General features: G+C 71.2%; 49 protein-coding genes and 2 pseudogenes. 28 read left to right on the forward strand and 23 right to left on the reverse strand.

Annotation, left to right across the window (positions count from 1 at the left end; all coding sequences use genetic code 11):
* The 4 genes from AQJ46_RS31630 to AQJ46_RS31645 form a co-directional block, all read left to right on the forward strand.
* Positions 1-782, forward strand: a 782-nt coding sequence (locus AQJ46_RS31630; RefSeq protein ID WP_159064081.1) for a dihydrolipoyl dehydrogenase family protein, incomplete at its 5' end; no start/stop codon positions are given.
* 178 nt (positions 783-960) lie between these two features.
* The gene (locus AQJ46_RS31635; RefSeq protein WP_225887438.1) at positions 961-1,758 is read left to right on the forward strand and encodes an oxygenase MpaB family protein; all 798 of its coding nucleotides are present in this window, start codon (positions 961-963) and stop codon (positions 1,756-1,758) included.
* Between the two features lie 61 nt (positions 1,759-1,819).
* On the forward strand, positions 1,820-4,069 hold the full coding sequence (locus AQJ46_RS31640; RefSeq protein ID WP_059208809.1) for a serine/threonine-protein kinase: 2,250 nt from the start codon (positions 1,820-1,822) through the stop codon (positions 4,067-4,069).
* 73 nt (positions 4,070-4,142) lie between these two features.
* Positions 4,143-5,714 carry a phytoene desaturase family protein gene (locus AQJ46_RS31645; protein ID WP_059208810.1) on the forward strand — a complete coding sequence of 524 codons (1,572 nt, stop codon included), beginning with the start codon at positions 4,143-4,145 and terminating at the stop codon, positions 5,712-5,714.
* A 305-nt stretch (positions 5,715-6,019) separates the two neighbouring features.
* On the opposite strand, the gene AQJ46_RS31650 is transcribed toward AQJ46_RS31645, so the two are convergent.
* Positions 6,020-6,829, reverse strand: coding sequence for an SDR family NAD(P)-dependent oxidoreductase (locus AQJ46_RS31650; RefSeq protein WP_059208811.1), 810 nt, complete (start codon positions 6,827-6,829; stop codon positions 6,020-6,022).
* A 54-nt stretch (positions 6,830-6,883) separates the two neighbouring features.
* Between AQJ46_RS31650 and AQJ46_RS31655 the strand changes: the two genes are divergently transcribed.
* Positions 6,884-7,735, forward strand: a complete 852-nt coding sequence (locus AQJ46_RS31655) for a helix-turn-helix transcriptional regulator (RefSeq protein WP_059208812.1) — start codon at positions 6,884-6,886, stop codon at positions 7,733-7,735.
* 4 nt (positions 7,736-7,739) lie between these two features.
* Here AQJ46_RS31655 and AQJ46_RS57445 read toward each other — a convergent pair.
* Positions 7,740-8,032 (reverse strand): annotated as a pseudogene (locus AQJ46_RS57445) (serine hydrolase); the annotation flags it as partial.
* Positions 8,033-8,122: 90 nt separating this feature from the next.
* Between AQJ46_RS57445 and AQJ46_RS31660 the strand changes: the two are divergent.
* Together AQJ46_RS31660 and AQJ46_RS31665 are read left to right on the forward strand one after the other, a co-directional pair.
* Complete coding sequence (locus AQJ46_RS31660; RefSeq protein ID WP_059208813.1) at positions 8,123-9,232, forward strand: NAD(P)H-dependent flavin oxidoreductase; 1,110 nt, start codon at positions 8,123-8,125, stop codon at positions 9,230-9,232.
* A complete protein-coding gene (locus tag AQJ46_RS31665; RefSeq protein ID WP_059208814.1) occupies positions 9,229-10,782 on the forward strand; it encodes an acyl-CoA synthetase in 1,554 nt (517 codons plus the stop codon). The genes AQJ46_RS31660 and AQJ46_RS31665 overlap by 4 nt, the downstream gene beginning before the upstream one ends.
* 3 nt (positions 10,783-10,785) lie before the next feature.
* Here the strand turns inward: AQJ46_RS31665 and AQJ46_RS31670 are convergent, their stop codons facing one another.
* The gene (locus tag AQJ46_RS31670) at positions 10,786-13,182 is read right to left on the reverse strand and encodes a penicillin acylase family protein (RefSeq protein ID WP_059208815.1); all 2,397 of its coding nucleotides are present in this window, start codon (positions 13,180-13,182) and stop codon (positions 10,786-10,788) included.
* Positions 13,183-13,245: 63 nt separating this feature from the next.
* On the opposite strand from AQJ46_RS31670, the gene AQJ46_RS31675 reads away from it, so the two are divergent.
* Entirely contained in the window at positions 13,246-14,742 is a 1,497-nt protein-coding gene (locus AQJ46_RS31675) for an acyl-CoA synthetase (protein ID WP_059208816.1), read from the forward strand.
* On the opposite strand, the gene paaK is transcribed toward AQJ46_RS31675, so the two are convergent.
* The 3 genes from paaK to AQJ46_RS31690 form a co-directional block, all read right to left on the reverse strand.
* Positions 14,739-16,034: a phenylacetate--CoA ligase PaaK gene (gene paaK, locus AQJ46_RS31680; RefSeq protein WP_059208817.1), complete on the reverse strand. Its 1,296-nt coding sequence runs from the start codon at positions 16,032-16,034 to the stop codon at positions 14,739-14,741. The two genes, AQJ46_RS31675 and paaK, sit on opposite strands and share 4 nt — an antisense overlap.
* Before the next feature lie 100 nt (positions 16,035-16,134).
* Complete coding sequence (locus AQJ46_RS31685) at positions 16,135-17,862, reverse strand: LTA synthase family protein (RefSeq protein ID WP_225887434.1); 1,728 nt, start codon at positions 17,860-17,862, stop codon at positions 16,135-16,137.
* 231 nt (positions 17,863-18,093) lie between these two features.
* Entirely contained in the window at positions 18,094-19,707 is a 1,614-nt protein-coding gene (locus AQJ46_RS31690; RefSeq protein WP_059208819.1) for an acyl-CoA synthetase, read from the reverse strand.
* Between the two features lie 176 nt (positions 19,708-19,883).
* Between AQJ46_RS31690 and AQJ46_RS31695 the strand changes: the two genes are divergently transcribed.
* From AQJ46_RS31695 to AQJ46_RS31735, 9 genes and pseudogenes are all read left to right on the forward strand, one after another.
* Complete coding sequence (locus AQJ46_RS31695) at positions 19,884-20,684, forward strand: crotonase/enoyl-CoA hydratase family protein (protein ID WP_059208820.1); 801 nt, start codon at positions 19,884-19,886, stop codon at positions 20,682-20,684.
* A 142-nt stretch (positions 20,685-20,826) separates the two neighbouring features.
* Positions 20,827-21,768, forward strand: coding sequence for an OB-fold nucleic acid binding domain-containing protein (locus AQJ46_RS31700; protein ID WP_059208821.1), 942 nt, complete (start codon positions 20,827-20,829; stop codon positions 21,766-21,768).
* The gene (locus AQJ46_RS31705) at positions 21,765-22,829 is read left to right on the forward strand and encodes a thiolase domain-containing protein (RefSeq protein ID WP_059208822.1); all 1,065 of its coding nucleotides are present in this window, start codon (positions 21,765-21,767) and stop codon (positions 22,827-22,829) included. Before AQJ46_RS31700 ends, AQJ46_RS31705 begins: the two co-directional genes overlap by 4 nt.
* Positions 22,826-23,992, forward strand: a complete 1,167-nt coding sequence (locus tag AQJ46_RS31710) for a thiolase domain-containing protein (RefSeq protein WP_057611500.1) — start codon at positions 22,826-22,828, stop codon at positions 23,990-23,992. Before AQJ46_RS31705 ends, AQJ46_RS31710 begins: the two co-directional genes overlap by 4 nt.
* Before the next feature lie 95 nt (positions 23,993-24,087).
* Positions 24,088-24,330: a DUF397 domain-containing protein gene (locus AQJ46_RS31715; RefSeq protein ID WP_059208954.1), complete on the forward strand. Its 243-nt coding sequence runs from the start codon at positions 24,088-24,090 to the stop codon at positions 24,328-24,330.
* A 64-nt stretch (positions 24,331-24,394) separates the two neighbouring features.
* Positions 24,395-24,988: pseudogene (locus tag AQJ46_RS31720) on the forward strand (CGNR zinc finger domain-containing protein); the annotation flags it as partial.
* Positions 24,989-25,133: 145 nt separating this feature from the next.
* The gene (locus AQJ46_RS31725; RefSeq protein ID WP_059208823.1) at positions 25,134-25,601 is read left to right on the forward strand and encodes a hypothetical protein; all 468 of its coding nucleotides are present in this window, start codon (positions 25,134-25,136) and stop codon (positions 25,599-25,601) included.
* Between the two features lie 117 nt (positions 25,602-25,718).
* Complete coding sequence (locus AQJ46_RS31730) at positions 25,719-28,601, forward strand: ATP-binding protein (RefSeq protein WP_059208824.1); 2,883 nt, start codon at positions 25,719-25,721, stop codon at positions 28,599-28,601.
* A 77-nt stretch (positions 28,602-28,678) separates the two neighbouring features.
* On the forward strand, positions 28,679-29,176 hold the full coding sequence (locus AQJ46_RS31735; protein WP_057611497.1) for a hypothetical protein: 498 nt from the start codon (positions 28,679-28,681) through the stop codon (positions 29,174-29,176).
* Positions 29,177-29,430: 254 nt separating this feature from the next.
* Here AQJ46_RS31735 and AQJ46_RS31740 read toward each other — a convergent pair whose 3' ends face one another.
* Together AQJ46_RS31740 and AQJ46_RS31745 are read right to left on the reverse strand one after the other, a co-directional pair.
* Positions 29,431-31,389, reverse strand: a complete 1,959-nt coding sequence (locus AQJ46_RS31740) for an N-acetylmuramoyl-L-alanine amidase (RefSeq protein ID WP_059208825.1) — start codon at positions 31,387-31,389, stop codon at positions 29,431-29,433.
* 265 nt (positions 31,390-31,654) lie between these two features.
* Positions 31,655-32,794: an aminoglycoside phosphotransferase family protein gene (locus tag AQJ46_RS31745; protein ID WP_059208826.1), complete on the reverse strand. Its 1,140-nt coding sequence runs from the start codon at positions 32,792-32,794 to the stop codon at positions 31,655-31,657.
* A gap of 243 nt (positions 32,795-33,037) precedes the next feature.
* On the opposite strand from AQJ46_RS31745, the gene AQJ46_RS31750 reads away from it, so the two are divergent.
* Positions 33,038-34,531: a DNA-binding protein NsdB gene (locus AQJ46_RS31750; RefSeq protein WP_059208827.1), complete on the forward strand. Its 1,494-nt coding sequence runs from the start codon at positions 33,038-33,040 to the stop codon at positions 34,529-34,531.
* A 5-nt stretch (positions 34,532-34,536) separates the two neighbouring features.
* Here AQJ46_RS31750 and AQJ46_RS31755 read toward each other — a convergent pair whose 3' ends face one another.
* The gene (locus AQJ46_RS31755) at positions 34,537-35,967 is read right to left on the reverse strand and encodes a PP2C family protein-serine/threonine phosphatase (protein WP_059208828.1); all 1,431 of its coding nucleotides are present in this window, start codon (positions 35,965-35,967) and stop codon (positions 34,537-34,539) included.
* A gap of 384 nt (positions 35,968-36,351) precedes the next feature.
* Here AQJ46_RS31755 and AQJ46_RS31760 point away from each other — a divergent pair, with 384 nt between their 5' ends.
* Positions 36,352-36,765 (forward strand): SsgA family sporulation/cell division regulator, encoded by a 414-nt coding sequence (locus AQJ46_RS31760; RefSeq protein ID WP_059208829.1) that lies wholly within the window; start codon positions 36,352-36,354, stop codon positions 36,763-36,765.
* Between the two features lie 27 nt (positions 36,766-36,792).
* Here the strand turns inward: AQJ46_RS31760 and AQJ46_RS31765 are convergent, their stop codons facing one another.
* Together AQJ46_RS31765 and AQJ46_RS31770 are read right to left on the reverse strand one after the other, a co-directional pair.
* Positions 36,793-37,890, reverse strand: a complete 1,098-nt coding sequence (locus AQJ46_RS31765) for a baeRF3 domain-containing protein (protein ID WP_057611491.1) — start codon at positions 37,888-37,890, stop codon at positions 36,793-36,795.
* Between the two features lie 74 nt (positions 37,891-37,964).
* Entirely contained in the window at positions 37,965-38,393 is a 429-nt protein-coding gene (locus tag AQJ46_RS31770; protein WP_059208830.1) for a PaaI family thioesterase, read from the reverse strand.
* An 80-nt stretch (positions 38,394-38,473) separates the two neighbouring features.
* Here AQJ46_RS31770 and AQJ46_RS31775 point away from each other — a divergent pair, with 80 nt between their 5' ends.
* Positions 38,474-38,902 (forward strand): MarR family winged helix-turn-helix transcriptional regulator, encoded by a 429-nt coding sequence (locus tag AQJ46_RS31775; protein ID WP_059208831.1) that lies wholly within the window; start codon positions 38,474-38,476, stop codon positions 38,900-38,902.
* Here the strand turns inward: AQJ46_RS31775 and AQJ46_RS31780 are convergent.
* From AQJ46_RS31780 to AQJ46_RS31795, 4 genes are all read right to left on the reverse strand, one after another.
* Complete coding sequence (locus AQJ46_RS31780) at positions 38,899-39,447, reverse strand: GNAT family N-acetyltransferase (protein ID WP_059208832.1); 549 nt, start codon at positions 39,445-39,447, stop codon at positions 38,899-38,901. The genes AQJ46_RS31775 and AQJ46_RS31780 overlap by 4 nt on opposite strands.
* A gap of 25 nt (positions 39,448-39,472) precedes the next feature.
* Positions 39,473-41,059 carry an alpha/beta hydrolase gene (locus AQJ46_RS31785; protein ID WP_059208833.1) on the reverse strand — a complete coding sequence of 529 codons (1,587 nt, stop codon included), beginning with the start codon at positions 41,057-41,059 and terminating at the stop codon, positions 39,473-39,475.
* A gap of 332 nt (positions 41,060-41,391) precedes the next feature.
* Positions 41,392-41,865, reverse strand: coding sequence for a nucleoside deaminase (locus AQJ46_RS31790; protein WP_059208834.1), 474 nt, complete (start codon positions 41,863-41,865; stop codon positions 41,392-41,394).
* A 72-nt stretch (positions 41,866-41,937) separates the two neighbouring features.
* Positions 41,938-43,134, reverse strand: a complete 1,197-nt coding sequence (locus AQJ46_RS31795) for an MFS transporter (RefSeq protein WP_059208835.1) — start codon at positions 43,132-43,134, stop codon at positions 41,938-41,940.
* 58 nt (positions 43,135-43,192) lie between these two features.
* Between AQJ46_RS31795 and AQJ46_RS31800 the strand changes: the two genes are divergently transcribed.
* The 3 genes from AQJ46_RS31800 to AQJ46_RS31810 all read left to right on the forward strand — a co-directional run bounded on the left by AQJ46_RS31800 (position 43,193) and on the right by AQJ46_RS31810 (position 45,414).
* The gene (locus AQJ46_RS31800; protein ID WP_059208836.1) at positions 43,193-43,570 is read left to right on the forward strand and encodes a MerR family transcriptional regulator; all 378 of its coding nucleotides are present in this window, start codon (positions 43,193-43,195) and stop codon (positions 43,568-43,570) included.
* A 41-nt stretch (positions 43,571-43,611) separates the two neighbouring features.
* Positions 43,612-44,388, forward strand: coding sequence for a GNAT family N-acetyltransferase (locus AQJ46_RS31805; RefSeq protein ID WP_059208837.1), 777 nt, complete (start codon positions 43,612-43,614; stop codon positions 44,386-44,388).
* A 102-nt stretch (positions 44,389-44,490) separates the two neighbouring features.
* Positions 44,491-45,414, forward strand: a complete 924-nt coding sequence (locus AQJ46_RS31810; protein ID WP_059208838.1) for an NAD-dependent epimerase/dehydratase family protein — start codon at positions 44,491-44,493, stop codon at positions 45,412-45,414.
* On the opposite strand, the gene AQJ46_RS31815 is transcribed toward AQJ46_RS31810, so the two are convergent.
* Both AQJ46_RS31815 and AQJ46_RS31820 read right to left on the reverse strand, forming a co-directional pair.
* Positions 45,415-46,296 (reverse strand): GNAT family N-acetyltransferase, encoded by an 882-nt coding sequence (locus AQJ46_RS31815; protein WP_079072501.1) that lies wholly within the window; start codon positions 46,294-46,296, stop codon positions 45,415-45,417.
* Positions 46,297-46,472: 176 nt separating this feature from the next.
* Complete coding sequence (locus AQJ46_RS31820) at positions 46,473-46,736, reverse strand: GlsB/YeaQ/YmgE family stress response membrane protein (protein ID WP_057611480.1); 264 nt, start codon at positions 46,734-46,736, stop codon at positions 46,473-46,475.
* Positions 46,737-46,967: 231 nt separating this feature from the next.
* On the opposite strand from AQJ46_RS31820, the gene AQJ46_RS31825 reads away from it, so the two are divergent.
* Positions 46,968-48,413 carry a M6 family metallopeptidase gene (locus AQJ46_RS31825; protein ID WP_059208840.1) on the forward strand — a complete coding sequence of 482 codons (1,446 nt, stop codon included), beginning with the start codon at positions 46,968-46,970 and terminating at the stop codon, positions 48,411-48,413.
* On the opposite strand, the gene AQJ46_RS31830 is transcribed toward AQJ46_RS31825, so the two are convergent.
* Entirely contained in the window at positions 48,406-48,951 is a 546-nt protein-coding gene (locus tag AQJ46_RS31830; protein WP_059208841.1) for an ATP-binding protein, read from the reverse strand. The genes AQJ46_RS31825 and AQJ46_RS31830 overlap by 8 nt on opposite strands.
* Before the next feature lie 43 nt (positions 48,952-48,994).
* Positions 48,995-49,546 (reverse strand): GNAT family N-acetyltransferase, encoded by a 552-nt coding sequence (locus tag AQJ46_RS31835; RefSeq protein WP_059208842.1) that lies wholly within the window; start codon positions 49,544-49,546, stop codon positions 48,995-48,997.
* A gap of 29 nt (positions 49,547-49,575) precedes the next feature.
* On the opposite strand from AQJ46_RS31835, the gene AQJ46_RS31840 reads away from it, so the two are divergent.
* Positions 49,576-50,313, forward strand: a complete 738-nt coding sequence (locus AQJ46_RS31840) for a phosphotransferase (protein WP_059208843.1) — start codon at positions 49,576-49,578, stop codon at positions 50,311-50,313.
* Positions 50,314-50,381: 68 nt separating this feature from the next.
* On the opposite strand, the gene AQJ46_RS31845 is transcribed toward AQJ46_RS31840, so the two are convergent.
* From AQJ46_RS31845 to AQJ46_RS31855, 3 genes are all read right to left on the reverse strand, one after another.
* Entirely contained in the window at positions 50,382-50,822 is a 441-nt protein-coding gene (locus AQJ46_RS31845) for an SPW repeat protein (protein ID WP_057611475.1), read from the reverse strand.
* A 133-nt stretch (positions 50,823-50,955) separates the two neighbouring features.
* On the reverse strand, positions 50,956-52,329 hold the full coding sequence (locus AQJ46_RS31850; RefSeq protein ID WP_059208844.1) for a cryptochrome/photolyase family protein: 1,374 nt from the start codon (positions 52,327-52,329) through the stop codon (positions 50,956-50,958).
* A 36-nt stretch (positions 52,330-52,365) separates the two neighbouring features.
* A complete protein-coding gene (locus tag AQJ46_RS31855; RefSeq protein WP_059208845.1) occupies positions 52,366-53,892 on the reverse strand; it encodes an SDR family oxidoreductase in 1,527 nt (508 codons plus the stop codon).
* 231 nt (positions 53,893-54,123) lie between these two features.
* Here AQJ46_RS31855 and AQJ46_RS31860 point away from each other — a divergent pair, with 231 nt between their 5' ends.
* Positions 54,124-54,312 carry a hypothetical protein gene (locus tag AQJ46_RS31860; RefSeq protein ID WP_059208846.1) on the forward strand — a complete coding sequence of 63 codons (189 nt, stop codon included), beginning with the start codon at positions 54,124-54,126 and terminating at the stop codon, positions 54,310-54,312.
* Between the two features lie 25 nt (positions 54,313-54,337).
* On the opposite strand, the gene AQJ46_RS31865 is transcribed toward AQJ46_RS31860, so the two are convergent.
* Positions 54,338-55,258 carry a LysR family transcriptional regulator gene (locus AQJ46_RS31865; protein ID WP_057611471.1) on the reverse strand — a complete coding sequence of 307 codons (921 nt, stop codon included), beginning with the start codon at positions 55,256-55,258 and terminating at the stop codon, positions 54,338-54,340.
* Between the two features lie 144 nt (positions 55,259-55,402).
* Here AQJ46_RS31865 and AQJ46_RS59115 point away from each other — a divergent pair, with 144 nt between their 5' ends.
* Both AQJ46_RS59115 and sfnG read left to right on the forward strand, forming a co-directional pair.
* Positions 55,403-55,480, forward strand: a complete 78-nt coding sequence (locus AQJ46_RS59115; RefSeq protein ID WP_350786652.1) for a putative leader peptide — start codon at positions 55,403-55,405, stop codon at positions 55,478-55,480.
* Between the two features lie 121 nt (positions 55,481-55,601).
* Entirely contained in the window at positions 55,602-56,702 is a 1,101-nt protein-coding gene (gene sfnG / locus AQJ46_RS31870) for a dimethylsulfone monooxygenase SfnG (protein ID WP_057611470.1), read from the forward strand.
* Positions 56,703-56,715 lie beyond the last annotated feature (13 nt).

Consider the following 56,715-nt stretch of genomic DNA (forward strand, 5'->3'; position numbering starts at 1 on the left):
GTATCGCCCCGCTGGAGGACGCCGAGGTCTCCGCCGAACTGGCCAAGCAGTACCGGAAGTTGGGCATCGACGTCCTCACCTCGACCCGCGTCGAGTCGATCGACGAGTCCGGCCCGCAGGTCCGTGTCACGGTCACCGGCAAGGACGGCGCTCAGCAGGTGCTGGAGGCCGACAAGGTCCTGCAGGCGATCGGTTTCGCGCCGAACGTCACCGGCTACGGCCTGGAGAACACCGGCGTGCGCGTCACCGAGCGCGGCGCGATCGACGTCGACGGCCGCTGCCGCACCTCCGTCCCGCACATCTACGCCATCGGCGACGTCACCGCGAAGCTGATGCTCGCGCACGCCGCCGAGGCGATGGGTGTGGTCGCCGCGGAGACGATCGCGGACGCGGAGACCATGGAGCTGGACTACGTGATGATCCCGCGTTCCACGTTCTGCCAGCCGCAGATCGCCAGCTTCGGCTACACCGAGGCACAGGCGCGGGAGAAGGGCTTCGACGTCCAGGTGGCCAAGTTCCCGTTCACCGCGAACGCCAAGGCCCATGGCCTGGGTGATGCGACCGGGTTCGTGAAGCTGATCAGCGACGCCAAGTACGGCGAGCTCCTCGGCGGTCACCTCATCGGCCCCGACGTCACCGAACTCCTCCCCGAGCTGACCCTGGCCCAGCAGTGGGACCTCACCGTCCACGAGGTCGCCCGCAACGTCCACGCCCATCCGACCCTGGGCGAGGCGGTCAAGGAAGCCGTGCACGGCCTCGCCGGCCACATGATCAACATGTAGCTCGGGGGAATGACACAGCAGTGTTGAGGGAACGATCCGGAGTGACCTCGGATGCGGGATCGGTGTGATGCTCTGGAGACAGGCGGAGGCTGTGGTCACACCTGGGCGTACGGCAGGGGCAGCCGGCTTCGAGGCCGGCGATCCCGGGCTGTTCACCCCGGACTCGGTGACCTGGCAGATGCACGGCGACCCGATGATGTGGGTCGCCGGCATCCGCGCGCTCTACCTCCAGGCCCTGCATCCGCGCGCGCTGCGCGGAGTCATGCAGAACTCCGACTTCCGGCGCGAGGCCTGGGGCCGGCTGATGCGCACCGCCAACTTCGTCGGCACGACGACGTACGGCACCACGGAGGCCGCCGAGAAGGCCGGCGCCCGGGTCCGGAAGATCCACGGCCTGCTCGGCGCGACCGACCCCGACACCGGCGAACGTTACGGCGTCGACGAACCCCAACTCCTGCTGTGGGTGCACTGCGCCGAGATCGACTCCTACCTCCAGGTCGCCCGCCGCTCCGGCTTCCGCCTCACCGACGAACAGGCGGACCGCTACCTGTCCGAGCACCGGGTCAGCGCCCGCCTGGTGGGCCTGGACCCCGACGCCGTACCGGCGAGCCAGTCGGAGATGGCCGCCTACTTCGAGAAGATGCTGCCCGAGCTCGCCGCTACGCCCGAGGCCCGCGAAGTGGACGACTTCCTTCTCCGCCCACCGACGCACCCACTCCTCGTCCCGGCGCGAGAGATGCTGTGGCGGCGCGTGGCGCAGCTGGCGTACGCCGCCCTGCCGCCGTACGCCCACGAGCTGTACGGCAGGAAAGCGCCCGAACCCACCACCGTCACCCGCCAGTTGCGCGCCACCGGCACCCTGCTGCGCTGCGTTCCCGCACGTCTGCGCTGGCAACTCCCGCCCAAGCATATCCTCCGCGCCATGGCCCGCCTCGGGCCGGGCTCCCGGCCCGCCCCGTACAAACTCGGACGATAGGTCGCCATACTGGACGGGCCATGGGAGGGCGGGGCGAACTTTACGGGGGCGGTCGCAGGAGATGGGGGACAGCAGGCTCATCCAGGGGCGGTACCGGCTGCTCGATCCGATCGGGCGCGGAGGCATGGGCGAGGTGTGGCGGGCACGCGACGAGTCGCTGGGCCGCCATGTCGCCGTGAAGTGTCTCAAGCCGCTGGGCGGGCAGCACGACCAGAACTTCACCCGGGTCCTGAGGGAGCGGTTCCGGCGCGAGGCGCGCGTGGCCGCCGCCCTCAGCCACCGCGGCATCACGGTCGTCCATGACTTCGGCGAGTCCGACGGCGTCCTCTACCTGGTGATGGAGCTCCTGGACGGCCGCAACCTCAGCCAGCTCCTGGAGGACAACAAACAGCACCCGCTGCCCGTCGCCGATGTCGTCGAGATCGCCGACCAGGTCGCCGCCGCCCTCGCCTACACCCACCAGCAGGGCATCGTGCACCGGGACCTGAAGCCCGCGAACATCGTCCGGCTCACCGACGGCACCGTGAAGATCTGCGACTTCGGCATCGCCCGCCTGGGCCACGACGTCGACTTCACCTCCCGGCTGACCGGCACCGGCATCGCGATGGGCACCCCGCACTACATGTCGCCGGAGCAGATAGGAGGCTCCGAGGTCGACCAGCGCAGCGACCTGTACTCCCTGGGATGTGTGCTGTACGAGATCGCCACCGGGGCACCGCCGTTCGACCTGGAGGACGCGTGGGCGATCCTCGTCGGCCACCGCGACACCCCACCGCGGCCGCCGCGCAGTCACCGCGCCGAACTCCCGGAGTACCTCGAGAAGGTCATCCTCGACCTGCTGGCCAAACAGCCCGACCAACGCCCGCACGACGCGCGTGAGCTGGGCCGCCGGATCACCCTGGGCCGCACCACACCGGCGTACGTGCCCACCGTGGTGACCCCGCGGCCCGACTTCCGGCCGCCGGAGTCCGCCGAACCCGCCCGCCCCCGCGAGACCCGGCTGCCGTCCTGGACCCGTGGCATGACCACCGGCCACAAGGCCACCGGCGCCGGCCTGGTCACCACACCTCCGGACGCCGGGGCCGGTCTCACCGGCGAGTGGATCGCCCGCCCCGCCACCGGCCGCACCGAGGAACCGGTGCCGGACGAGCCGCCCGTGCCCTCCGCGCAGGCACTCGCGGCACTCGCCGGACGGCACAACGCGGGACTCAGCCTCGGGCGCCTGGGCCGCTGGGCCGAGGCCGGCGAGGTGCACCGCGCGGTAGCCGCCGAGCGTGAGCACCTGCTCGGCCCCGACCACCCCGACACCCTCGCCAGCCGCTACGAGGTCGCCTTCACCCTCAGCCGCACCGGCCGCGCCGCCGACGCCCTGCGCGAGTACAAGCACGTGGCCGCGAGCAGAACCCGCGCCTTGGGTGCCGATCACCCCGACACCCTCGCCGCCCGCCAGGAAATGGCGTACGTCCTGGGCCAGTTGGGCCGCCACTTCGACGCCCACCAGGTCTACAACTCGGTGCTCACCGCTCGGGAACGCGGCATGGGCCCCGACCACCCCGACACCCTCCGCTGCCGCCACAACCTCGCCTTCAATCTCAGCAGGCTCGGCCGCCTGGAGGACTCGTACCGCATGGCCTGCGAGGTGGCCGCCGCCCGCACCCGGGTACTGGGCCCCCAGCACCCCGACACGCTGGTCACCCGCTACGAAGTCGCCTACGCGCTCGGCCAGTTGGGGCGCTGGGCGGAGGCACTGCAGACCTACCACGAGGTCGCCGAAGCCCGCGCCCAGGCCCTCGGCCCCGACCACCCCGACACCCTCGCCGCCCGCTACGAGGTCGGCATCAGCCTCGGACGCCTCGGCCGCAGCGCGGACGCCCTCCAGCTCTACCGCGACCTGATCGAGGACCGCACCCGCATCCACGGCCCCACCCACCCCGAGACCCTGCGCGCCCGGCACGGCCTCGGCGTCAACCTCGGCCGCCTCGGCCGCTGGGAAGAAGCCCTGGCCGAGTCCCGTGACGTGTGCGCGATCCGCGAACGTGTCCTCGGGGCCGACCATCCGGACACCCTGGTCAGCCGCCGCGAGGTCGCCGTGGGCCTGGGCTGGCTGGGCCGCTGGGCGGACGCCCTCACCGAGTACCGCAGGGTGGCCACCGCCCGCGAACGCGTCCTCGGCGCCGACCACCCCGACACCCTCGCCAGCCGCAACGACGAGGCCCACTGCCTGGAGCAGCTGGGGCGGGGCGCGGAGGCGGTGGAGCTCTACCGCCGGGTGGCGGTCCTGCGGCAGCAGCGGGCGTCGGGAGCGCAGTGACCCGGGGCCGGCGCCGTGGGCCGGCTGCCGTCCACCTCTGGCCGACCTAGATCACCACGTGTTACGAAGAACCATGCCTGCACACGAGGGACACCAGCGCAGTTACGACGCCGTCATCGTCGGCGGGGGGCACAACGGACTGGTCGCCGCCGCCTATCTGGCCCGGGCCGGACGGTCCGTACTGGTGCTCGAGCGGCTCGGGAACACCGGGGGCGCGGCGGTCTCCACGCGGCCGTTCGCGGGGGTGGACGCCCGGCTGTCGCGCTACTCGTACCTGGTCAGCCTGCTGCCCAAGAAGATCGTCCGCGACCTCGGCCTGGACTTCCGCATCCGCACCCGCAATGTCTCGTCGTACACCCCCGTGGAACGCGACGGCAGGCCGACCGGTCTGCTCGTCGGCGGCGGTGAGCGCCGCACCAGGGAGGCCTTCGCCCGGCTCACCGGCGGCGAACGCGAGTACCAGGCCTGGCAGCGGTTCTACGACATGACGGGCCGCGTCGCGCAGCGGGTCTTCCCCACCCTCACCGAGCCCCTGCCCACCCGGGACGAACTGCGCCTGCGGGTGGACGACGAGGAGGCGTGGCGGGTCCTGTTCGAGGAACCGATCGGCGCGGCCGTGGAGGACCGTTTCGCCGATGACCTGGTCCGGGGTGTCGTCCTGACCGACGCGCTCATCGGCACCTTCGCCGACGCCCACGACCCCTCCCTCAAGCAGAACCGCTGCTTCCTCTACCACGTGATCGGCGGCGGGACCGGCGCCTGGGACGTCCCCGTCGGCGGCATGGGCGCCCTCACCGACGCCCTGGCCACGGCGGCACGGGACGCGGGCGCGGTCCTCGCCACCGGGCACGAGGCCGTACGGATCGACACGGACGGCAGCGCGGCGGAGATCACCTATCGCACGGCCGACGGAGAGGGCACCGTCGCGGCCCGGCACGTCCTGGTGAACGCCTCACCGCAGCAACTCGCCGTACTCACCGGCGACCAGCCGCCCACCCCCGCCGAGGGCGCCCAGCTCAAGGTCAACATGCTGCTCAAGCGCCTCCCGCGGCTGCGCGACAGCGAGGTCGACCCGCGCGAGGCGTTCTCCGGCACCTTCCACATCGCCGAGGGCTACGAGCAGCTGGCCACCGCCCACGCCCAGGCGGCCGCCGGCCGGCTTCCCACCGCGCCGCCCTCCGAGATCTACTGCCACTCCCTCACCGACCCGACGATCCTCGGCCCGGACCTCGTCGAGCAGGGCTACCAGACCCTCACCCTGTTCGGCCTGCACACCCCGGCCCGGCTCTTCGACCGGGACAACGACGCCGTACGCGAGGAACTCCTCAAGTCGACCCTCGCCCAGCTCGACGCCCACCTCGCCGAGCCGCTGGCCGACTGCCTGGCCACGGACGCGGACGGCCGGCCCTGCATCGAGGCCAAGACCCCGCTCGACCTGGAGCGGGACCTGCGGCTGCCCGGCGGCAACATCTTCCACCGGGAACTGTCCTGGCCGTACGCCCAGGAGGGCACGGGCCGCTGGGGCGTGGAGACCCGGCACGCGAACGTGCTGCTGTGCGGGGCGGGCGCCGTGCGCGGCGGCGGGGTGAGCGGTGTGCCGGGGCACAACGCGGCAATGGCCGTGCTGGAGGAACTCGGCGACTGACACGGGCTGCCGCGGACCTGCGCCTTCAGGCCCGGCTGGCGTGTGCCGCTCGTGGCCGCCTACCCCTGGCGTCAGGCTGGCGTGTGCGGCTGGTGTGCGCCTGCCTTCAGGCATGGCCGGCGTCTGCGGCTGGTGTGCGCCTGCCTTCAGGTTCGGCTGGCGTGCGGTACTCGTGGCCGCCCACCCCTCACGCCCGGCTGGCGTGTGCCTGCTCGTGTCGCGTGCCCTCCACGCCTGGCTGGTGTGCGCGGCTCGTGGCGCCTGCCCTCAGACCGGCTGCCGTGCCCCCTTCGCGGCGCGCCCTCTCACGCCCGGCTGCCGCCGTCGACCTGGAGCACCACTCCGGTGACGTACGAGGCCCGGTCGCTCAGGAGCCAGGCCGCGGCCTCGGCGATCTCGGCCGGGTCGGCGCCGCGGCCCAGCGGGGTCTGCGCGACGAGCTGCTCGACGATGCCCGGCGAGTTCGTCTCCCAGTCGTCGATCATCTCGGTCAGCGTCGTGCCCGGGGCGATGGCGTTGACGCGGATGCCTTCCGGGCCGTAGGTGGCCGCGGCCGACGCGGTCAGGCTGTTGACCGCCCGCTTCGCGGCGCCGTACGCGGGCAGCCAGGGGTTGGCCATCAGGCTGCCGACACTGGAGTTGTTGACGATCGCGCCGGTGCCCGCGGTGGCCCGGATCGCGGCGATCTCGGCGTTCATCGCCAGCCAGGGGCCCTTGAGGTTGACGGAGATGACGTGGTCGAAGTCGGCCTCCGACAGCTGGTCCATCGGGCCGGGCTGCTGGCTGGTCGCACCGTTGTTGAAGGCGATGTCCAGCCTGCCGTACAGCTCGACGGCCCGGTCCACGGCGGCCTGGACGCTCGTCGGGTCGGCAAGGTCGCACAGGACGTAGTCGGCGGTGCCGCCGGCCGCCCGGATCTCCTCGGTCACGGCCTTGAGCTGGGTCTCGGTGCGGGCGGCGAGCAGAACGCGGGCGCCCTCCCGGGCGAACAGCCGTGCGGCCGCCGCGCCGATGCCACGTCCGGCACCGGTGACGAAAGCGACCTTGTCGGCGAGCAGGGGGGTGATCGTGGTGTTGGTCATGCCGACGAGCCTCCCTCCGGCCGCGATCCTCATCCAGGCACAGGTGGTACCTGGCTGGGCGACCCGGAACCCGCGCACACTGGGAACGTGGACCGACGAGAACTGGCCGACTTCCTGCGCAGCCGACGCGCGCGCATCACCCCCGCCGACGTGGGCCTGCCCGCCGGACCGCGCCGCCGCACACCGGGCCTGCGCCGCGAGGAGGTGGCACAGCTGGCGTACATCTCCACCGAGTACTACACCCGGCTGGAGCAGGCGCGCGCACCCCGTCCCTCCCTCGATGTCCTGGCCCAGGTCGCCCGCGCCCTGCGCCTGTCGGACGCCGAACGCGACCACCTCCACCATCTCGCCGGCACCCCGCCGGGCCCGCCGCCGGGCCCCTCCCGCGAGGTGCGCCAGAGCATCGTCGACCTGCTCCACCGGCTGCCGCAGGCCGCCGCGATCGTCATCTCGGCCACCTACGAGGTCATCGCCTGGAACGACCTGGCCGCGGCCCTCATGGAGGACTTCTCCGCCCTTTCCCGCCGCGACCGCAACCTCGTCCGGCGCGCCTTCCTCGGCCCGCACCCGCAGGGCCGGCGACTGTACGGGGTGTCGGACGGGGAGGAGTTCGCGCTCTCCTCGGTGCAGCAGCTGCGCGCCGCCTCCGCCCGCTATCCCGACGATCGCGAGCTGACCGGCCTGGTGGCGGAACTCCTCGACGGGAGCGAGGAGTTCGCCCGGCTGTGGGCCGCCCACGACGTCGAGTCCCGCCCCACCCTGTGCAAGACCTTCGACCACCCGGTCGTCGGCCCGGTCGCCGTCAACTGCGACGTCCTGGACATCGCCGACCGCGACCAGCACGTCGTGATCTACACCGCCACTCCCGGTTCCCCGTCGGAAGAGGCACTACGACTGCTGTCGGTCGTCGGCACCCAGCGGCTGGACGTCCCCGGCTGAGCCGTCAGTCGCCGGACGCCGTCCAGCCGACGGCCTCGATCCGGGCGGCGTCCGCCGGTCGTGACTCGTCGAACAGGGCGCAGTCACCCGTGCCGACGCGCAGCCCGTCGACGTACGCGTCCCGACGTGCAGCCGGTCGGTGGCGTACCGCCGGCGCAGGGCGGGCCGGCGATCCGCCGGGAGGCGGGCCGTGCGCCGGTACCAGGCCCGTCCCGACCAGCCGGTGACCGAACCGGCGCGGTGATCCTGCGTGCCGTCGTGCTCCGTGGTGAACGGCACCGGCTGCCAACTCGTCCCGCAGCCGCGCGGCACCCGACTTGGAGCAGAATCTGACGGAGCATCAGAAAACCTCTTCCGTCGTCCGGTGGTCTGCGGCATCCTGCGGCCATGCAGACGGAGCTGAGCAAGAAACTGGGAGTCGAGCACGCCGTCTTCGGCTTCACGCCGTTCCCCGCCGTCGCCGCGGCCATCAGCCGGGCCGGCGGCTTCGGAGTGCTCGGCGCGGTCCGTTACACGGCCCCCGACGAACTCAAACGCGACCTCGACTGGATTGAAGCGAACGTCGACGGCAAGCCGTACGGCCTGGACGTCGTGATGCCCGCCAAGAAGGTCGAGGGGGTGACCGAGGCGGACGTCGAGGCCATGATCCCCGAGGGGCACCGGCAGTTCGTCAAGGACACCCTCGCCAAGTACGGCGTGCCCGAACTCGCGGAGGGCGAGGCGTCGGGGTGGCGCATCACGGGCTGGATGGAACAGGTCGCCCGCAACCAGCTGGACGTCGCCTTCGACTATCCGATCCGGCTGCTCGCCAACGCCCTCGGCTCCCCGCCCGCCGACGTGGTGGCCCGCGCGCACGATCAGGGCGTCCTCGTCGCGGCCCTCGCGGGCAGCGCCCGGCACGCGGTCAAGCACAAGGAGGGCGGCATCGACATCGTGGTCGCCCAGGGCTACGAGGCCGGGGGCCACACCGGTGACATCGCCTCCATGGTCCTCACGCCCGAGGTCGTCGACGCCGTGGACCCGCTGCCCGTGCTGGCGGCCGGTGGCATCGGCAGCGGACAGCAGGTGGCTGCCGCGCTGGCACTCGGGGCTCAGGGTGTGTGGCTCGGCTCCATATGGCTGACCACCACAGAGGCCGAACTGCCCTCGCCCAGGCTCATCGAGAAGCTGCTGGCGGCCGGCTCCGGCGACACCGTCCGCTCCCGTGCGCTGACCGGGAAGCCCGCACGCCAGCTCCGTACGGAATGGACCGACGCCTGGGACTCCGCCGACGGACCCGGCACCCTCCCGATGCCCCTGCAGGGCCTGCTGGTCGCCGATGCCGTCTCGCGCATCCAGAAGTACGAGGTGGAGCCACTGCTGGGCACGCCCGTCGGCCAGATCGTCGGACGCATGACCAGCGAACGCAGCGTCCAGGCCGTCTTCGACGACCTCACCCGCGGCTTCGAGAAAGCCGTCGATCGCATCAACCGCATCGCCGGAAGGAGCGGCCAGTGACGAGCACACCCCCCGCGGGCTTCTGGGCCCAAGCCACCCAAGACCCCTCGCGGTCGGTCCTCATCGCCCCGGACGGCTCGCCCTGGACCGCCGGTCGACTCCACGCCGCCGCCAACCAGCTCGTCCACGGCCTGCGCGCCGCCGGACTCGAACGCGGTGACGCCTTCGCCGTCGTCCTGCCGAACAGCGCCGAGTTCTTCACCGCGCACCTCGCCGCCAGCCAGGCCGGCTTCTACCTGGTTCCGATCAACCATCACTTCGTCGCCCCCGAGATCGCCTGGATCGTCGCCGACTCCGGCGCCAAGGTGCTCATCGCCGACGAACGCTTCGCCGCCGCGGCCCGGCAGGCGGCCGACGAGGCGGGCCTCCCCGCGAGCCACCGGTACGCCGTCGGCGAGATCGCCGGCTTCCGGCCGTACGCCGAACTCCTCGACGGACAACCGGAGTCGGCACCCGCGGACCGTGAGCTCGGCTGGGTCATGAACTACACCTCGGGTACGACGGGCCGCCCGCGCGGTATCCGCCGGCCCCTGCCCGGCAAGCGGCCGGAGGAGGCGTACCTCGGCGGCTTCCTCGGCATCTTCGGCATCCAGCCCTTCGGCGACAACGTCCACCTCGTCTGCTCGCCGCTCTACCACACGGCCGTCCTCCAGTTCGCGGCCGCGTCCCTGCACATCGGGCACCGGCTGGTCCTGATGGACAAGTGGACACCCGAGGAGATGCTGCGACTGATCGACGCGCACCGGTGCACCCACACCCATATGGTCCCGACCCAGTTCCACCGTCTGCTGGCTCTGCCGGAGGAGGTCCGGGCGCGCTACGACGTCTCGTCCATGCGGCACGCCATCCACGGGGCCGCCCCCTGCCCCGACCATGTGAAGCGGGCGATGCTCGACTGGTGGGGGCCCTGTGTGGAGGAGTACTACGCGGCCAGCGAGGGCGGCGGAGCCTTCGCGACCGCCGAGGACTGGCTGAAGAAGCCCGGCACGGTCGGCAAGGCCTGGCCCATCAGCGAACTCGCGATCTTCGACGACGACGGCAACCGGCTGCCGCCAGGCGAACTCGGCACCGTGTACCTGAAGATGAACACGGGTGGCTTCGCCTACCACAAGGACGAAGCCAAGACGAAGAAGAACCGCATCGGAGACTTCTTCACCGTGGGCGACCTGGGGCTCCTGGACGAGGACGGCTACCTCTTCCTCCGCGACCGCAAGATCGACATGATCATCTCCGGCGGGGTGAACATCTACCCCGCCGAGATCGAGTCCGTCCTGCTCCAACACCCCGCCGTCGCCGACGCCGCCGCCTTCGGCATCCCGCACGACGACTGGGGCGAGGAGGTCAAGGCCGCGGTGGAACCGGCCCCGGGCCACGCGCCCGGGCCGGACCTGGCCGACGACCTCCTCGCCCACTGCGCCGCACAACTCGCCGGCTACAAACGCCCGAAGAGCGTCGACTTCATCACCGAGATGCCCCGCGATCCCAACGGCAAGCTGTACAAGCGACGCCTGAGGGATCCGTACTGGCAGGGGCGCTCGCGGCCGGTGTGAGCCTCAGGAACGGACCCGGACGACCCGCAGCGCCGGCGACGACACGATGTCCTTCTCGCAGAACCGGGACGTCACCCACTTCTCCGCCGAGAACAGCCGCGTCTGGTCGCTGAAGTGCGGCGAGTTCGGGTTCGAGGACTGGGAGTACGTCAGCAGGGTCCGGGCCACCGGGCAGCGGCCGCCGTCCCAGCCCACCGCCTGGATGTAGCTGGACCCGGTCGTCACCTCCGTGTATCCGCCGCCCGCCGGGTTCCACACCGGCTCGACCTTGTTCCACACCCCCAGCGACTCGGTGCCGCCCGGAACGGCGATGTGCTTGCCGTTCCGTACGACGAACTGGTGCTCCCCGAGTCGCGATTCCAGCGGGACACCGGCCGCCCGGAGCTCGGTCACCGTGTCCGCGAGGGCCGTGGCGAAGGCCGGCGCGTCGGTGTTGAGCGTGTTCGGCGTGCCCACCGGGTCGGCCGCCGAGAACGGCACCTTCCACAGCGAGGAAGTGGGCAGTTTCCGCCAGAGCCGGTCGAAGAGCAGCGCACCCCGGCTGTCGGTGTTCGCGGTGCGGTCCCAGGCCGCGAGCACCGCGCAGGCCTCGCGGACGTCAACCGCCCTGCCGTCACTGCCTGTTGCCGTGCCACCAGGGAGCGCGGTGCATGCCTTCGCCGCGTCCGCCGCCGCGAGGTCGCCCGCGGTCACCCGGTTGGCGAACTGTTGCGCCTGAAGGTCCCGTACGGTCAGCCGGCCCCGCGCGGCCATCGCGGACACGTCCTGGAGGGCACCGCGGGTGCGCATCGAGCGCTGCGTGCCCACGGTGCCGAAGACCCGCTCGTACCCGGTGATCGGCCGCTCGGCGTTGGCCAGCCAGGCGCTGTCGTTGGAGTTCTCCGCGTACGGCGCGTCCGTGAGGACCGGCATCTTCGCGGGCCCGAAGATCCCCGGCTGTACGGCGTCCGGATCACTGCCGAGGGCACAGTCGCCGCGCGAACCGTCGAGGATCGCCACGCCCGAGGCGGGGTAGGTGACCCGGCCCAGGGGAGTGGAGCAGCGCTGGGCCAGTTCGTCGGTGATCCGGGGGAGCACCTGAGACTGCGTGAACAGCGTGTGCCCCTGCGAGTCGGCGGCGATCGTGTTGACCCACGGCAGCCCCTGGGTGCGCTTCAACGCGCCCAGAACGTCGCTCGTGCTGTGGGCCTTGCTGAAGCCGAGGGCCGTGTCGGAGGCGCGCAGGTTGGTGGCGTTCGGGTCGTTGAGGGCGTACGCCGTCGTGGTCGTCCAGGGCAGCGGCAGCGAGGCGCCGAGCGAGGTGACGACCGGGCCGTACCGCGTCCACCACTGGGTCCCCGTCACCGGTTCGCCGCCCTGGACGGCGACGGTCACCCGGCGCTCGGTCATCCGCTCCGGTCTGCCGTCGACGAGGTACGTGGTCGGGTCGGCCGGGTCGAGGGTGAGCTGGTGCAGGTTGAGGGTGACGCCCGTGGCCACGGTGTGGCTCCAGGCCACCTGCGCGTTGTGGCCTATGGAGATCGTCGCCGAGCCGAGCAGCGAGCCGCCCGCGATGTTCAGTTCGCCGGGGATGGTCTGCTGCGACTGCCAGAAGCGGCGGCCGCCCTGCCAGGGGTAGTGCGGGTTGCCGAGGAGCAGCCCCCGGCCGTTCGCCGTCGTGGCCCCGCTGAAGGCCACCGCGTTGGAGCCCATGTCGGCGGAGTCGGCGGCGAACAGTTCCCGGGCCGCGCGGGCGGTGTCCCGGGCGTCCGGTGCGGCGGACGTCGCAGTGGTGGACGCGGGCGGCTGCGCGGCCGTGATGCCGTCCACGGCCCGGCCCTGACCGCCGAGCACGGCCGGCGCGAAGTTGCGCGCGGCCACGTCCTGGACCGTCACCGGACGCACCCAGCCGGCGCCCTTGCACGCCGGGTCGGTGATCCGGTTCTTCCGCAGCCAGGCGTTGTAGCCCGCCGCGAAGCCCCGCATCAGCTCCTTCACCGCACGGCTCGGACCGCGCGGCGCAGGTGTGGCCATCAGCTTCTCCACCGTCCCCGCCTCCCGCACCCCGCGGAAGTACAGGTCGCTGGAGAGGTTCCTGGTGGCCGAGGAGAGTGCGGAGTCGGAGGCCGCGTCGGCCCCGAAGAAGCGCGAACGTTCGCCGCGCACGGTCACGAACCCGTCGGCGAGCGCGCACACCTGGTCGGTGGCCTGCGCCCACCCGGTGCCGAATCCGAGATCCGCGTAGTTCTTCGCGAGGATGTGCGGGATGCCGTACTCGGTGTAGCGGATGGTGGCGGAGAGACCGCCGTGGGACGGATGTTCCTGTTTCTGCTGGTTCTGTGCCGCTGCGGCCGGCAGCGTGCCGACGGCGGCGGACAGGGCCACGGCCGCGACGACGGCGCGTCTGAGGCGGGTGCGCATCGTGCCTCCCAACGTCATTGAGGGAAGGAGCGGTTGAGCGTACCAACCGGTAGGTTGTCCCGTATGACGCCTGGACACGGCAGTACGGTTGACGGGGTGCTGCGGCGCAGCGCCCGGCGCACCCCGGCGCGCGTCGCGGTGGAGTACGGCGAGCGCTCATGGACGTACGAGGAACTCGACGACGCCGTCTCACGAGCGGCGCGAGTTCTCCTCGACCAGGGCCTCGAGCGCGGTGACCGGGTGGGCGCCTACGGCCACAACTCGGACGCGTATCTGATCGCCTTCCTGGCCTGCGCCCGCGCGGGACTGGTGCATGTGCCGGTCAACCAGAACCTCACCGGCGAGGATCTCGCGTACATCGTCGGCCAGTCGGGCACCACGCTCGTCCTCGCCGATCCCGACCTCGCGGGGCGGCTGCCGGAGGGTGTGCGCACGGTGCCCCTGCGGGACGCCGACGAGTCGCTGCTGGCCCGCCTGGCCACGGCGGCGCCGTACGACGGCCCCGAACCGCGCAGTGAGGACCTGGTCCAGCTGCTGTACACCTCGGGGACGACGGCCCTGCCCAAGGGCGCGATGATGACCCACCGCGCCCTGGTCCACGAGTACCTGAGCGCGATCACCGCCTGCGATCTCAGCGCGGGTGACCGGCCCGTGCACTCGCTGCCGCTCTACCACTCGGCCCAGATGCACGTCTTCCTGCTGCCGTATCTCGCGGTCGGCGCGACGAACATCATCCTCGACGCGCCCGACGGCGACCGCCTCTTCGACCTGATCGAACAGGGCCGCGCGGACAGCCTGTTCGCGCCGCCCACCGTGTGGATCGGACTGTCCAACCGCCCCGACTTCGCCACGCGTGACCTCGGCGGACTCCGCAAGGCGTACTACGGCGCCTCGATCATGCCGGTGCCCGTCCTGGAACGACTCCGCGAGCGCCTGCCGAAGCTGGCCTTCTACAACTGTTTCGGCCAGAGCGAGATCGGCCCGCTCGCGACCGTCCTCGCGCCCGACGAGCACAAGGGGCGGATGGACTCCTGCGGCCGTACCGTCCTGTTCGTCGACGCCCGGGTCGTGGACGAGAACGGCAAGGACGTGCCGGACGGAACGCCCGGCGAGATCGTCTACAAGTCGCCGCAGTTGTGCGAGGGCTACTGGGACAAGCCCGAGGAGACCGAAGCGGCCTTCCGGGACGGCTGGTTCCACTCCGGCGACCTCGCGGTGCGGGACGCGCACGGCTACTTCACCATCGTCGACCGCGTGAAGGACGTCATCAACTCCGGTGGCGTGCTGGTCGCCTCACGCCAGGTCGAGGACGCGCTGTACACGCATGACGCCGTGGCCGAGGTCGCCGTGATCGGCCTGCCCGACGAGCGGTGGATCGAGGCCGTCACGGCGGTCGTCGTCCCGCGCGGCGAGGTCACCGAGGCCGAACTCCTCGACCACGTCCGGGAGAAGCTCGCCCACTTCAAGGCACCCAAGCGGGTGCTGTTCGTGGACGAGCTGCCGAGGAACGCGAGCGGGAAGATCCTCAAGCGGGAGCTGCGGGACCGGTTCGCGGACTAGCGGGGGCGCAGGTCGACGATCCGGCGGATCTTTCCGACGGACCGCTCCAGGGACTCCGGTTCGACGATCTCGACGGCGACCGACACCCCGATGCCGTCCTTGACGGCCGTCGCGATGGTCCGTGCGGCCGCGTCCCGGGTCTCGGGTGTGGCGCCCGGCCGGGCCTCCGCGCGCACGGTGAGGGCGTCCAGGCGGCCCTCACGGGTGAGCCGGAGCTGGAAGTGGGGCGCGACGCCCGGGGTGCGCAGGACGATCTCCTCGATCTGGGTGGGGAAGAGGTTCACCCCGCGCAGGATCACCATGTCGTCGCTGCGGCCGGTGACCTTCTCCATCCGCCGGAACACCCGGGCCGTGCCCGGCAGCAGCCGGGTCAGATCCCGGGTCCGGTAGCGGACGACGGGCATCGCCTCCTTGGTGAGCGAGGTGAACACCAGCTCACCCCTCTCGCCGTCCGGCAGCACCTCCCCGGTGATCGGGTCGACGATCTCGGGGAAGAAGTGGTCCTCCCACACATGGAGCCCGTCCTTGGTGTCCACGCACTCCTGCGCGACGCCCGGGCCGATCACCTCCGACAGCCCGTATATGTCCACGGCGTCGATCGCGAACCGCTCCTCGATCTCCCGGCGCATCTCCTCCGTCCAGGGCTCGGCGCCGAAGACGCCCACGCGCAGAGAGGTGCCGCGCGGATCGACGCCCTGCCGCTCGAACTCGTCGAGAAGCGTGAGCATGTACGACGGGGTCACCATGATGATGCCGGGTTCCAGGTCCTGGATGAGCTGGACCTGGCGTGCCGTCATGCCGCCGGACGCGGGGACGACCGTACAGCCGAGCCGTTCGGCGCCGTAGTGTGCGCCGAGGCCACCGGTGAACAGCCCATAGCCGTACGCCACATGCACCACGTCCCCGGGCCTGCCGCCGGCCGCCCGGATGGAACGCGCCACCATGTCGGCCCACAGGTCCAGATCGTTGTCCGTGTAGCCGACGACTGTGGGGCGCCCGGTGGTGCCGCTGGAGGCATGGATGCGCCGCACATGGTCCCGGGGCACGGCGAACATCCCGTACGGATAGTTCTCGCGCAGGTCCGCCTTGGTGGTGAACGGGAACCGGGCCAGGTCGCTCAGGGAGCGGCAGTCGTCCGGGCGGACACCCGCCTTGTCGAAGGACTCCCGGTAGAACGGCACGTGCTCGTACGCGTGCCGCAGAGACGCCCGCATGCGCTCCAGCTGCACCGCCCGCAACGCCCCGGCGTCCAGTCGTTCCCCCGAGTCCAGCAGCTCCGCCGCATCCGCCATCGGAACGCCCCTTTCGCCACCCACCGTGTCATCACGGGCGACCGATCATTCGGTCGCGGTGCTGGGGATCAGTAATCCAGGCGATCGGCGAGGAGGCAAGTCACTTTGCGAACGCCGTCATGAAGCGGTCGCGGAACTTGTCCATGCCCCACTCGGGCGCGTTGTCGGCGGGCTTGAGGCCGTCCGTCCACTTCCAGTCGTCGACCCGGTCCAGCACCTTCGGGTCCTTGGCGACGATCGTGATCGGCACGTCCCTGCTGGTGGATCCCTTGGTGACGGTCGGGACGGGCTGGTGGTCACCGAGGAAGACCAGGACCGTGTTCTCGTCGCCGTAGCGCTGCATCCACTGGGTCAGGCTGTCCACGGAGTACTGGATGGCCTTGCGGTACTCGGTGCGCACCCGGTCCTGGCTCTTCCAGACCTCCGTCGGGTTCGTGCCCTCCTTCTTGATCTGCTCGAAGACGGAGCCGTCACCGAGGTCGTTCCAGTCGATCGTGTGGGCGATCGGCGACCACGGGTTGTGACTGGACGCCAGGATGATCTCCGCCATGATCGGGTCACGGTTCTTCTTGCCGTGCTCCAGCTTCTGGAAGGCCTCCAGGCTGAACTGGTCCGGCACGGGCGTCCAGCTGAAGTACGGACCCTTGTAGCCGAGGTGCGTGGAGTCGTAGATGTGGTCGAGACCGAAGTACTTGCCCTCGGGCCACGACTTGCGCACGCCCGGCACGATGCCCACCGTGCGCCAGTCACCGGTCTTCTGGAAGTAGCTGGTGAGGGTCGCGCGGTCACTGGAGGTGAGGTTCAGGTACCGCTGCTGGTTCTTGACCCACAGGCCGGACAGGAACGTGGAGTGCGCCATCCAGCTGCCGGCGCCCGTCACGGGGGACTGAAGCCAGCCGCTGCGCGACGCGAAGCCCGCCGCCTTGAGCGTCGCGTCGCCCTTCTTCAGCGTCGCGTCCATCTCCGGTGCCATCGCCGGGTCGTCGATCGCCACCCGGCCGTAGCTCTCGATGAAGGTGAACAGGACGTCCTTGCCGCGCAGCCCGGTCAGGAGCTGGTCGGGAGGGGTGGCGGCGAAGGCGTCGACGGCGGACTGCTTCTCGAAGACCTCGGCGTCGCCCAGTCCGTTGCGGATGTTCTGGACCCGGTTGGCGAGGAATCCGGTGTAGCCCTTGGTGGCGAAGGCGACCCCGCCGAACTGCACGCCGAGGTTGAAGCAGGTGATCCACACGGTTCCGAGGACGAGTGTGGTGAGAACCGCCCGGGGGCGGTGCCGGGACATGACGTTCGTCAACCGCACCACCGCGAGCGTGCACAGCACGAGGACCGCGATGAACAGGATGATCACCCCGGCGATCGCGAGCACCTCGCCCGTGCGCCCGAACGACTCCCGCAGCCAGTCCGTCGCGTTGCCCAGCATGATCCAGTCGAACACCAGGTCGAACGGCCGGGCCATGGTCTGGCGGAATCCCATGTCCATCAGCTTCAGGAGGGTGAGCACCCCGATGAACAGCCCGAAGAACACCGCCGCGATCCGGCGGACCTTCGGGGGCAGCACCAGCAGGACGGCCGCGAGGACGATCGCCTCGACGGGGAGCCGCAGGAACGCCTGGAGGTCCATGCGGTCGAGCCGGGCGGGGGAGAGCAGCACGACCAGCAGCAGAAGCCCGGCCAGCACGGTCGTCCCCACGGACACCCCACGGGCCGTACGGGGATAGCGGCGGCGCCAGCCGAACCATCCGGGGCGTGGGGAGTCGCCGGTCTCGGAGGTCTCGGCGGCTTGAGTGTTCTCGGCCGCCCCAGCCTCCTCTACGACCTCCTCCGTCACTCCTTCCCCCGTCGCACCCCCACCATCCGCTTCCGCCTCGCCCCCAGTGGTACCCGGCAGTTGACGAGAACGAGTGAAGAGCGACACCCGGTGGTCCTTCCGTGCGGTCTTGCTGTGACGTGCGGTCCTGCAGTGACGGCATGACGAACAGGGCCCGCTGACCGAGCCTGCCACCACCAGTACGTTCGCACGTCACGTTCGGTTCAATCGCACGGGGCCGGGATCCGGCCGTCACCCGTCCGCCGCCACCGCCACCTTCTGCGCCCACCGATAGTCCGCCTTGCCGCTCGGAGACCGGCGGATGGACTGAGCGATCACCAGCTGGCGCGGCACCTTGTACCCCGCGAGCCGCTCCCGGCAGTGGCTCTGCAGGTCGTCCAGGGACATCCGCACCGCTCCCTCGCGCAACTGCACGACGGCCGCCACATGGTGCCCCCACTTCACGTCCGGCACCCCGGCCACGAGCGCGTCGTACACATCGGGATGTGCCTTGAGCGCCTGCTCGACCTCCTCCGGGTACACCTTCTCGCCGCCCGTGTTGATGCACTGCGAGCCCCTCCCGAGGACGGTGACGACCCCCTCCTCGTCGACGGTGGCCATGTCCCCGAGCAGCACCCACCGCTCGCCGTCCTTCTCGAAGAAGGTGTCGGCGGTTTTCCGCGGGTCGTTGTAGTAGCCGAGCGGCACATGGCCGCACTGGGCGACCCGGCCCACCTCGCCCACGGCCACCGGCTCGTGCGTGGCCGGATCGACCACCTGGGTGCGGGAGTTCACCCGGACGCGGAAGCCGCGCTCGGGGCCGGAGTCCTCCGTCGCCGTCCCGTTGAATCCGGACTCGGAGGAGCCGAAGTTGTCGAGCAGCATGGCGTTCGGGACGAGTGCCCGGAACTGCCGGCTCACCGTGTCCGACATGATCGCGCCGGACGAGGACACGCTGAACACCGACGACATGTCGGTGCCCTTCATCGGGCCCTCCAGCGCGTCGATGAGCGGCCGCAGCATCGCGTCACCCACCAGCGACATGGCGCTGACCTTCTCCCGCTCCACGGTCCGCAGCACTTCCTCCGGCACGAACTTGCGGTGCAGCACGACCCGTTGGCCGAAGTTGAAGCCGATGAGGGAGGTCAGCGTGGAGGTGCCGTGCATCAGCGGGGGCGTGGGGAAGAAGGTGATCCCCGCCCCGCCCGCGGCGACCCGCTCGGCGAGCTCCTCGGGCCGCTTGACCGGCTCCCCGGTGGGCGCGCCTCCGCCCAACCCCGAGAAGAACAGGTCCTCCTGACGCCACATCACACCCTTGGGCATCCCGGTGGTGCCGCCGGTGTAGATGATGAACTGGTCGTCGGGCGAACGCGCCGGGAACCCGCGCTCGGGTGACCCGGAAGCCTCGGCGTCCGTGAACGGCACCGCCGGCAGCTCGTCCGGCTCGGCGGCCCCGACCCGCACCAGCTGCCGCAGCCGTTCCACCTGCGGCAGCGCGGCCGCCACCCGGTCCGTGAACTCGGCGTCGAAGACCAGCCCCACCAGATCGGCGTCCCGGTAGAGATAGACGAGCTCTTCCTCCACGTAGCGGTAGTTGACGTTGACCGGGACGATCCGTGCCTTCAGGCAGCCCAGCAGCGTCTGCAGGTACTCCACTCCGTTGTAGAGGTGCAGCCCGACGTGCTCACCGGGACGTACTCCGCTGTCGATCATATGGTGGCCGATGCGATTGGCCGCGGCGTCCAGTTCCGCGTACGTCAGCCTGCGCTCCGCACCCGTACCGGGAATGTCGATGTACGCGAGCGCCTCACGGTCCGGCACCACGTCGACGACGGACTCGAACAGGTCGGCAAGGTTGTACTCCACCGCTCCTCCTGACCCAACACGGCCTGCTTCTCCGATGGTTCGCCGGTCATCAGAGCAAAGGGCGGCGTGACTGTGAAGGGTTCGCGCGAAGAAATCTGACTGACTGTCAGAAAACTCTTGAAGTGCGTCGGCGCCTCCTGCAACCTGTTCTCGTTCTGGCAGAGGGGAGACGGGCGATGGGTGGGACGGAACACCTCAACATCCAGCGCGAGGGCGCCACACTGGTGCTCACGCTCAACAGGCCGGAGGCGAAGAACGCGCTCTCGTTGCCGATGCTGGTCGGCCTCTACGACGGCTGGCTGGAGGCGGACGCGGACGACTCGATCCGCTCGGTCGTCTTCACCGGCGCGGGCGACTCGTTCTGCGCCGGCATGGACCTCAAGGCCCTCGCGGGCAAGGGCACCGGCGGCGAGCAGTACCGGGACCGGCTGACCGCCGACCCGGACCTGCACTGGAAGGCGATGCTGCGGCACCACCGCCCCCGCAAGCCGGTGATCGCGGCGGTCGAGGGCTACTGCGTCGCGGGCGGCACGGAGATGCTCCAGGGCACCGACATCCGGGTCGCCGGCGAGTCCGCGACCTTCGGCCTCTTCGAGGTCAAGCGCGGCCTGTTCCCGATCGGCGGCTCCACGGTCCGGTTGCAACGCCAGATCCCGCGCACCCACGCGCTGGAGATGCTGCTCACCGGCCGCCCGTACACCGCACGCGAGGCCGCCGGCATCGGCCTGATCGGTCACGTCGTCCCGGACGGCACGGCACTCACCAAGGCCCTGGAGATCGCCGAACTGATCAACGCCTGCGGCCCGCTCGCGGTGGAGGCGGTGAAGGCCTCGGTCTACGAGACCGCCGAGACGACCGAGACCGAGGGCCTGGCCGCCGAACTCAAGCGCGGCTGGCCGATCTTCGACACCGCCGACGCGAAGGAGGGTGCCCGCGCCTTCGCGGAGAAGCGGCAGCCCGTTTACCGGCGCGCGTAAGCGATGTCGTCGCAGGTGCGTCGGACACTGCGGGCCGTCGGTGGCCGGTCGCGCAGTTCCCCGCGCCCATGGGGCGCGTTGCACCGCCGAGCCACCGTCCGCCCACCCACGCGCGTCCGTCCTCGAAGGAGGCACGCCCTCGATGCCCGAAGTACTCAAAGCCCCCCTGGTCGTCGAATTCCCCTTCACCCGGTCCCTCGGCCCCGTCCAGAGCGCCTTCCTGACCGGCCTGCGCGAGCGCCTCGTCCTCGGCGTGAAGACCCGCGACGGCCGCACCTTGGTCCCGCCCGTCGAGTACGACCCCGTCACCGCCGAGGAGATCCGCGACCTCGTCCACGTGGGCACCACCGGCACCGTCACCACCTGGGCCTGGAACCACGAACCCCGTCGCGGTCAGCCGCTGGACACGCCCTTCGCCTGGGTCCTGGTGAAGCTGGACGGCGCCGACACCGCCCTGCTGCACGCCCTCGACGCCCCCGGCCCCGACGCCGTCCGCACCGGCATGCGCGTCCGGATCCGCTGGACGGAGGAACGCTGCGGCGCCATCACGGACATCGCCTGCTTCGAGCCGTACGACGGAGACGATTCCGTTGTCACCGTCCACGCGGGCGAGTTCGAGGACCCCGTCCACGGCATCGTCGCCCAGGCCCGTCTCGACTACACCTACTCACCGGGCCGCGCCCAGACCGCCTACATCAACGCCCTCGCCGAACACCGCGCCGTCGGCGAGCGCTGCCCGGCCTGCCGCAAGGTGTACGTCCCGCCGAGGGGTGCCTGCCCCACATGTGGGGTGGCCACATCGGAACAGGTGGAAGTGGGTCCTGCCGGCACCGTGACCACCTTCTGCATCGTCAACATCAAGGCGAAGAACCTGGACATCGAAGTGCCGTACGTCTACGCCCACATCGCCCTCGACGGCGCCGACCTCGCGCTGCACGGCCGGATCGGCGGCATCCCGTACGACCAGGTGCGCATGGGCCTCAGGGTCGAGCCGGTGTGGAGCGAGGGTGGCCGCTACCCGGACCACTACCGGCCGACCGGCGAACCCGACGCGGACTACGAGACGTACAAGGAGCTCCTGTGACCAGTGACGCAGCCCCGGAGCCCCGCGACATCGCCGTCGTGGCCTTCGCCCAGTCCGACACCCTGCGCTCCACCGCGGAAGTCTCCGAGGTGGAGATGCTCATGCCGGTCCTGCACGACGTCATCGCGCAGACCGGTCTGAAGGCCGCCGACATCGGCTTCACCTGCTCCGGTTCCTGCGACTACCTCGCCGGCCGTGCCTTCTCCTTCACCCTGGCCCTGGACGGTGTGGGCGCCTGGCCGCCCATCTCCGAGTCGCACGTCGAGATGGACGGGGCCTGGGCCCTGTACGAGGCGTGGACCAAGCTGCTGTCCGGGGACGCCGACACCGCGCTGGTGTACGCGTACGGCAAGTCCTCACCCGGCTCCCTGCGCGACGTGCTCACCCGGCAGCTCGACCCGTACTACGTCGCCCCCCTGTGGCCCGACTCCGTCGCCCTCGCCGCCCTCCAGGCCCAGGCGCTGATCGACGCGGGCGACACGGACGAACCCGAGCTGGCGGCCATCGGTGCCCGGAGCCGCGCGACCGACAACCCGCGCGCACAGCTCAAAGGGCCTGTACCGCAGGGGGACTACCTCGTACGACCACTGCGCACCGGCGACTGCCCGCCCATCGGCGACGGGGCCGCCGCCGTGGTCCTCGCGGCGGGGGAGCGAGCCAGGGAGCTGTGCGAGCGCCCCGCCTGGATCCGCGGGATCGACCACCGCATCGAGGCGCACTCGCTCGGCGTCCGCGACCTCACCGACTCGCCCTCCGCCCGCCTGGCGGCCGAGCGGGCCGGGGCCTTCGAACGGCCCGTGGACACCGCCGAGCTGCACGCGCCGTTCACCTCGCAGGAAGTCGTCCTGCGCAGGGCGCTGCGGCTCGGTGACGACGTCAGCGTCAATCCGTCCGGCGGCGCCCTCGCCGCCAACCCGATGATGGCCGCCGGCCTCGCCCGCATCGGCGAGGCCGCCGCCCGGATCCACCGGGGCGAGTCCGACCGGGCCCTCGCCCACGCCACCTCCGGACCCTGTCTCCAACAGAACCTGGTCGCCGTACTCGAAGGGGATCCACGATGAGCAAGGAGCCCGTGGCCGTCGTAGGGATCGGCCAGACCAAGCATGTCGCGGCCCGCCGGGACGTGTCGATCGCCGGACTCGTCCGGGAGGCGGCCCGACGGGCGCTCGACGACGCCGAGCTGACCTGGGCCGACATCGACGCCGTGGTGATCGGCAAGGCGCCCGACTTCTTCGAGGGCGTCATGATGCCGGAGCTGTACCTGGCCGACGCGCTCGGCGCGGTGGGCAAGCCGATGCTGCGGGTGCACACGGCGGGCAGCGTCGGCGGCTCCACGGCGCTGGTCGCCGCGAACCTGGTGGCGGCCAGGGTGCACTCCACCGTCCTCACCCTCGCCTTCGAGAAACAGTCCGAGTCCAACGCCATGTGGGGCCTCTCCCTGCCGATCCCCTTCCAGCAACCCCTGCTCGCCGGAGCCGGCGGCTTCTTCGCACCGCATGTGCGCGCGTACATGCGGCGCACCGGCGCGCCCGACACGGTCGGGTCCCTGGTGGCGTACAAGGACCGTCGCAACGCGCTCAAGAACCCGTACGCGCATCTGCACGAGCACGACATCACGCTGGAGAAGGTCCAGGCCTCGCCCATGCTCTGGGACCCGATCCGCTACTCCGAGACCTGCCCGTCCTCGGACGGCGCCTGCGCGATGGTGCTCACCGACCGGGCGGGCGCCGCGCGGGCGCCCCGGCCGCCGGCCTGGATGCTGGGCGGCGCCATGCGCAGCGAGCCGACGCTCTTCGCGGGCAAGGACGCCGTGTCGCCCCAGGCGGGCAAGGACTGCGCGGCCGACGTGTACCGGCAGGCCGGGATCGCCGACCCGCGCCGGGACATCGACGCCGTCGAGATGTACGTGCCGTTCTCCTGGTACGAGCCCATGTGGCTGGAGAACCTCGGCTTCGCCGACGAGGGCGAGGGCTGGAAGCTCACCGAGGCCGGCGTCACCGAGCTGGACGGGGATCTGCCCGTCAACATGTCGGGCGGCGTGCTGTCCACCAACCCGATCGGCGCCTCCGGCATGATCCGCTTCGCGGAGGCCGCGCTCCAGGCACGCGGACAGGCCGGGGAACACCAGGTGGAGGGCGCCCGCAGGGTGCTCGGGCACGCCTACGGCGGCGGATCCCAGTTCTTCTCCATGTGGCTCGTGGGGTCTGAGCCCCCTGATGCGTGAATTGACTCCTGAAAGGTCCCCCTCACGTGGCCTGTCGGCGGTCGGGCACGATCGCTAGGCTGGCCGCGGACGACGCAATCGGGAGGAGCACGGACGTGGCCGAGACCATCATCCAGCAGCAGCCGCTCATGGGCTGGGAGAAGCCGGAGCTGGACCTGAGCAACGCCGATTGGCACTCGAGCAGCCGCGGTCTGGGGGATGTCCAGATCGCCTTCGTCGAGGGGTTCATCGCGATGCGCAACAGCGGCCGCCCTGAGAGCCCTTCCCTGATCTTCACCCCCGCGGAATGGGGCGCGTTCGTGTCAGGGGCGCGGGAAGGAGAGTTCGACCTCACCTGAGGGTGAGCTCAAAGGGGCCCTGGCCCACGTGTTAATGGATGCGGCGGAACCTATCATTAGCCGCATGCAGGACACGATCAACAGGGACGCCCGTCTCACCCTGGACCTGGCCCTCACCATCCGGCACGACGGACACGACGGCGTCGGCGACGACCTGGCCGACCCCGTGGGTCTCACCGCCTGGGTCCGGGAGCATGCCGAGACGTTGCCGGACGCCTCGCACTTCGTCGCCGACGAGGGGACCCTCGCGGCGGTCCGTGACCTGCGGGCCGCCGTCCGAGCCCTCTTCGCCCGCGCCGTGCGTCCCGGTGAGCCCAGCCCCGCCGACGCGGCACGCCTGCTGCCCGTCCCCGAGGCCGTCGCCCGCCTCAACGCGGCCGCCGCCCGCACCCCGACCGTCCCCGTGCTGCACTGGACCGACGAGGCCGAACCCGTCGCACACCGGCAGCCGGTGCCGCCGGGGACCGACCTCACGGCCGTACTCGCGCAGGCCGCGATCGCCTTTCTCGCCGGAGCCGACCGGCGGCGGCTGCGCGCTTGCCATGCCCCGCGCTGCGTGCGCTACTTCCTGAAGGATCATCCGCGGCAGGAGTGGTGCAAGCCCTCCTGCGGCAACCGGGCGCGGGTGGCCCGTCACCATGAGCGTCACCGGGAGCAGGGGAGGGGCCGTGACGTCGAAGGCGGCCAGACGGCGGTTCAAGAGGGCCGAACGCCTGCGGACGTTCCGGCGGACGCAGCGGAAGCAGCGGAGAGAACAGTGGGTTGAGCGGCTCCGTACAGCCCTCGCCGCTCTGGTCGGCCTCGTGTTCGGCGTGGTGCTGACCGGCTACTGCGGGCTGATGCTCGCGGGTGCCGTCGGACTGTCCGGGACCTCGGGGCGACTGCACGTCGACTCATGCGCGGTGGTGCGGACGAACAACAAGCCGACCACCGAATGCCATGGCCAACTGCTGTCGGCCGGCGGTCGGTTGATCGACACCGATGCGGTCATCGACGCCGACGCCCGCATCGGTTCCACGATCGCGGTACGCGACCAGCCACTGACCGGGCTCGAAACGCTCGGTTTCAGGGCGATCTCCGGCTGGGCGACCCTGACGGTGACGGGGCTCTTCGTCCTCGCCTTCGGAATCGTCTCGGCGCTCACCCTGTGCGGCTGGGACGCCGCCGCGACAGCCGGGTCGCGCTACATCGCCGCGCTGGCCGCGGCCGTCGGCGCCGGGGGGCTGATCTACCTCCTCGCCGTGCTGTACGAACACCTCTTCCAGGCGTGACCCGGGTGGGTGGACAGGGGCCCGCCCGGCACCCCGCAGGCGTACGCTGAGGTGCCTGTAGGTCACGGTGTGCGCTCGCTCCCCGCGCGGGTGTGCCGTCGTGACGGGGGGTGCGCCATGGTGCAGCGCAGTGTGCGGAGCAGAAGGACTCTCCTGGAGCGGGAGAGCGAACTCGCCGCGGTCGACGAGGCGTTGGGTGAGCTCACCGGGTTGCGTACGGACGGTGCCGAACCGCGCGGGCGCTCCCGTGGAGCCGTGCTCGCCGTCGCCGGCCGGGCCGGCATCGGCAAGACGACCCTGCTCACCGAGGTCCGCCGGCGTGCCGCCGCCCGGGGCTGCACCGTGCTGGCCGCCCGCGGCGGCGACCAGGAGCAGCGGGTCGCCTTCCATGTCGCCCGGCAATTGCTGCAGCCGCAGTTCGCCGGTGCGGGCGAAGCCGATCTCCGTGCCCAGCTGGGCAGTTGGTTCGACATCGTCGGCCCCGCACTCGGCCTGTGCGCCCCGACCGACGGGGCGCCGCCCGACCCGCAGGGCCTGCGGGACGGACTCGACTGGGTGCTCACCCATCTCGCCGTCCTGCGCGCCCCGATGGTGCTGGTGCTCGACGACGCCCACTGGGCCGACCCCGAATCGCTGGGCTGGCTGGCCGCGTTCGCACCTCGTGCCGAGGAACTCCCGCTGCTGGTCATCGTCGCCTACCGGCCCGACGAACTGCCCGACCACGCCGAGTCGTTGAGGGCACTGCCCGGCCGGGCCGGCGGACGCCCGCTCGACCTGGAACCGCTGAGCGCCGTCGCCGTCGCCCGTCTCGTGCGGGAGACGCTCGGTGCGCACGCCGACGACGCGTTCTGCCGGGAATGCTGGGCCGTCACCGCGGGCAACCCCTTCGAGACGGTCGAGCTGACCGCCAAGGTGCACGACCGCGGCGTCACCCCCACCGAGGACGCGGCGCACCTCCTGCGTGATCTCGCAGCCGCGGTGAAGGGCAGCGGCCTGGTCGCCCGCCTCGAACGCCTCGGCGCCTCGACCGTTCGCTTCGCCTGGGCCTGCGCGGTCCTCGGCACCGAGATCCATCCCCAGCTCGCCGCCGCCGTCGCCGGACTCGGCCACGAGGAGGCCGCCGACGCGGCCGACGCCCTGCGCGGGGCCCGCATCCTCACCGGGGGCGAATCCCTGGAGTTCGTCCACCCGCTCATCGCCACCGCCGTCTACCGGGCCATCCCGGCCGGATTCCGCGTCGCCCTGCACGGCCAGGCCGCCTGGTGCGTGGTCGACGACGGACGGGGCCCGGCCGCTGCCGCCCGCCATCTCCTGGAGACGCATCCCGACGGCGACCCCTGGGTCGTCCAGCAACTGCGCGCCGCCGCGGCCGAGACCCTGCGCTCCGGCGCCCCCGACACCGCCCGCAGCTGTCTCGCCCGCGCCCTGCGCGAACCTCCGCCCTTCGAGGACCGGGCCGCCGTCCTGTACGAACTGGGCAGCGCCTCCCTGCTCACCGAACCTGCCACCACGGTCAACCATCTGCGCGCCGCCCTCGAAGAGCCCATCGCCGACTCCGCTCTGCGGCACCGCATCGTCTACCGGCTCTCCCAGGTCCTCGCCCACAGCGACCGCCTCGCCGAGGCCTCCGACACCCTCGCCCGGGAGATCAAGGTCACCGGCGACGCCCGCGTCAGGCTGCGCATGGTCGCCGAACAGTTCATGTGGGACGCCTTCCGCGCCGACGAACCCGACCACCCCTCCCGCTCCCGCCGCATGGCGAGGCTCGCGGACCGTCTCACCGGCCGCGACCTCACCGAGCGGTACATCATCGGCCTGCGCACCTGGGACGCCGTCCTGCGCGGCGAACCCGCACACATCGCCCTTCGCCACGCCGAGCGCGCCCTCGCGGGCGGACTGGGCTGGGCCGATCCCGACCGCGGCTTCGAGGTGCCCGTCCTGGTCGCCCTCGCCTTCACCTACGCCGACCGCCCGGGCCGCACGGAGGAGCTCTTCGCCGCCGGGATCGCCGACTTCGAACGGCAGGGCTGGCGCGGCGCCCACCTCTCCTTCGCCTACACCCTGCTCGCCTACGTCCGTTTCCGCCGCGGCCGCCTGGCCGAGGCCGAGGACTTCGTCCGCGCCGGACTGCGCCTCGCCGAGCGCGTCGGGCCGGGCACCCCGGCCCAGTGGTACGCCGTGGGCATCCTCATCGAGGTCCTGCTCGCCCGTGGCCGGGTCCACGAGGCCGCGCAGACCGCCGAGGACTACTCCTTCGGCTCCCCCTTCCCCGCCGTGGTGGTCTTCCCCGACGCCCAGACCGTGTACGGCGAGCTGCTGCTGGCGCGCGGCCTCACGAAGGACGCGGCCGCCGAGCTGGCCGCCGCCGGCCGCCGCCTGGAACCGCGCGGCATGCGCAACCCCGCGTGGTGCCCCTGGCAGCTCCACCTGGCCCGCGCCGAGAGCCACGACGCCCCGGAGCAGGCGGTCACGACGGCCCTCGAAGCAGTAGCGCGAGCCCGCCAGTTCGGGGCCCCGTCGGCGGTGGGCCAGGCACTCCGGCTGGCTGCCGAGGTCTCACCGGGCTCGGCCCGAGTCAAGCTCCTGGAGGAGTCGGTCGCCCACCTGGAACGTTCCCCGGCCGCGTACGAGCTCGCCTGCGCGCTGGTGGCGCTGGGCACGGAACTCCGTCGCACGGGTCGCGCGCGCGAGGCGGCCGAAAACCTCTACCGAGGCCTCGACACAGCCGTCCAGTGCGGCGCCGACGGTCTGATCGAGACCGCCCGCGACGAGCTGACCGCCGCGGGCCTGCGTCCCCGCCGCCTGCACAGCACGGAGACGGACACGCTGACGGCACGCGAACGTACGGTGGCGAACCTGGCGGCGCAGGGGCACACCGAGGAGGAGATCGCGAAGGAGCTGAACGCCGATGAGCAGACGGCGACACGGTTGCTGTCTGCCGTCTGTCGCAAGCTGGGAACGGACAGTACCGGCCTGCGAACGGTGAGTGGTCCCCTGTAGGAGTGCGGGCAACCGCGCGACCGGCCCCCGCACACCTGCACCCGCACGACCACGTGACTGCCCATTACCATTGGCGCATGTCGTTTCTCCGCCGCCGTAGTGCCACCCCCGCCGGTCCAGACTTCGATGTCCTGGCCATGGACCCGGGCGACTGGCCCGGCAACCTCGGCGCGGGGCTCCTGCCCGCCCCCGACGGCAGTTGCCAGGGCGTCTTCCTGCGCTACGACCTCTTCGGCGGCCGCGGCCCCGCGATGATCATCGGCAACCTCCCCGAGGGCTCCCCGGCCCGCGAGGTCCCCGACGGCCAGGTCCCCTTCGAGGTGGCGCAGCTGCTGATCGCGCTGGAGAACGACGAGGAGGTGACCGTCACCGACACCGAGGAGATGCCGGTGATGCAGGGCGACAACCTCCTGATCGTGCGCCGCCTCAAGCTCTCCGAGAGCCGTATCTCCTGCGTCCAGTTCGACCGCAGCGACAACGTCCTGGTGACCATCGCCGCCTGGGACCGACCGATCACGGACGACCTGTACGCCCTCCTCAAGCCCTTGCCGGCGGAGCTCTTCCAGCAGGGCTGACCGTTTGGCCACGCCCCTCGCCGACAGCACGCCGTGGACCCCGGAAGGCCAGGTCCCCGGCCCGCGGCCTTCCGGAGCCGCCCGTCGGCACGGCGGTCGTACGGCCCGCCGCTCTCGGCGGCCTGGCCGTCGAACACACCCCGACCGCACGGCTGTTGGGCGAGACCGGAACAGGCCGAGACCGCCCGCCGCAGGTGAACGGCAGGTGGCGGCCCCACCCCAGAGGAGGGGAGCCGCCACCTGCCGAACATGTCCTACCGGCGCCGGCCTGAGGGCTTCACATCGACGTCGGCCGCTCGCACGAACTCCACCCGGTGGCCGTACTGGATCTCGTAGTACAGGTCCTGGCCCACCACGACCTTGTGCGAGTCCGTCGTGAAGGTGACCGCGTAGTAGTACTCGCCGGGCACCTTGTCACCGACCACGTACGTCTGGCCCTTGAGCACCTTGTACGGCAGCGGCGACACCGCCTGGGCGGGGACGCCCGTCGGATAGGCGGAGGCCTCGGGGTAGGCGCGGCCGTACACCGGGACGCTGTCGAGGCCCTCCTTGGGGGTCACGACGAGACCGGAGGCACTCACCGCGGTCGGCTCGCTCCTGGGGTTCTTGAACCAGGCCTTCTGGCCCAGGTACCAGATCGCCGTCCAGTCGCCGTCCCGGTCCGCGACCGCGTACTGCTGGCCGGTGGACACCCGCGACGAGAGGTCGTTCACGTCGGTCGTCGGAGCCCTGCCGCCCATGCCGATGTCCGTGACGAGAGCGGAGTTCTCGTCGGGGGCCGAGTAGAGCCGTACCTCGCTCGAACCGTGGGACGCGCAGGGCTCGCCCTTGGCGACGCAGCCCGTGTACTGCGGCTGGTTGGTCGCGTAGTCGGGCCGGATGGTCACCAGGCCGCCCCGCTTGGTGGAGGTCGCCTTGAACGGGTGACCCAGCAGCTCGAAGTAGTGCCGCCAGTCCCAGTACGGGCCGGGATCCGTGTGCATGCCCGAGACGGTCGAGGTCGTCGGGCCGGGCACGTTGTCGTGGCCGAGGATGTGCTGCCGGTCCAGCGGGATGCCGTACTTCGCGGAGAGGTATTTCACCAGCCGCGCCGAGGACCGGTACATCGCCTCCGTGTACCAGGCGTCCGGATTCGCCAGGAAGCCCTCGTGCTCCAGACCGATCGACTTCGCGTTGATGTACCAGTTGCCCGCGTGCCAGGCCACGTCCTTCGCCTTCACATGCTGGGCGATGTGACCGTCGGTCGAGCGCAGGGTGTAGTTCCACGACACGTAGGTCGGGTCCTGCACCAGGTTGAGGACACCATCCCAGGTGCCCTCCGTGTCGTGGATGACGATGTACTTGATGCTCTGCGAGGCCGGCCGGTTCCCCAGGTCGTGGTTGCCGTAGTCGTTGTCCCCGAACTCCTCGTAAGGTGCCGGGATCCACTCGCAGGACACCGTCTTCGGGCACTCCGTGTTGCCGCTGCCGAGCGTGCGCAGGCCCGTCCGGTCGAGTTGCGCGGTGTCGGGGGCGAGCGTCGGCCGTCCGGCCAGGGTGATCCGCTGGCCGGCGTCCGTGGTGCGCTCCTCGCCGGTGCGCAGCACGTCGAAAACGTCGTTCGCGTACGCCGCCGCAGTCGCGCTGTCGTCCGCGCCGGAGAAGCGGGCCACCGCGCCGTACCAGTCCGCCGGGTCCTGGCTCAGCGGCTCGCCCAGGTCCTTCTGGGCGGCGGCCAGCAACGCGGCACCCCCGGCGATGTTCGCCGCGGGGTCGGTGCGCAGGTCACCGGCGCTCAGGCCGCTCAGCTCGGCCGCCTTCGGCAAGGTCTCCAGCCGGGCCGGGAGCTCGGTGGGCGTCGCTGCCTTCGTCCGGGGGAGCAGCGCCGGGCGGGCGCTGTCGCCGCGGGCGTCCTCCGTGCCCTCGCTGTGGTGCGGTTCCGAGGCGAGTGCGGTGCGGGCGTCGGTGAGGTGCATCGGGCCGTAGCCGCCGGTCACACTCGGCGCTCCGGCGTGGTCGTCCCAGCGGGACTGGAGATAGGAGACGCCCAGGAGGACGCTCTGTGGGACGTGGTACTCGGCGGCGGCCGAGACGAAGGCCTGCTGGAGGCCGGCCGAGGAGTCTTCGGCCTGCGAAGGGGCCGCGCCGAGCAGGGGCAGCAGCAGGGCGGTGCCGGCCAGCGTGCCGACCACCCTCCGGGTGGCTCTGTTGGGGTCGGTCGTGGGTCCTCGCAATGCAGCCTCCTGGGACGGTCGGGCGCGATGAGCCGTGCGGGGCCGGGCGTGCGTCAGTGGTACCGGCTTGCCGACGATCCGTCAATCATGCCCAGGGGCAGACGATTTCCCATGTCAATGAGGGGTGCGGGAGTTTCGTGGCGGATGCATCCAGGCCTGCGGGGCGTCAGTGGCGTACACCAATGTCCCCTGGCGAGAAGCCGCACATACGACGGTCCGCGGTGCGCCCACGTCCTGCAGGGCGCACCGCGGACCGTCGTCCCCGTCAGCGAGTGCCGACCGCCGCGCGCACGGCCCGACGGGCCAGCTGGCAGTCGTCGTGCAGCCGCCTCAGCAGCAGCCGCTGTTCCTCGCCGGACGGCGCAGCACCCGGCTGGGCCATGCCCGGTGCCGCCGGGGTCGAGTCGTGCATCGAACGCTGCACGGCCGTCTCGTAGGTACGGATCTCACGGGTCAGTACGAGCATCAGGTTCACCAGGAAGGCGTCCCGCGAGGCGGGGCCCGCCGACTGGGCGATCTGGCTGATCTGACGGCGGGCCACCGGGGCGTCGCCGAGGACCGACCACAGCGTCGCCAGGTCGTAGCCCGGCAGATACCAGCCCGCGTGCTCCCAGTCCACCAGCACTGGACCGGCCGGTGAGAGCAGGATGTTCGAGAGCAGCGCGTCGCCGTGGCAGAACTGGCCCATGCCCTGTCGGCCCGCCGAGTGGGCGATGCCGTGCAGCAGCTTCTGCAGGTCGCCCATGTCCCGGTCGGTCAGCAGCCCCAGCTCGTGGTAGCGGGAGATGCGGGCCGCGTAGTCGAGCGGGGCGTCGAAGGTGCCCGCGGGCGGGCGCCAGGCGTTGAGCCGGCACACCGCGCCGAGGGCCGCCCTGATGTCCGCGCGCGGCGGGGCCTCCGCCGGATGCCGGTGCAGAGCCGCCACCCGGCCGGGCATCCGCTCGATGACCAGGGTGCAGTTGTCCGGGTCCGCCGCGATCAGCCGCGGGACGCGCACCGGGGGCCGGTGCCGGACGAACGAACGGTATGCGGCTATTTCGTGCCGGATCCGCTCGGCCCATACAGGGGAGTGGTCGAGTAAGCACTTGGCGACAGCCGTGCTGCGTCCCGTCGTACCGACCAGGAGCACGGAGCGTCCGCTGCGGCGCAGCACCTGCACCGGGGCGAATTCCGGGCAGATCCGGTGCACCGACGCGAGCGCCGTGCGCAGCTGGGCGCCCTGAGGGCCGGACAAGTCGATTCTCCCGCTGAGCGGTTGGGTGCCGAGCCCCGGAACGCGCCGCGTCCTGCCCGTACCCGGTACGGGGGCCGTCGGCCGCGCGGGGTCGAGGTAGGGGCCGCTGCCCGCCTGACGGAGATGCGGCGACCGGGGCGGGGCGGACACAGAGGACGATGCTGCGTACATGGGCGAGACAGATCCCTTCGTGTGCCTGCTGTGCCTGGAGAAGCAGTGCGCTGCCCGACCCGGAACACCGGGCGCACCCTGGGGAATGCCCCTGTGAGGTCCGGGTCGGGGTGGCGCGTTCCTACCTCACCGCAGATGCGCACTGGCACACCATCTGGCGCACCCTGGCGAACCCTGGCGAATAGTCCCGGAGCAACTGACACGGGGCTACTGTCAACTCAGCCGAGAACCTGGGGGCTTGATGTGAGCGGAGAACCCAACACCCGACTCTCGGATCTGTTCGGCCTCGCCGGCTGGTCCAAGGGTGAACTCGCGAGGCTGGTCAACCGGCAGGCGGCGGCCATGGGCCATCCCCAGCTGTCGACCGACACCTCGAGGGTGCGGCGGTGGATCGACATGGGAGAGATCCCGCGCGATCCGGTGCCGCGGGTGCTGGCGGCTCTGTTCACCGAGCGACTCGGCCGTGTCGTGACCATTGAGGACCTCGGTCTGGTCCGGCACGGGCGTACGGGGAAACGGCAGGGCGACGGGAGCGTGGAACATCCCGACGGCATGCCATGGGCGCCCGACCGAACCGCCGCGGTCCTCACCGAATTCACGGGAATGGACCTCATGCTCAACCGACGCGGCTTGGTGGGCGCGGGTGCCGCGCTCACCGCGGGATCCGTACTCAGCAGTGCCATGCACGACTGGCTGCACACCGATCCGGCCCTCACCGCCGATGCCCCCCAGTTCGACGACCCCCTGCACGCCGACCCCGCTGGGTTCGACCGTTACGAGGCCGCCCCCATCGGGTCGCAGGAGATCGAGGAACTGGAGCGCTCGGTCGAAGTGTTCCGGGCCTGGGACGCGGCCCGCGGCGGCGGGCTGCAACGCAAGGCGGTCGTGGGCCAGCTCAACGAGGTGGGCGGCATGCTCGCCTACCGGCACCCCGACCATCTCCAGCGGCGCCTGTGGGGCGTCGCCGCCAACCTGGCCGTCCTCGCGGGCTGGATGTCCCACGACGTAGGCCTCGAACCGACGGCCCAGAAATACTTCGTCATCGCCGCCCATGCCGCCAGAGAGGGCGGTGACCGGCCGCGGGCCGGCGAGGCGCTCTCCCGCGCGGCCCGCCAGATGGTGCACCTGGGCCGGCCCGACGACGCACTCGACCTGATGAAGCTCGCCCAGTCCGGTTCCGGCGAACAGGTGCTGCCCCGCACCAGGGCGATGCTGTACACCATCGAGGCCTGGGCACAGGCTTCCATGGGCAAGGGCCAGGCGATGCGCCGCACCCTCGGACAGGCGGAGGACCTCTTCGTCTCCGACAAGAGCGACGTGCCACCGCCGAGCTGGATGCAGACCTTCAAGGAGGAGGACCTGTACGGCATGCAGGCCCTGGCCTACCGCACGCTGGCGGAGCACGAGCCGGGTGCGGCCGCGAACGCCCAGCACTACGCGGAGAAGGCCCTCGCGCTGCGGGTCGACGGACGGCAGCGGTCGAAGATCTTCGACTTCCTGTCGATGGCCTCGGCCTGCTTCATCGCCGACGACCCCGAACAGGCGGACCGCTATGCGCGGTTGGCGCTGGTGTCGATGGGCTCCAACTCCTCCCACCGCACCTGGGACCGGCTGCGCCAGATGTACCGGCTCACCGCCGAGTACTCCAACTACCCGAAGATCAACGAGCTGCGCGAGGAGATCAGGCTGGCGCTGCCGAAGCCGAAGGGAAGGGGTGGCAACAGCGCTCGGGCGTGAGGTTGTTATGAAGTCACCCTGGCGATGAGCACGCAGGCGTCGGCCTCGCGTTCGGTCTCGCCGAACTCCTCCATGACCATGCGCACACAGTCTTGCGCGCTGCGCGCCCCGTCGAAACGGGGGGCCAGGTCGAGGAGCCGGTCCACGGCAGCCGTACTGCTGCGCCCGGGCACCAGTCCGTCCGTGTGCAGCAGGAGCAGGTCGCCCGGTTCGAGGCTCTCCTCGGCCTGCGCGTAGACGGCTCCGGAGGTCGCGCCGAGGAGGACGCCGTCGGGTGAGTTGAGCCTGCGCCCCGTCCCGCTCCGGAACAGCAGCGGGGCGGGGTGCCCTGCCTGCGCCCAGACCAGGGTGCGGGTCTCGGGACGGTAGCGGCAGCAGACCGCGCTGCCGAGGGCCGGCTGCACGGTGGCGTCGAGCAACTGGTTGAGCAGGGACATCAGTTGGCCGGGCTGGGTGCCCGCCATCGCCATGCCGCGCACGGCGCCGAGGAGGGTCGCCATGCCGGAGGCCACGGCGACGCCGTGCCCGGTGAGGTCGCCGACGCTGAGCAGGGTCTCGCCGTCGGTCAGTTCGAGTGCGTCGTACCAGTCGCCGCCGATCAGGGCGCTGGCAGACGACGCCAGATAGTGGGCGGCCAGGTCCAGGGTCTCGGTGCCCTGGTGCGGGAGCCGCAGGGAGCCACGCCACGGCGGCAGCACGGCCTCCTGCAGCTCGACCGCGAGCCGGTGCTCGCTCTGCGCGCGCTGCCTCTGGCGTTGTAACGAGTCACGGGTCTCGCCCACCGCCCTTTCACTGCGCCGCAGTTCGCTGACGTCCCGCAGCACGGCCCACATCGAGGCGGTGCTGCCGTCGGCGGCGAGCACGGGCTCGCCCATCATGTGGACGGTGCGTACCTCGCCGTCCGGGCGCACGACACGGAACTCGCCGTCTATGCGCTTGGCGTCGACCAGACAGTCCGTGACCATGCCTGTCAGCCTCGGCCGGTCGTCGTCGAGCACCAGGGAAGGGAGTTCGTCGAGGGTGAGCGGGGGAGCGGTGCGGTCGCGGCCGAGTATCTCGTACAGCTCCCCGGACCAACTCGCCTCGTCCGTAAGGAGGTTCCACTCCGCGCTGCCGACCCGGCTGAGCAGCGAGCCGCGCCGGGGAGCGGGCGGCGCGGTTCGCGCGGCGGACTGAGCCCCGGGCATCGACGGCACGGGCGGCGGGCCGTCCCGCAGCTGGGCCAAGTGCTCGTCGAGATCGCTGAGTTGGTGAAGTGCGAGGTCGTACAGCGCGCGCTGCCAGCGCTCCTGGGGGTCCAAGCCGTCACTGGGCGCGTCACGTCGTACGGCGTCCACGTCGCCCTTGAGCCGCCGCGTCTGCGAGATCAGCGCGTCGACCGAGCCGCGTCCTGGCGGCTGGGCGGCGGGGTGGTCCGCGGAGAGGTGGGACGGCATGACGCACTCCGATGCGGGGACGGTTCGACCTGGGCGGGACGGAGGGACCGTTACGACTGTTGCACAGGGCGCGACGCGCTGTAAGGGATTTGGCGGCACACGATACGGTGGTGCTTCTGGCATATGCCACAGTCTTTGCAGAGCGGTCGGGCGGAGCGTGTTGTCTACGCTCTTTGATGTCTCAAGTCGTAGGCGCTGTACGCGACTTGATGGGTCGGTGGGGTGGCCGATCCGGTGTTCAGGTGTGTGTTCGACGGTCCTGTGTTCTAAGGAGTCTGGCAAGACCTCGTGGTGAAGTCGAGGAATCTTGCTATGTGACGCAGGTCACATTAATTCACCCGTGCTCAGGCGTAATGCAAAGGGCACTTGCGAGGTCGTAATCGTATGGACACGACACTCGAGCAGCCTGCCCGCGCCCGGCTGATCATCGCGGAGAACCAGGAACTGCCCGTCCCCGCCATCCTGCGCTACGACTCCACCGACCCGCTGGCCGTCTGCGTCGACTTCCCGCCCGAGGTCTCCCTGGACGGACAAGGGGTGACCTGGACCTTCGCCCGGGCCCTGCTGGAGGAGGGGCTGCGCGGACCGGCCGGCGGCGGGGACGTGCACATCTGGCCGTGCGGCCGGAGCGCGACGGTCGTGGAGTTCCACTCGCCGTACGGCCTCGCCCTCCTCCAGTTCGACACGCCCGCCCTGCGAAGTTTCCTGCTGCGGACCTATGCGGTGGTCGGCGCGGGACAGGAGGACCTCGGCCAGGCCGTCGAACAGGGGCTCAGCGCGCTCTTCGGGAGTGTCTGAGCGGCGTACGGCGGCGTCGGCCTCCGCTCAGTACCGCAGGACCCCCGCGATGCCGTCGGAGCCGCCCAGTGTGCCGTCCGGTACGAAGCGGACGTCGGCACCGGTCTCCAGGCACTGCTCGACGATCTCGTCCACGATGTCCTCGCGGGCGTCGAGGTCGCCGCTCTCGGCCGGGATCAGATGATCGCCGCCGTCGTCGCGGACCGTCACCCGGTAGTTCTCCTCGACGGCCAGCAGGCGCAGCCGGCCCTCCCGGGCGCTCTGCCAGATCTCGTCGACACCGGCCGCGAACGCCCGCCGTCCGCGCGCCGCTTCGAGCTCCAGGGTCACCGCGTCGGTGCTCTTGCGGGCCTCCGCGGCGACCAGTGGCCGGACCGCTTGCCGGACCGCTTCCGGAGTTCCGTGCGCGAGACCGCCGTGCGGGACGTGCACCGCGTCCTTGGTGACGCTGCCGACGTCATCCAGCGCGGACAGCGCCGCGGTCTCGCCGGTGATGTACAGCGGCCGCGGCTCCTGGCGCAGGAGCTTGGCCAGCGCGGTGTCGGCGTCCCGCAGGAAGTGCCGCGTGTCCTCGTCCCGGAAGGTGCTCGGCATGTCACCGATCCGCTCCAGCCGCTCGGCGTCGAAATTCTCGCGGGTCCTGGTCATCGGGAAGCCGTCGGCGCGGTGCTCGGTGACGCGGTCGACGCCGCCGTTCCACAGAGTGGCGCGGTCGGCCGAGACCGACAGGACCCAGAACGGACGCTCCGAGGCCTGGGCGGAGACGAGGTTGCGGGTCAGGAAGGTGTCCGAGAGCACCACGCGCTCCGGTACGGCACGGGACAGGGACCACACCTGGTGCTCGCCCGGAGCGGCGAAGATCACCAGACCGTCCTCGGCGTGTGCCAGATCGATCTCGGCGAGGGCAAGGTCGAGTTGCCGGACGACGTCGGCGCGCCGCTCCCGGGGGACCGCCGGGTCGGCCTCCAGCTGTTTCTTGGCCTCGGCCACCACATTGCGCAGCCGGACCGGATCCTGGGCGTTCTCGGGTTCACGGCGGTGGGTCGGCGTCAGTACGGACACCGCCGGGTAGGCGCGCGGGCGGCGCAGTTCGGAGAGGGTCGCAGGGCTGAGTGCGTGCTCCATAAGAGCACCATAGGACCGATCGGCCGATCAGGCATTTGGGGCAACTTGATCGGGTACTCAGGGGTTCTGATCGCTCAGGTCTTCAGCGGCTCGAGTACGGCGATCGAGCCCTGGGCCACCGCACACAGGGTCTCGGCGCCGTCGGCGTCCACGGTGCTCAGGTCGCAGCGGCACACCACCCGGGTGCGACCGGCCCGTACGACCCGGGCGCGGGCGCGCAGCAGTTCACCGCGGGCCGGACGCAGGAAGTCGATGGAGAAGCCGGCGGTGGTCACCGCGGAGCCGGCCACCGAGCCCGCCGCGAAGGAGAGCGCGTTGTCCGCCGCGTAGCCGAGTACTCCGCCGTGCACGGTGCCGTGCTGCTGGAGCAGATCGCCGCGGATGTCGAACTCCAGAGTCGCCCCGCCCTCCTCGAAGGCGGTCAGACGGGCGCCGACCAACGTGCTGAACGGCTGTGCCGCCAGGACCTTCCGGGCGAGCTCCAGGTCCAGGGTCCGGGTCATCTGCCGACCTCCGTCGCGGGTCTCACTTCACTGGTGAAGTGAGACTGGCGTGAACCCCGCCCGTCTGTCAACATCGGCGCATGCCCGAGCCCGACGACCAGCGTCTCTACTTCCTGCTCCAGCGGGCAGCGCACCGTTTGCGGACCACTGCGGACCGGCGCTGCCTGGCCGCAGCGGGGGTTACCACGGCCCAGCTCGGCGCCCTGTTCGCGGTGCACGACGAGGCGGGCATCACCCAGCAGCAGCTGGCGTGTACGCTCGGACTGCGCGAGTCGGCCGTGACCGGGCTGGTCGGCCGGCTGACGGCGGCGGGTCTCCTCGCGAAGAGGCAGCACCCGCGTGAACACCGAGCTGTCGTACTGGAGTTGACCGACGCCGGAACTGATGCCCTGCGGGCCGCCCAGCCCGAGATCGACCGCTTCAACACAGAACTGCGCGAGGCGCTCGGCGACGACGGTTTCACCGGGACGGCGACGGCCATGCACCGGCTCGCCCACTGGGAGTCCTAGGGGGCCCAGCGCTCGGGTCGCGCCACGTAGATCCAGTCGAAGCCGTCGTAGCCCTCGGTGTCGAGATGCGGGGCCCGGCTGAGTCCGGCGCGTTGGGCCACGCGCTGTGAGGCGACGTTCGCCGGACGCACGCGGGCGATCAGCGGGATGTCCGGCACGTGCGCCGCTGCCCAGGTGGTGACCGCGGTGGCGGCTTCACCGGCGAAGCCCTGGCCCCAGGCCGACGTGGCGAAACGGTAGAAGAGGTTCAGCACCCGCTCCCCGTGCAGTTCCATGGGCTTGATCCCGCAGAAGCCGAGCTGCCGGGCGCGGCCGTGGCGTCCGACGACCCAGTAGCCGTAACCGTGCTGTTCCCACTGCTTGTCCCAGCGCCGGTAGAGCTGTTCGGCCTCCTCGTGCCGGGTGAGTGCGTCGGAGGGGTTGTGCACGCAGGTCTCGGGGTCGCCGTGGACGTCGAGGATCACGTCGATGTCGGCTTCCTCCGGGCGCCGCAGCCACAGTCGGGCGGTCTTCAACTCCTCGGCCGTGTCGCTCCGTTCACTCATACCGGGATCGTAGACGGAGTGGATCTCAGTCGTCGCGTTCGGGCCCGCAGGAACTGCCGTCGGGCGGGAGACTGCCGTACAGCAGGAAGTCGTCGACCTTGCGGCGCACGCACTCGGAGGAGCCGTAACCGGTGTGGCCCTCGCCCTTGTTGTCGAGGACCACGGCCGAGTCGCCGAGGCGCTTCGCGGTCTCCACGGTCCAGCGGTACGGCGTCGCGGGGTCGCCGCGGGTGCCGACGAGGAGCATTTTCGGGGTGCGGACGTCGCGGACGTTCTCACGGATGAAGTCGGTGCCCTTCGGGCGGCCGTAGCAGATCAGGTACTCGGTGAGCCGGTAGCGGCCGAAGACCGGCGACGCCTGCTCGTAGGCGGCACGCAGCCGGGCCAGGTTCTTGGTGATCCGGTCGGCGCCGGGGCGGTCGGGATCGTCCGCGCAGTTGACCGCCATCAGCGCCGCCGGAAGATTGTCGAGCGGTATCTCCTCCACGTCGGCGAGGGTGCTGTGCGTCGGGTCGCCGGAGGGGGCGTGTGCGCGGGTGAGGACATCGGAGCCGCCGCCCGCGAAGCCGAGGACGCCCGTGGTGTCGCCCTGCTCCACCAGCTCGGCGAGCGCCCGCTCCAGCGAGGGCCACAGATCCTTGCTGTACAGGGCCTGGCCGATGGCGCCCACCAGGTCCTGCCCGGTGAAGTCGGGGCCGAAGTCCGTCGGCACCGGGTCCTCGTCCAGCGACGCCACGAGTTGCAGGACCTGTTCCCGGGCGCCGCGCGCGTCGGTGCCGAACGGGCAGGCGATGTCCTTCACACACCAGTCGACGAAGTCCTCCAGCGCCCTCTGCTGTCCGGCGGCGCCCGCCACTCCCTGTTCGGCCAGTGGCTCGGTGAGGGTGTCCACACCGTCCAGCACCAGCCGGCCCACCTTCTGGGGGAACTGGGCCGCGTACACCGCGCCGAGCCGGCTGCCGTACGAGAAGCCGAGGTAGTTGAGCTTCTTGTCGCCGAGAGCCTGGCGCATGATGTCCAGGTCGCGGGAGACGTTCACCGTGCCGATGTGCGGGAGCACGGGCCCGGAGTGCTTGCCGCACTGGTCGGCGGCCTTCCGCAACGTCCCGAGCACGGCCTGCGGATCCCGGTTGAAGGCGGTGTCGTCGTCGGTGGCATTGAGCGCCTCGTCGGTGCCGTTGCCACAGCTGACCGGGGAGGACCTGCCCACGCCGCGCGGATCGAAGGACACCACGTCGTACTCGTCCGTGAGGGCCATGAAGTCGTCGCCGCCGGCCGCGAGTGCGGGCACGCCCGCGCCGCCCGGGCCGCCGAAGTTCAGCAACACCGAGCCACGCTTGTGCTTGGTCGTGGCCCGGTAGCGGGCGAGTGCCAGTTCGAGGGTGCCCGCGCGGGGCTTCGCGTAGTCGAAGGGCACAGTGATCTTTCCGCACTGCAGGTCCTTCGGGGCCTCCATGCCCACGCACTTCGACCACTTGATCTTCTGGCGGTAGAAGCGCGACAGGTCCGGTCCGGAGCCGTCCGTGACCACGGACGGTAGTCCGGCGCCGAGCAGGGCCAGCCCCACGGCTCCGGAGAGAGCGCATCGCCGCCTCGTCACCTTGGCGAGCATCCATGCCTCCAAGGACGCCCATCGGCGCCCTCGATCACGATAAGCGGCCCTTCGACGGGACGCCTCCGGGGGAGCGCGATCACGGAATGTGCCCTGCTCTGTGCCCGCTCGATGCGCCTGAGCCGGCGTTCGCCGGCCCTGTCCCGCCCGCCGCGCGGTGCCGCGCTCGCCCGCTGCCCTGCGCGGTACGGCGACCGGCTCACCCCCGCTCGCGCGCCGGGCGGTGTCCCGCTCGCCGCCGGTGTCGGCTGTGTGGTGCTCATGCCCGGTCTGTTCGCATCCTTCTCGGTCGTAGGCACCGGGGCGCGGGGCTGCATCCGGGAGAGCGTGTGTCAGCCCTTGTGGAACTGGCTGTGCAACTGCCGCACACGCTCCGTCAACTCGGGCACCGGCCCCTCCACGACCACGCCGGGGGCGACCTCGTTGACCGGCAGGGGCCGTACCGGTGGTGCCGGGACGCCCAACTCGGTGAGCCACTGGGTCAGTTGCTCGGACGAGGCGACGTACACGATGCGTCCGAGGCCCACCCAGGCGTGCGCTGCCGCGCACATCGGACAGTGCTCGCCGGAGGTGTACACGGTGGCCGCCGCCCGCTCCTCGGGCGTCATGTGCGCCGCCGCCCAGCGGGCCAGCTCGAACTCGGGATGCCGGGTGCGGTCGCCCGAGGCCACGCGGTTGTGGTCCTCGGCGAGGATCTCCCCGTCGGCGCTCACCAGGACCGAGCCGAACGGTTCGTCCCCGGCCTCCAGCGCCTCGGCGGCCAGCTCGACGCAGCGGCGCAGATACGGCAGTTCGGTGTCCTTCACGACTCGGCGTCCTTCACGACTCTCTGTCCGTCACGACCATGGAACACGGCCCTCCTCGCCACGAGCCTAAGGTCATCGCCGCGTCACCGGAAACGCCTTTCGGGCCACGGTGACCACCCCGAGGGCCACCGCGACCAACGGCAACGCGGTCCACGGCAGCGCCCCGGCGCCCCAGCCGTCCAGTGCGAGACCCCCGGTCAGCGAACCCACCGCGATCCCGGCGTTGTACACCGTCGTCTGCAGCGACGTCGCGACGTCCGCCCGTTCCGGACCCGACGCGTCGATCAGCGCCGTCTGGATCAGCGTCGGCGCACCCCCGAAGGCGACGCCCCACAGGGCGACGGAGACCAGCAGCACACCGGGGACCCCGGCGGCGAGCCCCAGCGCGAGCATCACGGCCGCGCACAGCGCCAGCGCGCCCACGAGCGTCGGCCGCAGATGCCGGTCCACCAGCACCCCGGTGATCCAGATCCCCGCCACCGTCGCCGCCCCGAACACCAGCAGCACCAGTCCCGTACGGCCGAAACCGGCATGCGCCGCGAACGGGGCGACGTACGTGTACATCACCTGGTGTCCCACCAGCAGGAACAGCGTGACGGACAGGACGGCCGGGATGCCCGGCAGCGCCGCGACCCGGGCGAGCGGCACGCGCGCGTGCGGCGTCTCACCCGGGAATCCGGGCACCCGCCACCGCACCCAGCCCACCAGCAGCACCGCGAGCACGGACAGCAGCCCGAACGCCGTGCGCCAGCCCACCGTCCCGGTCAGCGCGGTCCCGGCCGGGACGCCCAGGGCCAGGGCGAGGGTGATCCCGGCGAGGACGATCGCGATCGCCCGGCCGCGCCGCTCGGCCGGCACCATCCGTGCCGCGTACCCGGCGAGCATCGCCCAGAGCGTCCCTCCCATGCCCCCGGCGACCAGCCGTGCCCCGAAGGTGAGGGCATACGACGAGGACACCGCCACCACCGCGTTGCTCACCGCGAAGCCGAGCAGCGCCCCGACGAGCACCGGCCGGCGCGGCAGCCCGCGCAGCAGGGCCGTGAGCGGGATCGCGCAGGCGAAGGACGCGAGCGCGTACCCGGTGACGAGGAAGCCGATCCGGGCCTCGGAGACGCCCAGAGCCGGGGCCATGCGGGGCAGCAGACCCGCGGGCAGCAGCTCGGTCAGCACAGCGGTGAAGGCGGCCGTCGACAGGGCGAGGAGCCCGGACCACGGAAGCGGGGCGGACGCGGGCGGTGCTGTGCCCTTGGCCGGGCAGGTGGTGGACATGCGACCATGCTCGGACCTTCACATCAGTGTGAAGGCAAGGGCGACCCGGGAGTACGTGATGAGGATCGGTGAACTGTCCCGCCGCACCGGCGTCCCCACCCGGCTGCTGCGCTACTACGAGGAGCAGGGCCTGCTGCACCCCGAGCGCACCGACAACGGCTACCGCACCTACGGAGAGGCGGCGGTCCGGGACGTCCAGCAGATCCGCGGGCTGCTGGACTCGGGCCTGACCACGGAGATGATCCGCACGATCCTGCCGTACCTCTCGGGGCCGGAGGAGATCCTGCTGCCGCCCCAGCATCTGACACCTGGGACCGCGGCCCTCCTGGAGGCCCATGTCGATCGCATCCAGGCCCGGATCGACTGTCTGGCCCGCAACCGCGACCGGCTCAGCGCCTACCTGGCGGCGGTGCGCGCGGAGGCCGGGCGGCAGTAATCGCCATTGCCGCAAAGGCGTCCGGGTGATGAAGTGGGCCCATGGATCATGTTGCGGTACTCGCCCTCTTCGACCGGGACATGCGCGAAGGCGCCCAGCCGGACGGTCCCGGTGCCCGTGTCGAGCGGGTCGGCGGGGTGGTCCGCCAGGTCGCCGCCGAGCACGGCTGGAACGGCGTCGTCTGGTCCGACCTGGACGAGTCGAGCGCCGACAAGGCGATCGCCGAGCAGATCGCGTACTACACCGGACTCGGCCGCGAGTTCGAGTGGAAGCTGTACGGCCACGACCTGCCGTTCGACCTCGGACAGCGGCTCAGGGCGGCCGGATTCACCGCCGAGCCCGAGGAGACGCTGATGATCGCCGAGGTCGCCGACCTCACCCTGGACGTCGAACCCCCCGAGGGGATCCGTTTCCTACCGGTCACCGACCGGACGGGCGTCGACCTCGTGGCGGATGTGCACGAGAAGGCCTTCGGCACCGACAGCTCCCGGCTGCGGCACCAACTGCTCGCCCAGGTCCAGGACGACCCCGACACCGTGGTCGCCGTCGTCGCTCTCGCCGGAGACGTGCCGGTCAGCGCGGCCCGCATGGAGCTCGTGCCCGGCACCCGCTTCGCCGGCCTGTGGGGCGGCGGCACCGTCGAGGGCTGGCGCGGCCGCGGGATCTACCGCGCCCTGGTCGCGCACCGGGCCCGCGCCGCCGTGGAGCGCGGATACCGCTACCTCCAGGTCGACGCGCTGGCCACGAGCCGGCCGATCCTGGAACGCCTCGGGTTCGAGCCGCTGACGATCACGCAGCCGCACGTGTACCAGCCGTAGCGCCCGACGGCCGGGGCAGCTGTAGGGCCCGGTGGCAGGGACAGCTTTGAAGCCCGGCGGCCGCGATGTCACATCAGGGCCCGCCCGATCCGTCGCACCGGTATGACGACGAACCAGAACCAGAGCATCCTCCTCGCCGGCGCGACCGGCGTCCTCGGCCGCCACATCGCCAAGGCCCTGACCGACGCGGGCCACAAGGTCACCGGACTCGGCCGGAGCGAGGGCAACGGCGTCCGGGCCGACCTCATGGACCGCGACGCCCTGCTTCGGGCCGTGGACGGACAGCACTTCGACACCGTCGTCCACGCGGCGACGGCCCTGCGCAAGCCGCCCATGCGCCACCGTGACATGTACGCCACCGACGCGCTGCGCATCGAGGGCACCGCGCACCTCGTCGAGGCCGCCCGCGCCACCGGCGCCCGCCGCTTCGTCACCGAGTCGATGGTCTTCGGATACGGGTACGGCGACTTCGGCGACCGACCGGTCACGGAGGACGACGAGTTCGGGCCGCGCGGCACCGACCCGGAACTGGAACGGCACCTCGCCGGGATGCGCACGAAGGAACAACTCACCTTCGAGGCGGCCGGATTGGAGGGCATGGCACTGCGCTTCGGGCTCTTCTACGGCCCCGGCGGCACCGACAACATCCTGACCCTGCTGCGCAAGCGGCAACTGCCCGCCCCCGCCGACCACGGCCGGGTCCTGCCGTGGGTCGAACTCACCGACGCGGCCCGCGCGGTGGCCGCAGCGGTCGCCCACGGACGCCCGGGGCAGGCGTACAACGTCGCGGACCGCACACCGATGGGCTTCCGCACCCATCTGCTGTGCGTCGCCGAGGAGTTCGGACTGCCGAAGCCGATGACCGTACCGCTGTGGCTCACGCGGCCGATGAGCTACGCGCACACGATGTTCTCGGCGAACCTGAGGGTGTCGGCGGAGAAAGCCGAGCGGGAACTGGGCTGGACGCCCGCATACCCCTCCAGCCGCGACGGTCTGGCCGCACTGCGGGCCGCGACGGCCCGGTGATCACAGATCGAGCTGGTACTCCACGGACTTGTGCGTCGGCAGGTATCCGAGTGAGTCGTTGACGGCGAGCATCGGCTTGTTGCTCTCCGCGGTGTCGGTGCACAAGCCGGACAGTCTCGGGTGCCGTTCGAGGGCGTGGCGGACGGCCGCGGCCTTCATCCAGCGGGCGAGGCCCTTCCCGCGGTGCCCGGGGAGCACGGCGGTGCCGTAGTGCTGGCCGTCCCCCGCCCCGTCGCCCGGCACGACCAGTTCGGAGAAGCCGACCACGCTGCCGTCCGTCGCGTCCACGGCGGCGACGGTGTGCAGCAGCTCTCCGCGTCGTGCGATCGCCTCCGCGGCCGCGACCACGCGCTCCACGTCCCAGACGACCCTGCCGAAGTCCGTGCCCTCCATCGGCATGTCGTCCATCGCCCGTCGCGAGTCGGCGAAGGACGGCGCCAGCGCGTCCGGGACGGTGCCCTCCCACTCGGTCAACCGGTAACCGGGGTGCGGCAGTTCGACGAGTGCGTCGATCGCGGCACGGTCGACGTCGGCCAGCGGGAGCCGGGCGTATGTGAGCGCCAGAACCTGCCGGAATCCCCGCGCGGCCAGGAACAGATCGGCGGGGGAGCCCTGTACGGCCTGCGCGATCACCGACCGCCGCCCCTCCGCCTTCGCGGCGCCCACCGCGGCCTTGAGCAGCCGGCTTCCGACGCCCTCCCGCCGCTCGGCGCCGTGCACCGCGAGTTGCAGTTCGGCGAGGTGCTCCTGCCCCTCCTTCGTGAACAGTCGCAGGAAGGCGGACCCGAGCGGGACCCCGTCGTCCCTGGAGGCCAGCCAGGCCAGACGGCGGCTGGAGGCGGCGGGTTCGGGGTCCGCGAGCGGGGTGATGTGAAAGCGCAAGCGAGTCTCCGGTACGAGGGAGGGGCGGGGGCGCTTGAAGCCTGCCGCCGTACTCCGGCGGACGCAACGGGATTTGCCGTCGGGGCACCCCACGCGCGGCGGCGCGCCGGAGACTCCGGCGCGCCGCGTTCTCGCGCGTGCTGGTGTGGTGCCTGGTGCCTGGTCCCGTCAGACCGTCAGCGGCGCGCCTTCGACCGGTCCAGCGCCGCCACGCCGAGCGCGGCGAGGCCGATCTGGATGAGCCACTCGACCCAGTCGACGCCCTTGGTGTCGGCCACGTCGAAGGCCCCGGCGATCGCCGAGCCGATCAGCGCGGCCACGATGCCGACCAGAATGGTCCACAGAATTCCGATGCGCTGACGGCCCGGAACCACGAGCCGGCCCAGGACACCGATGACTATGCCGATCACGATGGCACTGATGATGCCGTCGACTTCCATCTCCGCCCCTTTTTCCGATGAGCCCCGATGTAGTCCGGATGCCCCCTGGGAGCGGCGTCAGTCCGGCTCCGTCCCAACCGTCGGTCAATACCCGGTCAATCCTGGTCGGGAGGACCGGACGATTCTGTTCAGCCTTCTTGGTGTCATGTACCGTTCAAATTGATCGTGTATCTATGCGCGTAGTTCCCCTCCCCGCATCACACTCCCCAACTCCTCACGGAGGTATGCCGGATGCTCGGACTTACCGTTCCCCGCCACAGACTCGGCGCGGTCCTCGCCGGATTCAGCCTCGTCGCCGCAGGTGTGGCCGTGCAGATCACCGCCACCCCCGCCGCCGCTGCCACCCCGCACCGGATCCTCTTCGACAACGCCCACGCCGAGACGGCCGGCAACGCGGACTGGATCGTCTCCACCAGTCAGCCCGACCCCCTGGGCCAGGACTCCTCGCCCTCCGCGGAGGCCGACTGGACCGGCGCTCTCTCCTCCTGGGGCGTCGCTCTCCAGAAGACCGGCGACTACAGCCTCAAGACCTCGACCAGCGCCCTCACTTACGGCGGCTCCTCGGCCACCGACCTCTCCAACTTCGACACCCTGGTCCTGCCCGAGCCCAACACGCTCTTCACCACCGCCGAGAAGACCGCGATCATGACCTTCGTGAAGAACGGCGGCGGCCTCTTCATGATCTCCGACCACACCGGCGCCGACCGCAACAACGACGGCGAGGACGCGGTCGAGATCCTCAACGACCTGATGACCAACAACAGCGTCGACTCGACCGACCCGTTCGGCTTCTCCATCGACTCGCTGAGCATCAGCTCGGACTACCCGAGCGCCATCAGCGACAGCAGCAACCCCGTCCTGCACGGCTCCTTCGGCACCGTCACCAAGAGCCTCATCGCCAGCGGCACCACGGCCACCCTCAAGCCCGCCGACAACTCCGCCGTCAAGGGCCTGCTCTACCGCACCGGTTACTCCGGCAACACCGGGGCCTTCTTCGCGACCAGCACCTTCGGCAGCGGCCGCGTCGCCTTCTGGGGCGACAGCTCACCGATCGACGACGGCACCGGCCAGTCCGGCAACACCCTCTACGACGGCTGGAACGACACCGGCGCCACCAACGCCGCCCTCGCCCTGAACGCCACGGAATGGCTGGCCGGCGGAAGCAGCAGCGGCGGCGGTGACGACGGCGGCGGCGGTTCCACCTGCACGTCCGCCCAGCTCCTCGGCAACAACGGCTTCGAGTCGGGCAGCAGCACCTGGAGTACCACCAGCGGCGTGATCACCAACTCCACCGACGAGTCCGCCCGCACCGGCTCCTACTACGCCTGGCTCGCCGGCTACGGCTCCGCGCACACCGACACCCTGTCCCAGTCGGTGACCGTCCCGGCCGCGTGCACCACGGCCGCGCTCAGCTTCTACCTGCACGTCGACACCGCCGAGACCACCACCAGCACCGCCTACGACACCCTCAAGGTGCAGGTCCTGAACAGCTCGGGCACGGTACTGAGCACCCTGGCCACGTACTCGAACCTCAACGCGGCCTCCGGCTACACCCAACGCAGCTTCAGCCTGGCGGGCTACGCCGGACAATCCGTCACCCTCAAGTTCACCGGCACGGAGGGCTCCACCCTCCAGACGTCATTCGTCATCGACGACACGGCACTGAACGTCAGCTGACCCCCTCCGGGACCCAGCCGGTCGCGGCCGTCACCTCGGCCGCGATGTCGATCACCGTGCGCCCGTCGGTCATCACGCGCAGCGTGCCGGCGGGCGCCCGCTCGTCCAGCATCCGCGCCTTGCGGGCACTGCCCCGCAGCTCCTGCTCCAGCTCGGAGCCGAGCTCCCGCCCGGCCAGCCGCCGCTCGGTGGTCTCGTCGCTCGCGGTGAGCAGGACCCGTACGATCCGGACGCCGTCGCCCATCGCCCGCCGGAACACGCCCGTCGACTCCTCCAGCACGCTCACGGTGTTGGTGTAGACGAGACGCCGGTAGCCGAGTTCGGCGTAGTTCCCCCACACGGCGATCAGGTTGCGTGCACCGATGGCGGCCCGGTGCGGATCGCCCTCGGGTGCCGGATGCACCTGCCCCATGAAGTCCCCGTCGATCACCGCATGGGCGACCCGAGCGGCCCGCAACCGCGCCGAGACCTCCCAGCCCACGGTCGTCTTGCCGACTCCGGCGCGTCCTCCGAGGAGCAGTACCTCCGCGTGATCCATACGGCGAGAGTGGCACGCCAAGTCCCCGCAGGACCACGGAGTTTCAGGCAGACAGACGCCACGTGCGCAGGTCGACCTCCCGGCCCCGCGACACCCTCCTGACCGGCGGCTCGTCCGTGAGCTCGAACGCGCAGGACCGGGCGACCGCCTCACTCGCCGCGTTGGCGGCGTCGATGCACAGCACCACTCGACGGGGTCTGATCTCCCGGACCGCGTACTCGGCCGCGAGGCGCACCGCCCGCCCGGCGACCCCCCGGCCCCGGTGGGCGGGCCCGATGCCATAGGCGAGCTCCAGGTCACGCTCGTCCGAACCGCTGCGGAACAGCAGCACCTCCCCGCGGGGAAGGAGCCCGTCCGTGGTGACGGCCAACTGGATCTTCCGTCCCTCGGCCTGCCCCTCCCGCGCAGCGGCGAGATAGGCGTGCGCCGCGTCCAGGTCGAACGGCGAGGCCACCGGCGTCCAGCGGGCCATCTCCGGGTCGTCGTAGAGCGTGACCAGGTCGGCGAGGTCGGCGTCCGCCCACTCGCGCAGCCGGACGCCGTAGCCTTCGAGACGTGCGGGCGGGACGAGGGTGAAGGTCCTGTTCGTGTCCATGGGTCGATCCTGCCCCGGGAGGCGGTCGGATGGAGGAGTCGGTGCTCGGCGGCGGCGCGGTCAACGAGGTCGTCCGGATCGGAGAGACCGTGCGACGCACACCGTCGCAACGGTCGGCGTTCGTGCGGGAGTTGCTCGCACTGTTCGAGACCGCACACTGGCGGGGCGCGCCCCGGTTCATCGGCATCGACGAACACGGCCGGGAGACGTTCGGCTACCTCGAGGGGAGGGCCGCCCTGACCTCGACCGAGCGCGTCGCCGCCCGTGACGACGAGGCACTCGTGGAGATCGCCCGACTCGTCCGGGCCTTCCATGATCTGACCCACGGAACGCCGCTCGCCGGCGATCGGGACGTCGTGTGCCACAACGACCTCGCGCCGAAGAACACCGTCTACGCGGTGGCGGACGGCGTATGGCGCCCTTCGGCCTTCATCGACTGGGACCTGGCCGCTCCGGGCGACCGGATCCATGACGTCGCCCACGTGTGCTGGCAGTATCTCGACCTGGGGCCGGCCGTCACCGACGTGGCGGAGGCCGCTCGCCGGATCCGGCTGGTCTGCGACGCCTACGGCCTCGACGGGCGGGACCGGCTGCTGGACACGGTGCTGTGGTGGCAGGACCGGTGCCGGCGAGGTATCGAGGCCGGGGCGCTGCGAGGCGAGCCGGCCTTGGTCGGGCTGCGGGAACAGGGGGCCGTGGACGAGGTACGGGCCGCCTGGGAGTGGGTCGCCGGTCACCGGCGCGAGCTGGGCTCCCTCCTGGGGTGACGACACGCGGAGGGAGGGCCTGTCCACCGGGCGTGGACAGGCCCTCCCGTTTCCCGGGTCGAGGATGCTTACGGCTTGGGGGCGCTCTTGGCCGCCGTGACGGTGCACATCAGCCCCAGGATCACCGCGAGGGCGCCGATGATGATGTTGTTCAGCGCCACACCGGCGTCGGGGCTGTCGCCGACGACCCACGGGGCGATGATCATCCAGATGCCGACCGCGCAGAAGGCCCAGCTGAGGCCGTACATGCGCTCAGGGGTCTGGGTGAATCCGAGGGCCAGCAGACCGATCGCTATGCCCACGATGAGGTTGTGGGTCACGAGGGCGGGCTGGCTCGTCGTGTAGTGGAGTATCCAGGGGGACACGGCGCAGTACAGACCGAGCAGGAACACCGGTCCGTCCACGAGCGCCACATCACGACCGCCGAGCATGCGGGCGTAGCGTTCCCGCATTTCTGGAGCGTCGGGGTGGCTGGTGATGTCACCCCTGGTGTGCGAGACGTTGGCCATGACTCGTCTCCTTTGACTTACTGGCCTGACCGCGTCTGGTGCGGTGTGCGGTTAGCGCCGCCTGCATACATTCTGCTCTTATTTTTCCTTTATGTGTAGAGGTGGCGGCCCGCCTCCCGCTTCCCAGCCGACCTCAGTCACGGCCCCGGGCCCGCTTGAAGCGGGCGAGCCCCTCGGGCAGCTCCACGATCGGATCCGGATAGTCGAGCGCGGCGCGGTCCAGGCCCCGCAGCTTCCACGGCTCGTGCACCACGGGCGCCCGCAGCGCGGCCAGCTCGGGCACCCAGCGGCGGACGTAAGTGCCGTCGGGGTCGTACCGCTTGGCCTGGGCGACGGGGTTGAGGACGCGGTTGGGCCGGGTGTCGGTGCCGGTCCCCGCCATCCACTGCCAGTTGAGCTGGTTGTTGGCGAGGTCGCCGTCGACCAGCAGATCCAGGAAGTGCCGGGCACCGACGCGCCAGTCCACGTACAGCGTCTTGGTCAGGAAACTCGCCGTCAGCAGGCGGCCACGGTTGTGCATCCAGCCCTCGTGGCGCAGCTGGCGCATCGCCGCGTCGACGATCGGGTAGCCGGTGCGGCCCTCCTTCCACGCCTCGATGTCCCCGGCGGCGGCCCGCTCGGAGCGCCAACGGTCGTGCCGGGTGCGGTAGTCGGCGCCGGCCGCGGCAGGGCGGGCCGCGAGCACCTGCCGGTTGAAGTCGCGCCAGGCGAGCTGCCGTACGAAGGCCTCGGCGCCCGGACCGCCTGCCCGGCGCGCCCGGTGGACGAGTTCGACGGGGGAGAGGGTGCCGAAGTGAAGGTGCGGGGAGAGCCGGGAGGTCGCGTCGCCGGCCAGGTCGTCGTGGCGGTCCTCGTACGCGGTCACGCCCGCCCGCAGCCAGGTGGTGAGCCGCTCGCGGCCTTCCGTCTCACCGCCGGCGGCGAGTCCTTCCGAGAGTCCGGACAGGTCGGCACGGGACGGCAGGAGCTCGGACCCGACGCCGTCCGGGACCCGCACCGTCCGTGGGGCCGCGAGCGGGTCCCGCAGCCGCTCCTGGGACCAGCGCCGGAAGTAGGGCGTGAAGACGGCGAAGTGGTCCGAGGAGGCCGGGACCACCGCGCCGGGAGCGACGGCCGTGGTCACCGTGTCGTGGACGTGCAGCCGTACGCCCTCCGCCTCCAGGGCCCGGCGCAGCCGCTCCTCCCGCCGGTGGGCGTGGGCGCTGACGTCGGACGCCATGTGCACCTCGTCGGCGTCCGCCTCGGCGGCGACCTTGCACACCTCGTCGACGAGGCTGCCGTGGCGCACGACCAGCCGGCCGCCCCGCTCGCGCAGACCGGCGTCGAGGTCGCGCAGACAGTCGGCCAGGAACGCCAGCCGGTTGGGGGCGGCGAATCCGGCGGCGTCCACGGCCTGGTCCCGCACGAACAGCGGGACGACCTGTTCGGTGCCGTCCAGGGCGGCTCTGAGGGGTGGGTGGTCGTGCAGCCGCAGGTCGCAGGTGAACAGGACGACCGAGATGCTCATGGTGCGTACTCCGGGATGCAGAGAGGAGCCGGGAGATCAGTGGGCAGAGGTGTGCCGCGGATCGCGGACCGCCGAACCCGCCGCGGCCCGGGCGATGTTGCGGGCCATGTCGCCGAAGACGATCGCGTGGAAGGGGGAGACGCTCCACCAGTAGGCCTGACCCAGCAGACCGTGCGGATGGAACAGGGCGCGCTGCCGGTAGCGGGTGCGGCCGTCCTCGTCCCTGACCGCGCTCATCTCCAGCCAGGCCAGGCCCGGCAGCCGCATCTCGGCCCGCAACCGCAGCAGCCGGCCGGGCTCGATCGCCTCGACCCGCCAGAAGTCCAGCGAGTCGCCGACCCGCAGCCGGGCCGCGTCCCGGCGCCCCCGGCGCAGCCCGACCCCGCCCACCAGCCGGTCCAGCCCGCCCCGCACCGTCCACGCGAGCGGGAAGGAGTACCAGCCGTTCTCGCCGCCGATGCCCTCGATGACCCGCCACAGCGCCTCCGGCGAGGCGTCGACCGGGAGCTCCCGGTGGTCGCTGTAGAGACTTCCGCCCGCCCAGTCCGGGTCGGTGGGCAGCGGATCGCTGGGGGCGCCCGGCACCGAGGCCGACGACCACCGCGTCGTGACCCGTGCCTCCCGCACCCGCTGCAGAGCCAGTCGTACGGCCTCGTCGAAGCCGATCGGACGACCGGGCGGGCCGGAGAGATGGCGGGCGATGTCGTGCTCGTGGCAGACCACCTCGTGCCGCAGCGACTCGGTGAGCGGCCGGGCGATCGAGGCGGGCACCGGTGTCACCAGGCCCACCCAGTGGCTGGAGAGCCCAGGGGTGAGCACCGGCACCGGAATGATGATCCGGCGCGGCAGTCCGGCGACCGCCGCGTACCTGAGCATCATCTGCCGGTACGTCAGCACCTCCGGTCCGCCGAGGTCGAAGGCCCGGTTGACGTCCGACGGCATGCGGGCACTGCCGACGAGGGCCCGCAGTACGTCGCGGACCGCCACGGGCTGGATGCGGGTGTGCACCCAGCTCGGGGTGATCATCACGGGCAGGCGCTCGGTCAGGTACCGCAGCATCTCGAAGGACGCGGAACCCGAGCCGATGACGACGGCCGCCCGCAGGACCGTGGTCGGGACCCCGGAGTCGAGCAGGATGCGGGCCACCTCGGCACGGGAGCGCAGGTGCGGGGAGAGTTCGTGCTCGGGCACGCCCGCCGGGGTGAGCCCGCTGAGGTGCACGATCCGCAGCACGCCCGCGATCCGGGCCTGCTCGGCGAAGATCAGCGCAGCCCTGCGGTCGGTCTCCTCGAAGTCCTTGCCGGAGCTCATCGTGTGCACCAGGTAGTACGCCACATCCACCCCGGCCAGTGCACGGGCGACGGACGAGGCGTCGGTCACGTCACCGGCCACCACCTCGGCGCGGTCGGCCCAGGGATGGTCGCGCAGCCGGTCGGGGGAGCGGGCCAGACAGCGCACCCGGTGTCCCGCCGAGAGGAGTTCGGGGACGAGCCGGCCGCCGATGTACCCCGTGGCGCCGGTCACCAGGCAGCGCAGTCCCTCTCGCGTGTCGTCGTGCTCCATCGGCCCTCGGTCCTTCGTGCGGTCCCCCTGCTGATCACTTCCGAGCCGTGGCTCGCTTCGGATGCGGTGCCACGTGAACTCGTCGGCTGGGCGACCCGTACCGGAACGGGGACGGGAGCGGGGCGAGCAGCGGCCGGGACGCGTGGACTAAAACGCGGGCTCGGGGACATGATCGCGCGCATCGCGGGAAGCCGCACTCGTACGGAACAGGACGGTTCGAGTCGTACATCGATGCTGGAGGTGTTCGCCGCTATGGGCGCGAAGGTCTTGGAGCGGTTTCCAGCGGGAGCTCCTCGTGGATCGTGGCCGGCGGAGGAGTACGCGGCGGAGCGACGGGCCAAGGGTGAGCCCGCGACCGTCGTGATGGATCTGAAGTCGGACGCGTTCCTCGTGGTCGTCCCGGGGCGGGACGAGGACTGAACGAGCACGCGCCTCCTGGGGCGGCTCAGCCGGGCGGGGTGAGCGTCCCGCCCAGGTGCCGGGCCCGGCGGACGAACACGTCGTGCAGATCCCGGGCCGCCTGCGGCACGGACTCGGCCCTGCGGCGCTGAAGCATCAACAGCACCCGGGTCGCGTCGCCCTCGATCGGCCGGTGGGTGATCGTGCCCTGCCGCTCCAGCGGATCCCCGACCACGCTGAAGTCGGGCAGCACGGTCACCCCCAGCCCCTCGGCCACCATCAGCTTGCCCATTTCGGCGCCGTCGGTGGAGTACGCGAAGGACGAGCCCCGGTGGCCCAGCAGCCGGTGCACGAAACGGTGCATGACATAACCGGTGCGCATCGCGATCAACGGCTGGGTGAGCAGGTCGTCCACCGACACACAGGTCCGCGCGGCCAGCGGACTGTCCGGGCGCAGGCACACCACCGGCCGCCCCCGCAGCAGCTGCGTGGACTCGAATCCCGCGGGCGTGTCGTCGCCGTCGAGGTGATTGACCAGACCGAGGTCGAACCCGCCCTCGGACAGGGCCCGGTGGATGTCCGTCTGCTGCGCGCCGACCACCTCGACCTGGGTGACCGGATGAGCGGCCCGGAAGTCCTCGACCGCCGGAATGAGCAGCGGCACGGTCGCCGCGTTCACCGTGCCGACCCGGACCATACGGCTGATGCGGTGCTGCTCGCCCGCCGCCGCCCGCAGCCGGTCCACCGCCTCCAGCACGCCGACGATGTGCGGCAGCAACTCCCGGCCCTCCGCGCTCATCGTCGCCCCGGATCGCTTGCGCTCCAGCAGGTCGACCCCGAGCTCCCGCTCCAGGTTCCGCACGGTCTCGCTCAACGCGGGCTGCGACAGGCGCAGTTCGTCCGCCGCCCGGCGCAGTGAGCCGAGCCGGGTCACCGCGGCGATGTATTCCAACTGTTCCGTCCGCATGCCCCGCAGAATGCGGGTCATTTCCCGCCCGGTTCAAGGGTTTCCCTGTCACACGTTCGTGAAATTCAATGGTCCGCGATACGAGACCGGTCGGGTTTTCCTTGACGCCTCTCGCCACCGGCTGTCACGATCGACGGCATGAAGATGCGACTGGACCTCACGCGGCGACGCCATGTCGACCTCGCGCGCGTCTCCAGTGCCTCCTGTTGCGCCGCGGCCTGATCAACCTCCTGTGATCCGCCGCGCTTTCCCTCTTTCTGAGGCTTTCCCCGCCTGAATTCCTTGTGCCCGCGCACCTCTTGAATTCGGCGTGCCCGAAAACATTCCGCAACAGGAGTCACGCATGCCTGCCGCGCCCGTGAAATTCGCCTACTGGGTCCCCAACGTCAGCGGGGGACTGGTCACCAGCAAGATCGAGCAGCGCACCGACTGGGGCTACGACTACAACCGGGAACTCGCTGTCCTCGCCGAGAACAACGGCTTCGACTACGCCCTCAGCCAGGTCCGCTACATGGCCAGCTACGGCGCCGAGTTCCAGCACGAGTCGACCAGCTTCAGCCTCGCCCTGCTGCTCGCCACCCAGCGCCTGAAGGTCATCGCCGCCGTCCACCCCGGCCTGTGGCACCCCGGCGTCCTCGCCAAGCTCGGCGCCACCGCCGACCACCTCTCCAAGGGCCGCTTCGCCGTGAACGTCGTATCGGGCTGGTTCAAGGGCGAGTTCACCGCCCTCGGCGAGCCCTGGCTGGAGCACGACGAGCGCTACCGCCGCTCCGAGGAGTTCATCACCGCCCTGCGGAAGATCTGGACCGAGGACCACGCCGAACTCGGCGGTGACTTCTACCGGTTGCGGGACTTCTCCCTCAAGCCCAAGCCCCTCAACACCGAGGAGCGGCCGCACCCGGAGATCTTCCAGGGCGGCAACTCCAGTGCGGCCCGAGCCATGGCCGGCCGGGTCTCCGACTGGTACTTCTCCAACGGCAAGGACTTCGACGGAGTCGTGGAGCAGATCACCGACGTCCGCAAGTCCGCCGCCGAAGTCGGGCGCAGGGCACCGAAGTTCGGCCTCAACGGCTTCCTCATCGCCCGGGACACCGAGGCCGAGGCCCGCGAGACCCTCCGGGAGATCGTCGCCAAGGCCGACACGGAGGCCGTCGAGGGATTCGGCGCGGCCGTGAAGCAGGCCGGACAGTCCACCGGCGACAAGAAGGGCATGTGGCAGGACTCCACCTTCGAGGACCTCGTCCAGTACAACGACGGCTTCCGCACCGGCCTCATCGGCACGCCGGAGCAGATCGCCGAGCGGATCGTCGCCTACAAGAAGCTCGGGGTGGACCTCCTCCTGCTCGGCTTCCTGCACTACCACGAGGAGGTCGAGTACTTCGGCAAGCGCGTGCTGCCGCTCGTGCGTGAGCTGGAGGCCCAGCTCCCGGACTCCGACGCCTGATCCCCCCACCCGC

The sequence above is a fragment of the Streptomyces canus genome (assembly GCF_001514145.1).
GTDB classification, from domain to species: Bacteria; Actinomycetota; Actinomycetes; order Streptomycetales; family Streptomycetaceae; genus Streptomyces; species Streptomyces canus.

What these genes read in the sequence shown, in the direction of transcription:
- AQJ46_RS31635 (WP_225887438.1), top strand. Translation starts at nt 961, where the DNA reads ATGCACGGCGACCCGATGATGTGGGTCGCCGGCATCCGCGCGCTCTAC.
- AQJ46_RS31640 (WP_059208809.1), top strand. Translation starts at nt 1,820, where the DNA reads ATGGGGGACAGCAGGCTCATCCAGGGGCGGTACCGGCTGCTCGATCCG.
- AQJ46_RS31645 (WP_059208810.1), top strand. Translation starts at nt 4,143, where the DNA reads ATGCCTGCACACGAGGGACACCAGCGCAGTTACGACGCCGTCATCGTC.
- AQJ46_RS31650 (WP_059208811.1), bottom strand. Translation starts at nt 6,829, where the DNA reads ATGAGGATCGCGGCCGGAGGGAGGCTCGTCGGCATGACCAACACCACG.
- AQJ46_RS31660 (WP_059208813.1), top strand. Translation starts at nt 8,123, where the DNA reads ATGCAGACGGAGCTGAGCAAGAAACTGGGAGTCGAGCACGCCGTCTTC.
- AQJ46_RS31670 (WP_059208815.1), bottom strand. Translation starts at nt 13,182, where the DNA reads ATGCGCACCCGCCTCAGACGCGCCGTCGTCGCGGCCGTGGCCCTGTCC.
- AQJ46_RS31675 (WP_059208816.1), top strand. Translation starts at nt 13,246, where the DNA reads ATGACGCCTGGACACGGCAGTACGGTTGACGGGGTGCTGCGGCGCAGC.
- paaK (WP_059208817.1), bottom strand. Translation starts at nt 16,034, where the DNA reads ATGGCGGATGCGGCGGAGCTGCTGGACTCGGGGGAACGACTGGACGCC.
- AQJ46_RS31695 (WP_059208820.1), top strand. Translation starts at nt 19,884, where the DNA reads ATGGGTGGGACGGAACACCTCAACATCCAGCGCGAGGGCGCCACACTG.
- AQJ46_RS31700 (WP_059208821.1), top strand. Translation starts at nt 20,827, where the DNA reads ATGCCCGAAGTACTCAAAGCCCCCCTGGTCGTCGAATTCCCCTTCACC.
- AQJ46_RS31710 (WP_057611500.1), top strand. Translation starts at nt 22,826, where the DNA reads ATGAGCAAGGAGCCCGTGGCCGTCGTAGGGATCGGCCAGACCAAGCAT.
- AQJ46_RS31730 (WP_059208824.1), top strand. Translation starts at nt 25,719, where the DNA reads ATGGTGCAGCGCAGTGTGCGGAGCAGAAGGACTCTCCTGGAGCGGGAG.
- AQJ46_RS31735 (WP_057611497.1), top strand. Translation starts at nt 28,679, where the DNA reads ATGTCGTTTCTCCGCCGCCGTAGTGCCACCCCCGCCGGTCCAGACTTC.
- AQJ46_RS31745 (WP_059208826.1), bottom strand. Translation starts at nt 32,794, where the DNA reads ATGTACGCAGCATCGTCCTCTGTGTCCGCCCCGCCCCGGTCGCCGCAT.
- AQJ46_RS31755 (WP_059208828.1), bottom strand. Translation starts at nt 35,967, where the DNA reads ATGCCGTCCCACCTCTCCGCGGACCACCCCGCCGCCCAGCCGCCAGGA.
- AQJ46_RS31760 (WP_059208829.1), top strand. Translation starts at nt 36,352, where the DNA reads ATGGACACGACACTCGAGCAGCCTGCCCGCGCCCGGCTGATCATCGCG.
- AQJ46_RS31765 (WP_057611491.1), bottom strand. Translation starts at nt 37,890, where the DNA reads ATGGAGCACGCACTCAGCCCTGCGACCCTCTCCGAACTGCGCCGCCCG.
- AQJ46_RS31770 (WP_059208830.1), bottom strand. Translation starts at nt 38,393, where the DNA reads ATGACCCGGACCCTGGACCTGGAGCTCGCCCGGAAGGTCCTGGCGGCA.
- AQJ46_RS31775 (WP_059208831.1), top strand. Translation starts at nt 38,474, where the DNA reads ATGCCCGAGCCCGACGACCAGCGTCTCTACTTCCTGCTCCAGCGGGCA.
- AQJ46_RS31780 (WP_059208832.1), bottom strand. Translation starts at nt 39,447, where the DNA reads ATGAGTGAACGGAGCGACACGGCCGAGGAGTTGAAGACCGCCCGACTG.
- AQJ46_RS31785 (WP_059208833.1), bottom strand. Translation starts at nt 41,059, where the DNA reads ATGCTCGCCAAGGTGACGAGGCGGCGATGCGCTCTCTCCGGAGCCGTG.
- AQJ46_RS31795 (WP_059208835.1), bottom strand. Translation starts at nt 43,134, where the DNA reads ATGTCCACCACCTGCCCGGCCAAGGGCACAGCACCGCCCGCGTCCGCC.
- AQJ46_RS31800 (WP_059208836.1), top strand. Translation starts at nt 43,193, where the DNA reads ATGAGGATCGGTGAACTGTCCCGCCGCACCGGCGTCCCCACCCGGCTG.
- AQJ46_RS31805 (WP_059208837.1), top strand. Translation starts at nt 43,612, where the DNA reads ATGGATCATGTTGCGGTACTCGCCCTCTTCGACCGGGACATGCGCGAA.
- AQJ46_RS31810 (WP_059208838.1), top strand. Translation starts at nt 44,491, where the DNA reads ATGACGACGAACCAGAACCAGAGCATCCTCCTCGCCGGCGCGACCGGC.
- AQJ46_RS31820 (WP_057611480.1), bottom strand. Translation starts at nt 46,736, where the DNA reads ATGGAAGTCGACGGCATCATCAGTGCCATCGTGATCGGCATAGTCATC.
- AQJ46_RS31825 (WP_059208840.1), top strand. Translation starts at nt 46,968, where the DNA reads ATGCTCGGACTTACCGTTCCCCGCCACAGACTCGGCGCGGTCCTCGCC.
- AQJ46_RS31830 (WP_059208841.1), bottom strand. Translation starts at nt 48,951, where the DNA reads ATGGATCACGCGGAGGTACTGCTCCTCGGAGGACGCGCCGGAGTCGGC.
- AQJ46_RS31835 (WP_059208842.1), bottom strand. Translation starts at nt 49,546, where the DNA reads ATGGACACGAACAGGACCTTCACCCTCGTCCCGCCCGCACGTCTCGAA.
- AQJ46_RS31840 (WP_059208843.1), top strand. Translation starts at nt 49,576, where the DNA reads ATGGAGGAGTCGGTGCTCGGCGGCGGCGCGGTCAACGAGGTCGTCCGG.
- AQJ46_RS31845 (WP_057611475.1), bottom strand. Translation starts at nt 50,822, where the DNA reads ATGGCCAACGTCTCGCACACCAGGGGTGACATCACCAGCCACCCCGAC.
- AQJ46_RS31850 (WP_059208844.1), bottom strand. Translation starts at nt 52,329, where the DNA reads ATGAGCATCTCGGTCGTCCTGTTCACCTGCGACCTGCGGCTGCACGAC.
- AQJ46_RS31855 (WP_059208845.1), bottom strand. Translation starts at nt 53,892, where the DNA reads ATGGAGCACGACGACACGCGAGAGGGACTGCGCTGCCTGGTGACCGGC.
- AQJ46_RS31860 (WP_059208846.1), top strand. Translation starts at nt 54,124, where the DNA reads ATGCTGGAGGTGTTCGCCGCTATGGGCGCGAAGGTCTTGGAGCGGTTT.
- AQJ46_RS31865 (WP_057611471.1), bottom strand. Translation starts at nt 55,258, where the DNA reads ATGCGGACGGAACAGTTGGAATACATCGCCGCGGTGACCCGGCTCGGC.
- AQJ46_RS59115 (WP_350786652.1), top strand. Translation starts at nt 55,403, where the DNA reads ATGCGACTGGACCTCACGCGGCGACGCCATGTCGACCTCGCGCGCGTC.
- sfnG (WP_057611470.1), top strand. Translation starts at nt 55,602, where the DNA reads ATGCCTGCCGCGCCCGTGAAATTCGCCTACTGGGTCCCCAACGTCAGC.